General features: G+C 67.2%; 54 protein-coding genes, 1 tRNA gene and 2 pseudogenes (1 of these 57 only partly in view). 38 read left to right on the top strand and 19 right to left on the bottom strand.

The features are described from left to right. Window positions 1-223: 223 nt before the first annotated feature. The 3 genes from C1737_RS11890 to C1737_RS11880 all read left to right on the top strand — a co-directional run bounded on the left by C1737_RS11890 (window position 224) and on the right by C1737_RS11880 (window position 2,980). The gene (locus tag C1737_RS11890; RefSeq protein ID WP_102418404.1) at window positions 224-1,186 is read left to right on the top strand and encodes a hypothetical protein; all 963 of its coding nucleotides are present in this window, start codon (window positions 224-226) and stop codon (window positions 1,184-1,186) included. A 151-nt stretch (window positions 1,187-1,337) separates the two neighbouring features. Further along, complete coding sequence (locus tag C1737_RS11885) at window positions 1,338-2,261, top strand: CoA ester lyase (RefSeq protein WP_067920905.1); 924 nt, start codon at window positions 1,338-1,340, stop codon at window positions 2,259-2,261. A 20-nt stretch (window positions 2,262-2,281) separates the two neighbouring features. After that, window positions 2,282-2,980, top strand: coding sequence for a DsbA family protein (locus C1737_RS11880; protein ID WP_102418402.1), 699 nt, complete (start codon window positions 2,282-2,284; stop codon window positions 2,978-2,980). Here C1737_RS11880 and C1737_RS11875 read toward each other — a convergent pair. Then, window positions 2,977-4,252: pseudogene (locus tag C1737_RS11875) on the bottom strand (DUF222 domain-containing protein). The gene C1737_RS11880 and the pseudogene C1737_RS11875 overlap by 4 nt on opposite strands. 48 nt (window positions 4,253-4,300) lie before the next feature. Between C1737_RS11875 and C1737_RS11870 the strand changes: the two are divergent. From C1737_RS11870 to C1737_RS11860, 3 genes are read left to right on the top strand one after another with little or no spacing between them, the layout of a single operon-like run. Then, window positions 4,301-4,657 (top strand): DUF488 domain-containing protein, encoded by a 357-nt coding sequence (locus C1737_RS11870; RefSeq protein WP_102418397.1) that lies wholly within the window; start codon window positions 4,301-4,303, stop codon window positions 4,655-4,657. 21 nt (window positions 4,658-4,678) lie between these two features. Beyond that, the gene (locus C1737_RS11865; RefSeq protein WP_102418395.1) at window positions 4,679-5,554 is read left to right on the top strand and encodes an LLM class F420-dependent oxidoreductase; all 876 of its coding nucleotides are present in this window, start codon (window positions 4,679-4,681) and stop codon (window positions 5,552-5,554) included. Continuing rightward, the gene (locus C1737_RS11860; RefSeq protein WP_067920896.1) at window positions 5,551-6,168 is read left to right on the top strand and encodes a GNAT family N-acetyltransferase; all 618 of its coding nucleotides are present in this window, start codon (window positions 5,551-5,553) and stop codon (window positions 6,166-6,168) included. The genes C1737_RS11865 and C1737_RS11860 overlap by 4 nt, the downstream gene beginning before the upstream one ends. Here C1737_RS11860 and crcB (C1737_RS11855) read toward each other — a convergent pair whose 3' ends face one another. Together crcB (C1737_RS11855) and crcB (C1737_RS11850) are read right to left on the bottom strand one after the other, a co-directional pair. Further along, complete coding sequence (gene crcB / locus C1737_RS11855) at window positions 6,169-6,552, bottom strand: fluoride efflux transporter CrcB (protein ID WP_067920894.1); 384 nt, start codon at window positions 6,550-6,552, stop codon at window positions 6,169-6,171. It abuts the gene before it with no gap. After that, window positions 6,549-6,944 (bottom strand): fluoride efflux transporter CrcB, encoded by a 396-nt coding sequence (gene crcB, locus C1737_RS11850; RefSeq protein WP_068094442.1) that lies wholly within the window; start codon window positions 6,942-6,944, stop codon window positions 6,549-6,551. Before crcB (C1737_RS11850) ends, crcB (C1737_RS11855) begins: the two co-directional genes overlap by 4 nt. A 105-nt stretch (window positions 6,945-7,049) precedes the next feature. Here crcB (C1737_RS11850) and pgm point away from each other — a divergent pair, with 105 nt between their 5' ends. From pgm to C1737_RS11835, 3 genes are all read left to right on the top strand, one after another. After that, complete coding sequence (gene pgm / locus C1737_RS11845) at window positions 7,050-8,678, top strand: phosphoglucomutase (alpha-D-glucose-1,6-bisphosphate-dependent) (RefSeq protein ID WP_102418393.1); 1,629 nt, start codon at window positions 7,050-7,052, stop codon at window positions 8,676-8,678. A gap of 92 nt (window positions 8,679-8,770) precedes the next feature. Then, window positions 8,771-9,940: an MFS transporter gene (locus C1737_RS11840; protein ID WP_102418390.1), complete on the top strand. Its 1,170-nt coding sequence runs from the start codon at window positions 8,771-8,773 to the stop codon at window positions 9,938-9,940. 53 nt (window positions 9,941-9,993) lie between these two features. Further along, window positions 9,994-10,066 (top strand) — tRNA-Ala (locus C1737_RS11835). 31 nt (window positions 10,067-10,097) lie between these two features. On the opposite strand, the gene C1737_RS11830 is transcribed toward C1737_RS11835, so the two are convergent. Then, a complete protein-coding gene (locus tag C1737_RS11830) occupies window positions 10,098-10,901 on the bottom strand; it encodes a DUF1906 domain-containing protein (RefSeq protein ID WP_102418387.1) in 804 nt (267 codons plus the stop codon). A gap of 236 nt (window positions 10,902-11,137) precedes the next feature. Here C1737_RS11830 and C1737_RS11825 point away from each other — a divergent pair, with 236 nt between their 5' ends. The 6 genes from C1737_RS11825 (at window position 11,138) to C1737_RS11800 (ending at window position 15,011) form a co-directional block, all read left to right on the top strand. Further along, complete coding sequence (locus C1737_RS11825) at window positions 11,138-12,103, top strand: metal-dependent hydrolase (protein WP_102418385.1); 966 nt, start codon at window positions 11,138-11,140, stop codon at window positions 12,101-12,103. Beyond that, window positions 12,100-12,288: a ferredoxin gene (locus C1737_RS11820; RefSeq protein WP_067924799.1), complete on the top strand. Its 189-nt coding sequence runs from the start codon at window positions 12,100-12,102 to the stop codon at window positions 12,286-12,288. Before C1737_RS11825 ends, C1737_RS11820 begins: the two co-directional genes overlap by 4 nt. 2 nt (window positions 12,289-12,290) lie before the next feature. Further along, on the top strand, window positions 12,291-13,505 hold the full coding sequence (locus C1737_RS11815) for an NAD(P)/FAD-dependent oxidoreductase (protein ID WP_102418383.1): 1,215 nt from the start codon (window positions 12,291-12,293) through the stop codon (window positions 13,503-13,505). 258 nt (window positions 13,506-13,763) lie between these two features. Beyond that, window positions 13,764-13,958, top strand: a complete 195-nt coding sequence (locus C1737_RS11810; RefSeq protein WP_067924825.1) for a long chain fatty acid-CoA synthetase Faa4p — start codon at window positions 13,764-13,766, stop codon at window positions 13,956-13,958. 85 nt (window positions 13,959-14,043) lie between these two features. Then, the gene (locus C1737_RS11805; protein ID WP_067924804.1) at window positions 14,044-14,259 is read left to right on the top strand and encodes a hypothetical protein; all 216 of its coding nucleotides are present in this window, start codon (window positions 14,044-14,046) and stop codon (window positions 14,257-14,259) included. Between the two features lie 14 nt (window positions 14,260-14,273). Beyond that, window positions 14,274-15,011 carry an SDR family NAD(P)-dependent oxidoreductase gene (locus C1737_RS11800; protein ID WP_102418381.1) on the top strand — a complete coding sequence of 246 codons (738 nt, stop codon included), beginning with the start codon at window positions 14,274-14,276 and terminating at the stop codon, window positions 15,009-15,011. On the opposite strand, the gene C1737_RS11795 is transcribed toward C1737_RS11800, so the two are convergent. The 6 genes from C1737_RS11795 to C1737_RS11765 all read right to left on the bottom strand — a co-directional run bounded on the left by C1737_RS11795 (window position 15,008) and on the right by C1737_RS11765 (window position 23,777). After that, the gene (locus tag C1737_RS11795; protein WP_067924808.1) at window positions 15,008-17,848 is read right to left on the bottom strand and encodes an RND family transporter; all 2,841 of its coding nucleotides are present in this window, start codon (window positions 17,846-17,848) and stop codon (window positions 15,008-15,010) included. The two genes, C1737_RS11800 and C1737_RS11795, sit on opposite strands and share 4 nt — an antisense overlap. Beyond that, window positions 17,845-18,243 carry an MmpS family transport accessory protein gene (locus C1737_RS11790; RefSeq protein ID WP_067924816.1) on the bottom strand — a complete coding sequence of 133 codons (399 nt, stop codon included), beginning with the start codon at window positions 18,241-18,243 and terminating at the stop codon, window positions 17,845-17,847. Before C1737_RS11790 ends, C1737_RS11795 begins: the two co-directional genes overlap by 4 nt. Before the next feature lie 216 nt (window positions 18,244-18,459). Further along, window positions 18,460-18,894, bottom strand: a complete 435-nt coding sequence (locus C1737_RS11785) for a hypothetical protein (protein ID WP_102419911.1) — start codon at window positions 18,892-18,894, stop codon at window positions 18,460-18,462. A 78-nt stretch (window positions 18,895-18,972) separates the two neighbouring features. Further along, window positions 18,973-20,439, bottom strand: a complete 1,467-nt coding sequence (locus C1737_RS11780; RefSeq protein WP_102418376.1) for a hypothetical protein — start codon at window positions 20,437-20,439, stop codon at window positions 18,973-18,975. A 247-nt stretch (window positions 20,440-20,686) separates the two neighbouring features. Further along, window positions 20,687-21,298 (bottom strand): hypothetical protein, encoded by a 612-nt coding sequence (locus C1737_RS11770; protein ID WP_102418373.1) that lies wholly within the window; start codon window positions 21,296-21,298, stop codon window positions 20,687-20,689. Window positions 21,299-21,341: 43 nt separating this feature from the next. After that, window positions 21,342-23,777, bottom strand: a complete 2,436-nt coding sequence (locus C1737_RS11765; protein ID WP_102418371.1) for a glycogen/starch/alpha-glucan phosphorylase — start codon at window positions 23,775-23,777, stop codon at window positions 21,342-21,344. Window positions 23,778-24,091: 314 nt separating this feature from the next. On the opposite strand from C1737_RS11765, the gene C1737_RS11760 reads away from it, so the two are divergent. After that, window positions 24,092-24,925, top strand: coding sequence for an alpha/beta fold hydrolase (locus tag C1737_RS11760; RefSeq protein WP_102418368.1), 834 nt, complete (start codon window positions 24,092-24,094; stop codon window positions 24,923-24,925). A gap of 2 nt (window positions 24,926-24,927) precedes the next feature. Here C1737_RS11760 and C1737_RS11755 read toward each other — a convergent pair whose 3' ends face one another. Both C1737_RS11755 and C1737_RS11750 read right to left on the bottom strand, forming a co-directional pair. Further along, window positions 24,928-25,251 (bottom strand): multidrug efflux SMR transporter, encoded by a 324-nt coding sequence (locus tag C1737_RS11755; RefSeq protein ID WP_068096367.1) that lies wholly within the window; start codon window positions 25,249-25,251, stop codon window positions 24,928-24,930. A gap of 39 nt (window positions 25,252-25,290) precedes the next feature. Then, window positions 25,291-25,686, bottom strand: coding sequence for a hypothetical protein (locus C1737_RS11750; protein WP_068096369.1), 396 nt, complete (start codon window positions 25,684-25,686; stop codon window positions 25,291-25,293). A 124-nt stretch (window positions 25,687-25,810) separates the two neighbouring features. On the opposite strand from C1737_RS11750, the gene C1737_RS11745 reads away from it, so the two are divergent. From C1737_RS11745 to C1737_RS11730, 3 genes and pseudogenes are all read left to right on the top strand, one after another. Further along, on the top strand, window positions 25,811-26,242 hold the full coding sequence (locus C1737_RS11745) for a DoxX family protein (protein WP_102419910.1): 432 nt from the start codon (window positions 25,811-25,813) through the stop codon (window positions 26,240-26,242). Continuing rightward, window positions 26,224-26,343: pseudogene (locus tag C1737_RS27135) on the top strand (phosphotransferase family protein); the annotation flags it as partial. The gene C1737_RS11745 and the pseudogene C1737_RS27135, both read left to right, overlap by 19 nt. 484 nt (window positions 26,344-26,827) lie before the next feature. Then, entirely contained in the window at window positions 26,828-27,484 is a 657-nt protein-coding gene (locus C1737_RS11730; protein WP_068096418.1) for an MspA family porin, read from the top strand. Window positions 27,485-27,638: 154 nt separating this feature from the next. Here the strand turns inward: C1737_RS11730 and adhE are convergent, their stop codons facing one another. Then, the gene (adhE, locus tag C1737_RS11725; protein WP_102418365.1) at window positions 27,639-30,263 is read right to left on the bottom strand and encodes a bifunctional acetaldehyde-CoA/alcohol dehydrogenase; all 2,625 of its coding nucleotides are present in this window, start codon (window positions 30,261-30,263) and stop codon (window positions 27,639-27,641) included. A gap of 161 nt (window positions 30,264-30,424) precedes the next feature. Between adhE and C1737_RS11720 the strand changes: the two genes are divergently transcribed. Continuing rightward, entirely contained in the window at window positions 30,425-30,619 is a 195-nt protein-coding gene (locus C1737_RS11720) for a ferredoxin (protein WP_102418363.1), read from the top strand. On the opposite strand, the gene C1737_RS11715 is transcribed toward C1737_RS11720, so the two are convergent. Continuing rightward, entirely contained in the window at window positions 30,612-31,286 is a 675-nt protein-coding gene (locus C1737_RS11715; RefSeq protein ID WP_199182826.1) for a response regulator transcription factor, read from the bottom strand. The two genes, C1737_RS11720 and C1737_RS11715, sit on opposite strands and share 8 nt — an antisense overlap. A 36-nt stretch (window positions 31,287-31,322) precedes the next feature. On the opposite strand from C1737_RS11715, the gene C1737_RS11710 reads away from it, so the two are divergent. The 4 genes from C1737_RS11710 (at window position 31,323) to C1737_RS11695 (ending at window position 36,817) form a co-directional block, all read left to right on the top strand. Continuing rightward, window positions 31,323-32,630: a sensor histidine kinase KdpD gene (locus C1737_RS11710; protein WP_102419908.1), complete on the top strand. Its 1,308-nt coding sequence runs from the start codon at window positions 31,323-31,325 to the stop codon at window positions 32,628-32,630. A gap of 137 nt (window positions 32,631-32,767) precedes the next feature. Next, window positions 32,768-34,039, top strand: coding sequence for a cytochrome P450 (locus C1737_RS11705; protein WP_102418361.1), 1,272 nt, complete (start codon window positions 32,768-32,770; stop codon window positions 34,037-34,039). Continuing rightward, a complete protein-coding gene (locus C1737_RS11700; protein WP_102418359.1) occupies window positions 34,036-35,142 on the top strand; it encodes an NDMA-dependent alcohol dehydrogenase in 1,107 nt (368 codons plus the stop codon). Before C1737_RS11705 ends, C1737_RS11700 begins: the two co-directional genes overlap by 4 nt. A gap of 157 nt (window positions 35,143-35,299) precedes the next feature. Beyond that, a complete protein-coding gene (locus C1737_RS11695) occupies window positions 35,300-36,817 on the top strand; it encodes an aldehyde dehydrogenase (protein WP_102418356.1) in 1,518 nt (505 codons plus the stop codon). A gap of 98 nt (window positions 36,818-36,915) precedes the next feature. Here C1737_RS11695 and C1737_RS11690 read toward each other — a convergent pair whose 3' ends face one another. Beyond that, entirely contained in the window at window positions 36,916-37,746 is an 831-nt protein-coding gene (locus tag C1737_RS11690) for an oxidoreductase (protein ID WP_102418353.1), read from the bottom strand. Window positions 37,747-37,930: 184 nt separating this feature from the next. On the opposite strand from C1737_RS11690, the gene C1737_RS11685 reads away from it, so the two are divergent. Then, window positions 37,931-38,347 (top strand): cyclic nucleotide-binding domain-containing protein, encoded by a 417-nt coding sequence (locus C1737_RS11685; RefSeq protein WP_199182825.1) that lies wholly within the window; start codon window positions 37,931-37,933, stop codon window positions 38,345-38,347. 26 nt (window positions 38,348-38,373) lie between these two features. Here C1737_RS11685 and C1737_RS11680 read toward each other — a convergent pair whose 3' ends face one another. Beyond that, window positions 38,374-39,039: a nitroreductase family protein gene (locus C1737_RS11680; protein WP_102418350.1), complete on the bottom strand. Its 666-nt coding sequence runs from the start codon at window positions 39,037-39,039 to the stop codon at window positions 38,374-38,376. A gap of 8 nt (window positions 39,040-39,047) precedes the next feature. Beyond that, on the bottom strand, window positions 39,048-40,577 hold the full coding sequence (locus C1737_RS11675; RefSeq protein ID WP_102418348.1) for an Hsp70 family protein: 1,530 nt from the start codon (window positions 40,575-40,577) through the stop codon (window positions 39,048-39,050). Window positions 40,578-40,774: 197 nt separating this feature from the next. Here C1737_RS11675 and C1737_RS11670 point away from each other — a divergent pair, with 197 nt between their 5' ends. The 13 genes from C1737_RS11670 to C1737_RS11610 all read left to right on the top strand — a co-directional run bounded on the left by C1737_RS11670 (window position 40,775) and on the right by C1737_RS11610 (window position 52,473). After that, window positions 40,775-41,161, top strand: coding sequence for an STAS/SEC14 domain-containing protein (locus C1737_RS11670; protein WP_231980407.1), 387 nt, complete (start codon window positions 40,775-40,777; stop codon window positions 41,159-41,161). After that, window positions 41,158-41,667 carry a CAP domain-containing protein gene (locus C1737_RS11665; RefSeq protein ID WP_068096402.1) on the top strand — a complete coding sequence of 170 codons (510 nt, stop codon included), beginning with the start codon at window positions 41,158-41,160 and terminating at the stop codon, window positions 41,665-41,667. The genes C1737_RS11670 and C1737_RS11665 overlap by 4 nt, the downstream gene beginning before the upstream one ends. Then, on the top strand, window positions 41,664-42,011 hold the full coding sequence (locus C1737_RS11660; protein WP_102418346.1) for a DUF732 domain-containing protein: 348 nt from the start codon (window positions 41,664-41,666) through the stop codon (window positions 42,009-42,011). The genes C1737_RS11665 and C1737_RS11660 overlap by 4 nt, the downstream gene beginning before the upstream one ends. 243 nt (window positions 42,012-42,254) lie before the next feature. Then, window positions 42,255-42,965 carry an MlaE family ABC transporter permease gene (locus C1737_RS11655; RefSeq protein WP_369804457.1) on the top strand — a complete coding sequence of 237 codons (711 nt, stop codon included), beginning with the start codon at window positions 42,255-42,257 and terminating at the stop codon, window positions 42,963-42,965. Next, window positions 42,962-43,819 carry an ABC transporter permease gene (locus tag C1737_RS11650; protein ID WP_068096408.1) on the top strand — a complete coding sequence of 286 codons (858 nt, stop codon included), beginning with the start codon at window positions 42,962-42,964 and terminating at the stop codon, window positions 43,817-43,819. Before C1737_RS11655 ends, C1737_RS11650 begins: the two co-directional genes overlap by 4 nt. Before the next feature lie 4 nt (window positions 43,820-43,823). Next, window positions 43,824-45,257 carry an MCE family protein gene (locus C1737_RS11645; protein ID WP_102418343.1) on the top strand — a complete coding sequence of 478 codons (1,434 nt, stop codon included), beginning with the start codon at window positions 43,824-43,826 and terminating at the stop codon, window positions 45,255-45,257. Continuing rightward, entirely contained in the window at window positions 45,254-46,282 is a 1,029-nt protein-coding gene (locus C1737_RS11640; protein ID WP_102418341.1) for a virulence factor Mce family protein, read from the top strand. The genes C1737_RS11645 and C1737_RS11640 overlap by 4 nt, the downstream gene beginning before the upstream one ends. Then, window positions 46,279-47,595, top strand: coding sequence for an MCE family protein (locus C1737_RS11635; protein ID WP_102419907.1), 1,317 nt, complete (start codon window positions 46,279-46,281; stop codon window positions 47,593-47,595). The genes C1737_RS11640 and C1737_RS11635 overlap by 4 nt, the downstream gene beginning before the upstream one ends. Next, window positions 47,592-48,878 (top strand): virulence factor Mce family protein, encoded by a 1,287-nt coding sequence (locus C1737_RS11630; RefSeq protein ID WP_102418339.1) that lies wholly within the window; start codon window positions 47,592-47,594, stop codon window positions 48,876-48,878. Before C1737_RS11635 ends, C1737_RS11630 begins: the two co-directional genes overlap by 4 nt. A 26-nt stretch (window positions 48,879-48,904) precedes the next feature. After that, window positions 48,905-50,014 carry an MCE family protein gene (locus C1737_RS11625; RefSeq protein ID WP_102419906.1) on the top strand — a complete coding sequence of 370 codons (1,110 nt, stop codon included), beginning with the start codon at window positions 48,905-48,907 and terminating at the stop codon, window positions 50,012-50,014. A 1-nt stretch (window position 50,015) separates the two neighbouring features. Beyond that, entirely contained in the window at window positions 50,016-51,449 is a 1,434-nt protein-coding gene (locus C1737_RS11620) for an MCE family protein (RefSeq protein WP_102418337.1), read from the top strand. Continuing rightward, the gene (locus C1737_RS11615; RefSeq protein ID WP_068098831.1) at window positions 51,419-51,988 is read left to right on the top strand and encodes a mammalian cell entry protein; all 570 of its coding nucleotides are present in this window, start codon (window positions 51,419-51,421) and stop codon (window positions 51,986-51,988) included. The genes C1737_RS11620 and C1737_RS11615 overlap by 31 nt, the downstream gene beginning before the upstream one ends. Further along, window positions 51,985-52,473 carry a hypothetical protein gene (locus tag C1737_RS11610; protein WP_102418334.1) on the top strand — a complete coding sequence of 163 codons (489 nt, stop codon included), beginning with the start codon at window positions 51,985-51,987 and terminating at the stop codon, window positions 52,471-52,473. Before C1737_RS11615 ends, C1737_RS11610 begins: the two co-directional genes overlap by 4 nt. Before the next feature lie 5 nt (window positions 52,474-52,478). Here C1737_RS11610 and C1737_RS11605 read toward each other — a convergent pair whose 3' ends face one another. Continuing rightward, a complete protein-coding gene (locus C1737_RS11605; protein WP_102418331.1) occupies window positions 52,479-54,731 on the bottom strand; it encodes a carbon starvation CstA family protein in 2,253 nt (750 codons plus the stop codon). 40 nt (window positions 54,732-54,771) lie between these two features. Next, window positions 54,772-55,716 carry the 3' portion of an ATP-dependent DNA ligase gene (locus tag C1737_RS11600; RefSeq protein WP_102418329.1) on the bottom strand. Its footprint extends 585 nt past the window's final position, so only the last 945 of its 1,530 coding nucleotides appear in the window; its start codon lies beyond the right edge, outside the window — the gene reads right to left on this strand; its stop codon occupies window positions 54,772-54,774.

Raw genomic sequence — 55,716 nt, 5'->3', positions numbered from 1 at the left:
GGAAATTCGCACCATGGGCTGTGTGCGGCTCGTCGAGACGTACCCGCTGTACAAACCGCTAAACGAGGGCGGTCGCGCCGGCGCGGCCACCTCGGCCCAGGGGCCAAAGCGATCTGGATCACACGCCGGGTGCCGATGTTATCTGTCCGCGCCCGAATGGGTAGCCGACCCAAAGGCGCTTTCGTGCCGATCCAGACAATCAACGCAGGAGGCGAGTTTTTCAATGACTTCAACGGACAAGACGACGGTTTTGGCGCAGCTGCGCGCTTTGCACCAGCTGACCAACACCGAGATCCAGGTTGCCGAAACCCGCATCGCACAGGCGCGTACCGAGGCCGTCGAGCGGGAACTGACACAGAACGCGTCGAACGCACGTGACCGTTCCGAGGCGATCGAGAAGGCGATACGCGGGTTGGGTGGCGTCCCCGACATCGTCGGCCCGTTCCTGGGCCGCGCCGCGGCGGCGGTCAAGGCGCTGACCGAACAGGCGCAACCGTTCGACGAGGCGCTGCTGGGCGACCTGGCGCTGGAGGATCAATTGCTCGACCGCGCCCGCTACCTCAAGGCGCTGGCCGTGGCCGCCGAGCTCCCCGAGGTGGAGAGCCTGGCGACGCGACTGATCACCGCTCATTCGGCGACCGTCGATTGGCTGACGACCGTGCTCGCCGAGGATGCGCTCGGTGGGCCGGCGGCGCTGCGTCGCACACCGTTGCAGGCGGCGGCCGGAACCGCGGTCAAACTGGTGAACCTGCCGGTCGAGTGGTCGGTCCGCAGTGTCGACAGGGCCGCGGACGCGCTGCGCTCGGCCCGCCCGACGTTCAACGAACTGGTCAGCAGGGGCGCGCACGCGGGTGACGTGGCGACCCGGGCGATCGTCGCTTCCCGGAACGCCGCCCTCGAGGCGGCCGAGCGGGTGACCCGCAACGAGGGGGCCCGGCAGACCGCCGACGCCCTGCACGCGGCACGCGCCTCCGTGGGGGTCCTCGACGCCGACGAGCTGCCCATCGCCAACTACGACGAGCTCAACGTGAGCGAGGCCGTCGCCGAGGTGAAGGACCTCACCAATCCGAGCGACGTGCGGGCGATCATCGCGTACGAGGAGGCCAACAAGAACCGCCAGCGGGTGGTGTCGGCCGCCCAAACGCGCGTTGCCGCCATCGCGCAGGAGGTCGTCGGCATCAACTAGCCGAAAATTCCACAGCCAGGCCGCCCGGGCGAGGGCTCGATCCTCGGGCGGTCTGGCCATTTCTGCGTCGAGGGGGCATGCCCAACCGCCCGTTTGGGGATATCGCTACGGTTAAGGCACCAATCCGATACCGATAACCACGAGAGACCGAATGTACGACCAGGTCAACACCAGCGCGACGGAGCCCGACGACGCCATCGGCTACCGCATCGACCCCGTTTTGGCCCGGAGCTGGCTATTGGTCAACGGTGCGCACGCGGACCGGTTCCAGTCCGCGGTGCACTCGCGGGCCGACATCGTCGTACTCGACATCGAGGACGCCGTCGCACCCAAAGACAAGCACGCCGCCCGCGACAACGTGGTGAGCTGGCTGGACACCGGCAACACCGACTGGGTGCGCGTCAACGGGTTCGGCACCCCGTGGTGGGCGGACGACCTCGCGGCACTGGCGGGAACGCCGGTCGGAGGGGTGATGCTGGCGATGGTCGAATCGGTCGACCACGTCACCGAGACCGCCCAACGGCTGCCCAACGTGCCGATCGTGGCGTTGGTGGAGACGGCCCGCGGGCTCGAACGCATCACCGAAATAGCCGCGGCGAAGGGCACCTTCCGGCTCGCCTTCGGCATCGGAGACTTCCGCCGCGACACCGGTTTCGGGGAGGACCCGAGCACGCTGGCCTACGCCCGCTCGCGCTTCACGATCGCCGCGAAGGCGGCCAGCCTGCCCAGCGCCATCGACGGGCCCACGATCGGCTCGAATGCGTTGAAACTGATCGAGGCCACGGCCGTGTCCGTGGAATTCGGGATGACCGGCAAGATCTGCCTGACGCCGGACCAGTGCGCGGTGGTCAACGAGGGCCTGTCGCCATCGCACGACGAAATATCGTGGGCGAAGGAGTTTTTCGCCGAGTTCGAACGTGACGGGGGAGAGATTCGTAACGGTTCCGACCTGCCGCGGATTGCCAGGGCCACGAAGATCCTCGAGCTGGCCCGCGCCTACGGCATCGAACCGTCGGACTTCGACGACGAAGAACGGGATCATTCGCCCGCGCCGTCGGACACCTATCACTACTGAGCGGCGAAGCGGGTCCGAACATGAGCGTTGCGGTGGAGTTCCATTTCGACCCGATGTGTCCGTTCGCCTATCAAACGTCATTGTGGATTCGCGACGTGCGCGATCAACTCGGCATGACCGTCGACTGGCGTTTCTTCAGCCTCGAAGAGATCAACCGGTCCGAGGGCCAGAAGCACCCGTGGGAGCGGGAGTGGTCCTATGGGTGGTCGTTGATGCGGATCGGGGCGCTGCTGCGCCGAACGGACATGGCGCTGCTGGATCGGTGGTACGGCGCCATCGGCCACGAACTGCACACGCTGGGCGGTAAACCGCACGACCCCGCGGTTGCCCGTCGCTTGCTGTGCGACATCGGCGCCGACCCGTCGGTTTTCGACGCGGCGCTGGACGACCCGACCACCCACGACGAGATCCGCTACGACCATCAGCGGGTCATCGACGCCGGCGGCTATGGTGTTCCCACCCTGTTCTTGTTGGGGCAGTGCCTGTTTGGACCGGTCTTGGTGGACCCGCCCACCGGTCCCCAGGCGTTGACGCTGTGGAATGTCGTCACCGGCATGGCCGAGTTGCCCCACGTGTACGAGCTGCAGCGACCCAAATCACCCGCCGACGTCGAGCTCATCGGCCGGAGCCTGCGTCCCTACCTGGCCGGGCGTGACTGGGTCAGCATCAACCGCGGTGAAGTCATCGATGTCGAGCGCCTCACCGGCCAGGGCACCTAGGCCGCGTGTCGCGCGAGGCGGACCCCGACGCGGATCTCCAGCTCGCTGACCGTGATCGTGGGGACGCGCGGCGGCGCCATCGAGCGGTAGCCCTTGCCGGTGGGCGTCGTGAATAGCGCTGTGTGCGTGTGGTTTTCGTCGACGGCGGTGCTCACCCGCCATCCTGCGTTCTCCTTCACGTAGTTGCAGTGCTCGCACAGCCCCAGACCGTTGTCCGCGGTGGTCGGGCCGCCGTCGGCCCACGCCCGCGCGTGGTCGCGGTGTCTGACCGGCGCATCGCAGTAGGGCGTGCGGCAACGCTGATCGCGCAGGCCGATGAATGCGGCCAGCCCGCGGGGAAAGAGGCGTGCCCGTGACTCCATCGCCACCAGCGCCCCGGATCGCGGATGCGCGTACAGCCGGCGCAGCGTCGCGCGCGAACGCCGGTCGGTGACAGCGCTACTGACCATTGCGCGCGCGACCGCCGCGGGGACGGGACCGTAGCCGGCGAGGTCAGCGGGCGCGTTGTCACCGCCGAGCAGCGTCTCGTCGGACAGCACCAGGTTGACCGCGATCGGGCTGGGGACCGTGGCGCTGCGGCCGGTGACCCGTTCGACCAGGGTGTCGGCCATCACCTGACCGCGCGTGCGCCCGTCGCCGCGGGTGTCCGCTTCGCGGCGCAGCGTCGCGTACACCGAAACGCCTTGCGCCACAGGTAATAATGCGGTGAGGTACGTCATCGTGTCGGGCGCGGGCCGAATGGTGACGGTGCGTTCCATCTCGGCTTTGGCCGCCCGCTCGACGACGGCGTGCGGATCCAGCCGGTAGGCGATCGCTTTCGCCGCGGCGGCAACTCGCGCGTCGCCCATGCCGTCCAGTCCCGCCGGGTCGGCGCACAGCTCCGCGTCCAACGCCCGGCGATCCTCGACTTCCAGGCAGGCGCTCTCGCGGACGATCAGCGTCGCCCGCCACTCCGACAACGCCCCGCATTCCAGCGCCGCCAGCGTGTGCGGCATCTCGTAGACGAGGGCCTTGGCGAAGCCCAGATGCCGACCGCCCCGGGCGGGGGAGTCGCGCCGCGCCAGCGCGACTTCGCTGGCCACGCCGCGCCCGCGCCCGCGCGGCGGGCACCCCTTCGGCCGCCTCGGTGGCCCGCCGTGCGGCGTCCAGTGCGGCCGCGGCCCGGGCCTGGCCGGCAGCGGCGGCGCACTTGACCATCTCCAGCTCGGCGATGCGCTCTATCAGGGCCAATTCACCGGCCGCCGGGTCGACGTTCGCCAATTCTTCGAACATAAGTTCGATAATAACGCAGTCTGCCGACGGGCGCCTACCCTGGCGTTTATGAGCGCCAAGGACAGGGTTCGCGTGGCGCGGGTCTACGACGACGTCGCCGCCGACGAGGGCCGGCGCGTGCTGGTCGACCGCGTCTGGCCGCGGGGGATACGCAAGGACGATCCGAGGGTGGGCACCTGGTGCAAGGACGTCGCACCATCGAAGGAACTCCGGGAGTGGTATCAGCACCGCCCCGAACGGTTCGACGAGTTCGCCAAGCGCTACCGGGCCGAGCTGCGCGACAGCCCGGCGCTGGACGAGCTCCGCGATCTGGCCGGGCACGGTCTCCTCACCCTGGTCACCGCGACTCGCGACGTGGAGATCAGCCAGGCGGCCGTCCTCGCGGAGATGCTGAAAAGCCGCTGAACGTCGTGAGACGATTCTGCGATGCGGCTGGGATTGCATGCCCTGGGGATCGGTACCGGCGCCGACCGCGCGGTGATCGATGCCGTCGCGTCGACCGCTGACGATTGCGGTTTCGCCACGCTGTGGGCGGGTGAACACGTCGTGATGGCCGACCGGCCCGCTTCGCGCTATCCCTACTCCGAGGACGGCGTCATTGCCGTTCCGGCGCAGGCGGATTGGCTTGACCCGATGATCGCCCTGAGCTTTGCCGCGGCCGCCTCGTCCCGGATCGGCCTGGCCACGGGCGTGCTCCTGCTGCCCGAACACCATCCGGTGGTGGTGGCCAAGCAGGCCGCCAGCCTGGATCGGCTCAGCGGTGGGCGGCTGACACTGGGCGTGGGCGTCGGGTGGTCCAGGGAGGAATTCGCCGCGCTCTCAGTGCCCTTCGCCCGTCGCGGTGCGCGTACCGCCGAATATGCGGCCGCGATGCGCACAGTGTGGCGTGACGACGTCGCCTCGTTCGACGGCGACTTCGTGAAGTTCGAGTCCATCCGCGTCAACCCCAAACCGGTGCGGAACCGTCATATCCCGATCGTGCTAGGGGGCAACAGCGATTCGGCGCTGCGCCGTGCGGCGAAGTGGGGCGACGGCTGGTACGGGTTCAACATCGATGGGCTGGAGGCCGCGCGCGATCGCGTCGCCGAGCTGCAACGGCTATGCACCGACTCGGGGCGGGATCCCGCCCGGCTGCGGCTGTCGGTCGCGCTACGCGACCCGGAAGTCGTTGACATCGGCGCCCTCGCCGACATGGGCATCGACGAACTGGTTCTCGTCGAATCACCTCCCGACCGGCCCGAGGCGGCGGCCGAATGGGTTGTGGCGCTGGCCGAGCGGTGGATGAAGGCGGCACTCGCGTGAGCGGGGCCGACCCCATCCTGCCGCGGGAATTGACCGACGTTTCCGCCGAAATCCGCGCAGTCCCACCGCCGCCCATTCCCGCGTTGCCCGACCCGTACGGGCTGCGTCTGGCCAACCCCGACGCGGACGCGGAGATGATCGCCGAGTGGATGAGCCGGCCGCACTTGGTCGAAGCGTGGGAGTCCGCCTGGCCGGTGGCGCGCTGGCATCGTTATCTGCGCGCGCAGCTCGAAGGCGCCTTCTCGCGCCCCTTCATCGCCACGCTCTACGGAACAGACCGCGCCTACATCGAATTGTACAGGGCGGCAAAGGATTCCATCGCGACCCGATATGAGCATGATCCCCACGATCTGGGGTTACACGTCGCGGTGGCCGATCTGGACTACATCAAGCGGGGACACGTGAGTTACCTGCTGCCCTACCTGGTGGGCAGCATCCTGGGCCTCGATCCGCAATGCCGGCGCATCATGTTCGATCCCGACCACCGCAACGCCCTGGCGCGCACATTCTGCGAGCGGGGAGGCTGCGTCTTCCTCGGCGAGCACGACATGTCGAACCGGCGGATGGCGCTCTATGCGCTGCCCCGCACGCCCGACGACGTTCCCCGCGGTTGACTAGAGCTGCTCGGCGATCCACTGCGCGGAGAACGCCGCCGCCTCGCCCAGCGCGACGCTGACGACGATGTTGGCGACCGCCGTGCGCAGCTGTCGCTCCTCGCCGAGCCGCTGCGTTTCCAGCATCCAGGTGGAAAACGTGGTGTAGGCCCCGACGAACGCCGTTCCGGCCAATAGGGCCGCCTCCTTGCTGAGCACCAGGCCCCCGAGGAAGCCCAGGAGCGCGGCGCCGCTGACGTTCACGACCAACGTGCCGAACGGAAATGACCGGGCGGCCCGCGTGGCCACCGCACGGTCGACCACGAACCGCAGCACCGACCCGGCGCCGCCGATCAGTGCCACCCCCACCCACACCGCAGCCGTCGTGGCCGCGCCGGCCGTCATCCGCGGATCCGGACGCGGCGCACCAATTTGGTGGCGAGGTGCACCGCCAACAGTCCCACCACGATGCTGGTGAGCGTGTAGGTCGCGGCCAGGACCCAATGGCCGTGCTCGACCATCCTCAGCGTCTCGACCTGCATCGTGGAGAAGGTGGTGAGTCCGCCGCACAATCCGGTGCCCAGCAGCGGGCGCCGGTAACTGGACAACGGCAGCCGCTCCAGCAGCCGGGTGGTGAAGTACCCGAGCAGGAAGGCGCCGACGATGTTGACCGTGAACGTCGGCCACGGCCACCTCGCCGGGTCGCCGGCGGCGAGCGTGCCCAGGCCGGCACGGGCGAGGGAGCCCAGCGCCCCGCCGGCGAAAACCGCGGCCAACTCGCGATAGTCGTGTGCCACGCGCGATCCCTTCGCCTCTGCCTGGACTTACGGGTGGGTGAATCCGGGACGTCAGAAAAGTACCTGACAAGTCAGCAACGTGCGCCGCAGGCAGAATTGACAACCATGGCCCACCCCCGCGCCGGCCAGCCGGCCCAGCCCGAAGACCTCGTCGACCTGCCGCACCTGGTGACGGCCTACTACTCGATTGAGCCCGATCCCGACGACGTCGCCCAGCAGGTGGTGTTCGGCACGTCGGGCCACCGCGGGTCGGCGCTGAACGGCGCCTTCAACGAGGCCCACATCCTGGCCATCACCCAGGCGATCGTCGAATACCGCGCCGCCCAGGGCACCACGGGCCCGCTGTTCATCGGCCGTGACACGCACGGCCTCTCCGAGCCGGCGTGGGTGTCGGCGCTGGAGGTGCTGGCGGCCAACGACGTCGTCACGATGATCGACTCCCGCGATCGCTACACCCCGACACCGGCGGTCAGCCACGCCATCCTCGGCTACAACCGGGGCCGCACCGAGGCGCTGGCCGACGGCATCGTCGTCACGCCGTCGCACAACCCGCCGCCGGACGGCGGCTTCAAGTACAACCCGCCCAACGGCGGCCCGGCGGACACCGACGCAACCAACGCAATCGCCAAGCGCGCCAACGAGATTCTGCGCGACGGCGCCGGCGTGAAGCGGGTGTCGCTGGCCCGGGCGCTGCAAACCGTCCAGCGCCACGACTACCTGGGCAACTACGTCGACGACCTGCCGAACGTGGTCGACATCGACGCGATCCGCGCGGCCGGGGTCCGCATCGGCGCCGACCCGCTGGGCGGGGCGAGCGTCGACTACTGGGGTGAGATCGCCCAGCGCCACCGTCTGGACCTGACCGTGGTCAACCCACTGGTCGATGCGACCTGGCGGTTCATGACGCTCGACCACGACGGCAAGATCCGGATGGATTGCAGCTCACCCGATGCGATGGCTGGCCTGATCGCCAACCGGGACCGCTACCAGATCGCCACCGGCAACGACGCGGACTCGGACCGGCACGGCATCGTCACGCCCGACGGGGGACTGCTCAACCCCAACCACTACCTGGCGGTGGCCATCGACTACCTCTACACGCACCGGCCGTCGTGGCCGGACGGCATCGCCGTGGGCAAAACCGCGGTGAGTTCGTCGATCATCGACCGGGTGGTCGCCGGCCTCGGCCGCAAGCTCGTCGAGGTGCCGGTTGGGTTCAAGTGGTTCGTCGACGGCCTGATCGGCGGCACCATCGGCTTCGGCGGTGAGGAGTCCGCGGGGGCGTCGTTCCTGCGGCGCGACGGTTCGGTGTGGACCACCGACAAGGACGGCATCATCCTCGCCCTGCTGGCTTCGGAAATCCTGGCCGTCACGGGGCTGAGCCCGTCCCGGCGGTACCAGGAACTGACCGCCGAGTACGGCACGCCGTTCTACGCTCGCGTCGATGCGCCCGCCGACCGCGAGCAAAAGGCCCGCCTGGCCAAGCTGTCGGCCGAGCAGGTCACCGCCACGGAGCTGGCGGGCGAGCCGATCACCGCGAAACTCACCGCCGCGCCCGGCAACGGCGCCGCGCTGGGCGGATTGAAGGTGACGACCGCCAACGCCTGGTTTGCCGCACGGCCGTCGGGCACGGAAGACGTGTACAAAATCTACGCGGAGTCCTTCAACGGCCCAGAGCATTTGGCGGAGGTGCAGGAAGCCGCGCGCGAGGTGGTTAATAAAGTCATTGGGTGACCATTTCCCTCCGCCTTGCCCGTTCGGGGGGACGTGGCACTCGTTCTAGTCGGCTGCCCCGCGAAGTCTGGATCCTCAGCTGGGCGAATGTCATGGTTGCCTTGGGCTACGGTGTCATTTCGCCGGCGATGCCCGCCTTCGCGCATACCTTCGGGGTCAGCATCAAAGCGGTGACTTTCTTGGTCACCGTCTTTTCGTTGAGCCGGCTGTGTTTCGCACCGGTCAGCGGTGCGCTGGTGCAGCGGTTGGGCGAGCGACGGATTTACATCGGTGGTTTGCTGATCGTGGCGTTGTCCACGATCGCGTGCGCGTATTCGCAGGCGTACTGGCAATTGCTGGTGTTCCGCGGCATCAGCGGTGTCGGCTCGACGATGTTCTACGTCTCGGCGCTGGGACTGATGATCCATATCAGCCCACCCGATGCGCGGGGGCGAATCGCGGGACTGTTCACGACCTCGTTCATGATCGGCGCGGTGGGCGGGCCGGCGATCGGCGGCCTGACGGCGGGCTGGGGTCTGACCGCCCCGTTCATCGTGTACGGCGTCGCCATGCTGGGTGTGGTGGTGGCGTTGTTCTACGGGTTGCGGCATTCGGAACTGGCCGCGCCCCCGCCGCCGACCCGATCGACGGTGACGATGCGCCAGGCGCTGCGCGTCCGCGCGTACTGGGCGGCGCTACTGGCCAACTTTGCGACCGGCTGGGCGGCGTTTGGTCTGCGGGTCGCGCTGGTGCCGCTGTTCCTCGCCGACGTCATGGGCAAAAGCGTCGGCGTCATCGGAGTGGCGCTCGCGGCGTTCGCCGCCGGCAACGCCGTGGCCGTCGTCCCCAGTGGTTACCTGTCCGACCGGATGGGACGGCGCACGCTGTTGATCGTGGGCCTGGCGGCGTCCGGCGTGGCGACCGCCGCGCTGGGAATCGTGTCGTCGCTTCCCGCGTTCATGATCGCCGCGGCCATATCCGGTGCGACGACCGGCATTTTCATGTCCCCGATGCAGGCCGCGGTGGCCGACATCCTCGGCAACGAGGCGCGCGCGGGCATTCCGGTGGCGGCGGTGCAGATGCTGTCCGATCTGGGTGCCATCGTCGGCTCCATGACAGTCGGGTGGGCCGCTGAGCAGCTCAGCTTCGGCTGGGGATTCGGCATCAGCGGGATCGTCTTGCTGATCGCCGCCGTCGGCTGGGTGCCGGCGGCGGAAACGCGCACGCTGATCCATCCGGAACACGGTCTGGCCGAGCCCCCGGCGGACGGTGAGGCGGCCTGAACAGCAACTTTGAAGGACGGTTACCAGTGGTGTAGCTTCGACTGGCACGACTTGGGGCTATGGCGCAGCTGGTAGCGCACCACACTGGCAGTGTGGGGGTCAGGGGTTCGAGTCCCCTTAGCTCCACCGGATATTCGGCGGCCCGACGACACCCGGCTCACCGATGTAGGTTCCACTGGCCGCAATCGCCGGCAAGGACGTCATTGACGTCGACTTCGAGTCCCCCGACTTTTGGGCCTGGATTCGACGCCGTGCTCACCACGCGTTGGTAGAGCACCGCGGCGGGATCGATCTGGCCGTGGGACCAGGCCTTGGTTTGCCAGGCCCACCGGTGGCCCGGGGTGCTCGAATTCCCGATAACCCCATCAGCGGCGGCCCACCGGCACACATCGATACCGCCGTAGACGCCGGTGCGCTGCACTCCCAGTACCGAATTGATTCCACGAAACCACTTGAGCGCCAAGTTGTTCCAGGTGTCGTGGTTGATGTCCTCGTCAATGCTGAAGAAGATCGGGGCGCTCTGACCGCCACCCGCCTCGGTGTGCAGCTTCCAGGCCGTGCGCGCATCATCGACGCCGCCCTCGAACCCGCGCCGGAAGTCCGATGGTGCCGTCCCGCCCGGCTTCCCGTATTGGTAATTGCTGACGATGATCAGGCCGGCGGCGTTGAGCTGCTCGGCGTAGGACCGCGTGATCGGCTTGGCGCCCATGGACGAGCCGGGACGCGACAGCGAGACGTAGTTGATGACCCCGGAGTGGCCGGCGGCTCTAATCTGCTGCGCCGGAATTTGGCGCGCGGCGAAGTCGATCAATGTGGGGGTGGCGCCGACGGCGGCACGGGCCGTGGCGGTTGTCGATGCCGCATACAGCGCTGGCAGTGCAGAGATAGCGATGGCGTAGCGCAATACGTCGCGCCGGGGGAGAGGGCGCGACCGCTGCGCACTCACCGAGAAGTCCTGCATCGCGTGATGTTAATTTTGTGACTTTTGTCAACATAAGTGGCGCATAGCAGTCGATATCAAATCGGTTTCTGCGGTTCACCGTGTCGAGTCAATCGCTGGAGCGCATGGGGGTTCGAGTCCCTTAGTCCGAAAGCGAACTTTCCGCATCCTGGTACCGCCGGTACGCATAACCGGCCGCTCGCGTGGGTACGCGGGCGAGTGAACGGTTGTTCGCAGTAGTCGGGAGGGAGCTTTCGATGCCCGAGGTCCAACTTCACCACGACGGGCACCCCATGTATCGGCGGATGGTCCGGTTCGATTGGTCGGAGACGCCGCTGCACTGGGTGCCCGACGATCCGTTCTCGACGCACATGATCAACGTCCTGCATCTGCTGCTGCCCGAGGGCGAGCGGCACTTCATCAAGGCCGTGCTCGAAGCGTCGTCGCTGGTCGATGACCCGGAGTTGGAGGCGGCGATCAAGCCGTTCATCCAGCAGGAGTCCTGGCATGCCTGGGCGCACCAGGTGGTGCTCGACCACCTCGCCGAGCAGGGCATCGACACCAAGCCGTACACGGATCGGCTCGGGAGGCTGTTGTCGATGACGCTGGGCGACCCGCCCCAGTGGTTTCCGCCGGCCATGAAGCGGTGGTGGCTGTATCGGCGGCTGGCCGATGTGGCCGCGCTGGAGCACTACACCGCGATGTTGGGCCAATGGGTGCTGACGAACCGGGGTCTGGACTACGCGAAGGCCGACCCCATGATGTTGGATCTGCTGCGTTGGCACGGCGCCGAGGAGGTCGAGCACCGGTCGCTGGTGTACGACGTCTACCAGCACGTCTCGGGGAGCTACTTGATCAGGGCGTTTTCGATGTTGTTCGTCTCGCCGCTGTTCATCGGCTGGTGGGTCGCCGGCGCCAAATACCTGATGGCCCAAGACCCGACCACCGATCGCAAGTGGCGCTGGCGAGACTGGCTCTGGGCCGCTCGCGAGTACCGGTTGCCGGGCCCCTGGAAGCTGATGGTGACGACGCCCGTCCGGTACATGCGGCCCAGCCATCACCCCAACGACGAGGCGAACACACAGATGGCGATCGACTACCTGGCTTATTCGCCGGTGGCCAAGGCCGCCCAGGAGCGGGCGCGATCCCAAGGGAAGTCGCCGGATCAAACTCAAGGAATCGAGACGTCCGGCAACGGAGCACGAAAGGCGAAGGTGCGATGAAGGTTTCGGTGGACCTTGACACCTGCGATGGCAACGGCGTGTGCATGAGCATCTGCCACGAGGTGTTCGACGTGCGCGAGGACGGTCTGCACGTGCTGCAGGACGAACCGCCCGAGGAACTGCGCCAACAGTTGATCGGTGCCGAGGTGTCCTGTCCCACCCAGGCCATCACGGTGAAGGACTGACCATGCCGACTCGCCAGCTCACAAACGTTGTCGTCGTCGGTGCGGGCGTGGCGGGCACCCGAGCGGCCGAGACGCTGCGGCACGAGGGCTACAACGGCGCCCTGACCATCGTGGGCGCCGAGCGGCAGGCCCCTTATCATCGCCCACCGCTGTCGAAGAAGTTGCTGACCGGCAAGGTGCACCGGGCCGGGGTCGACCTGGCGCCGCAATTCGACATGGATGCGCGTGTCCTGCGCGGCGCGTCGGCGTTGAAGTTGGACATGACCTCGCGCACCGTCCACGTGCGCGACGACGGTCAGGACCTGCCCCTGCCGTTTGACGGACTGGTGATCGCCAGCGGCGCGACGCCGCGCGAATGGCCGGGCGGCCCAGGTCCCGACGGCGTGCTGATGCTGCGGACGGTCGATGATTGCCTGGCCATTCGGGACCGCTTGGGTTCCCGGCCGCGGGTCGTGGTCGTCGGCGGTGGGTTCATCGGCGCGGAGGTCGCCGCGAGTTGCCGGTCGATGGGACTGGACGTCGCGCTGATCGAAAAGGCGAACGGCCCGCTGCTGGCCGCGTTGGGCAAGGAGCTGTCCCAGCGCTGGGCCGAGCTGCATCGCCGGCACGGCGTGGATCTGCGGGTCGGAGTCGGTGTCGACAGATTCGAGGGCGACGGCCGGGTGCGGGGTGTTCGGCTCACCGACGGCTCGCGGGTCCCGGCCGACCTCGTCATCGTCGGCCTCGGAGTGACCCCGGCCACCGACTGGCTGGACGGCTCCGGATTGCGTGTCGACGACGGGGTGATCTGCGACGCCGGCGGTGCCGTGGATGGCGACACCGGGAATGCCGCCGTCGTCGCCGCCGGTGACGTAGCGCGCTGGTGGCACCCGCTGTACGAACGGCACCTGCGCACCGAGCACTGGGACGACGCGGGCCGTCAGGGCGCGGCCGCGGCGCGGACATTGTTGGCGGGGCCGGAAAGTGCCGAGGCTCACGCCGAGCTGCCGTACTTCTGGTCCGATCAGTACGACGTCAAGCTCCAGATGCTGGGCGTGCCAAACGATTACGATGTTGTCGAGATCATCGAAGGCGATCCTGACTCGTGGGAGTTCGTCGCCGCGTACGGGCGGGGCGGTCGGACCATGGCCGTCCTCGCGACCATCCCGGGCCGGGTGAATGCCTATCGGGAGGCCATCGAGAAGGGCGTCGCGTTTCCGCCGAGGCGGCCGGATTAGCAAGGTGGGACGTTCGCTCCTGCCCGAGCCGTTCGGCCTCGAACATTAAGCGCAAGCAACGACTCGGTTGCGAGTGCGCCTCAGCCAGGAGCCGGCCCGGTTGCCGATTAGGTTTTCGCCTCGATGCGCATTACTCTTTCCCGCGGTTCGATTGCGACTCTTTTGAAAGCAGCCATGCCCACTCAGCCCAGCCTGCTGCGCCGACAAGCGTTGCGCAGCGCCCGCGCGTCGCGGATGGTTCCCCGCGTGAAGTGCCCGATGGTCGGCCAGTGCTTTGACGTCGAAGTCAGTCGTGACGCCGACGGGTGGATGATCCGGATTCCCGAGATCGGCAGGGTCACCCGCACCAGCCGCCGGGGCGCGGTGGAACTGGCGGCACGCAAGTGCATCGCCACCTGGACCGGCATCCCCATCGGTTATGTCGCCGTCTATGTCGTGAGCGAGATCGGTTAGCGCCGCATTCGTCGGCCGCACGTAGTGGCCAAGGTGTGCCTTTCGCGTGACCCCACCGCGACGATGACGCGAAACGCTCATCATCATGACGGTGCTCGCGGGAATCGCGGCTCTCGCGATGGCGACCTGCCTCGGCTACTACCTCGGCCGGCGCGCGGGATCGGCGCCGCCGACCTGGAAGCGGCGAACCAGTCGGGTCGCCATCGGGAGGACAGCGATCAGTCTGCTGGTGTTGTTGACCGCGCGCCGTGCGATGACCCTGTGGGGGCCGAGACTCCTCGCGCGAATGCGCCCCTACTGACCACGAGGACGGGAATGTCATTGCAGGGCAAGGTCGCGCTGGTGACCGGAGCGTCATCGGGTCTCGGCGCCGAGACTGCTCGGTTGTTTTCCCGCCAGGGCGCAACGGTTTTCGGCGTCGGCCGGGACACGGCCCGCCTGGCCGAGGTATTCGCCGATGTTCAGAACGGTTCCTACGCATCAGTGGACGTGACCTCGGCGCAGGCTTGCCGTGAGGCGGTCGAGCGGTGCGTGCGCGAATTCGGCGGGCTGGACGTGCTGGTCAACGTCGCCGGACAACACCAGATGCGCCGGACGGAGTCGATGACCGACGAGGACTGGGCGCAAGACCTCGCGGTCAACCTGAACGGGCCGTTCTTCCTGTGCCGGGCGGCGCTGCCGCACCTGTTGGAGCGGGGCGGCAACATCGTCAACGTCGGCTCCATCGCCGGCGTCGAGGGCCAGGCGTACTCGGCGGGCTACTGCGCCGCCAAGCACGGGCTGGTCGGACTGACCCGGGCTCTGGCGGTGGAGTACACCGCGGACCGCTTGCGCGTCAACGCGGTATGCCCCGGGGGCATGCTCACCCCGCAGCTCGAACACTTCAGCGCTCCAGAGAACCCCAACTACGACCTGATCATGCGCACGGCCTCGCCGCGCGGCATGATGCAGCCCGTTGACGTCGCGAACGTGATCGCCTTCCTGGCCAGCGACGCCGCGGCGGCGGTGCACGGCGCCGTGTATCGCGTCGACAACGGCAAGGGCGCAGGTTAGCTCGGTGCGGCCGCCTGCCGCAGCGGGCGGGCGCGCACCAGGGTCGGCCACCAGAACCACGGCCCCAAAATCCGCAGGATGCACGGCACCACGAACGAACGCACGATCAGCGTGTCGAGCAGCAGGCCGATGCACACGGTCGAACCCACCTGCCCGATGGTGCGCAGATCGCTGGTGAGCATGGCCAGCATGGTGAAGGCGAACACCAAGCCGGCGGACGTCACCACGCCGCCCGTGCTGCCGAGCGCCCGGATGAGGCCGGTGTGAATCCCGCCGTGCAACTCCTCTTTCACCCTGTTGATGAGCAACAGGTTGTAGTCCGAACCCACCGCCACCAGGATGATGAACGTCAGCGGCAGGACCAGCCAGTGCAGGTGCAGGCCGACCAGGTGCTGCCAGACGAGGATGGACAGCCCGAACGCGCCGGCGTAGGAGAACGCCACGGTGCCGGGAATCACCAAGGCGGCCACCAGACTTCGCGTGATGAACATCATGATCAAGAAGATCAGCACGAAGGCGGCGATCGCCGCGATCATGAGGTCGGACATCGCGTATTCCTTGATGTCCTTGTCGTTGGATCCCGAACCGCCGATGTAGATTCTGGCCCCGGCCAACGAGGTCTCTTTCAGGATCGTCTTGATCGCGTCGGGGAACTGTTGGACGTGCTCCACGCCTTCGGGGCCCATCGCGTCGCCCTCGTGGGTGACGATGAACCGGGCCGCCTTGCCGTCCGGCGACATCATCAGCTTCATCCCGGTCTTGACGTCGTCGTTGTCGAAGCCCTCGTGCGGGATGTAGAAGAAGTCGTCGCTGCGTGACTTGTCGAAGTCGTTGCCCACGTTGATCAGATCATCGAACGTCTGCGCGGTCTGGGTGGTCTGCAGGTCGGCGGATCCGTAACTGTTGACCAACTTCGACTGCAGTGCCTCGGTGTCGTCGGCGGTGGCTTTGAGTTGGGCGATGATCTGCGGGAAAGCCTTGTCCACTTCCTCGAGGGACACCTTCGCGTCCGCGATGTCGTCGGCCAACTTGTCGACCTGATCGATCGTCTCGAACAGCGAGCGGAACGTCCAGCAGATGGGGATGTCGAAACAGTGCCTCTCCCAATAGAAGTAGCTCTTGATCGGCCGGAAGAAATCGTCGACGTTGGAGACCTCGTCCCTGATGTCGTCGGCAACCCGTTGCAGATCTTCGACCGTGAGTACGGTCTGGTGCAGTTCGTCGGACACCTTTTGGAAGAAGCCGATCTCCTTGCGCAGGACCTCGACCGAGTGCGCCTGAATGTCGGCCTGCGCATCGGTGTTGGAGTTCTGCTCCTTGCTGAACGGCAGTTGTTGGCCGTTGCCGCTGCCCTGCGTGGTGAACAAGTAGGGGATGCTGGCGTGCTCGAGCGCGCGACCCAAAGGCCTGGTCATGCCCTGCACCATCGCCACGCCGTGCAGGCGGATCAGGGCCTTGGCGACGCGGTCAAGGGAGATGAAGTCGGCGGAGTTACGCATGTCGTGATCGGTTTCGACCATGAGCATCTCGGAGAAGAGCTTGCTCTTGGGGAAGTGCCGATCCGCCGCCTGGAAACCCAGGTTGGCGGGCGCACTGGCCGGCTGGTATTGCCTGTCGTCGTAGTTCTGCCGGTAGGTGGGAACGAAGATCGCGCCGAGCATGACGATCGCGGAACTGGCCACCAGGATGGGCACCGGCCACCGCACGACGCTCGCCCCGATGCGCCGATACAGATATCCCTTGGCGCTGGTCCTCGGGTCGAACATCCCGAACAGGCTGCCGACGGTCAACGCCGCCGGGCCCAGCGTCATCGCCGCGGCGATGGTGAACAGCATGGTGATCGCCACGGCCGGACCCATGGTGTGGAAATAGTTGAGGCGCGCGAACGTCAAGCAGTAACACGCGCCGGCGATCGTCAGCCCGGAGCCGATGATGATGGGCGCGACACCCTTGTACGCGATGTAGAAGCTGTCCTCCCGGCTTTCGCCGGCCTGCCGGGCCTCGTGGTAGCGGCCCATCAAGAAGATGCCGTAATCCGTTCCCGCGCCCAGAGTTAACGCGATCACGATGTTCACCGCGAACGACGAGAGCTCGATGTACCCGAGGTGCCCCAGCGTCGAGACGATCCCCTTCGCGACGAGCATCTCGATGAGCACGCCGAGCAAGGGCACCAACAGGGTGGATGGGGTGCGGTAGACCAGCAACAGCATCACGACGATGAGGATGATGGTGACGATCGTGACGTTGTTCAGGCTCGCGTTCGCGATAGCCAGCGTGTCCGAGGCCAACGGAGCCGCGCCGCTGACGTAGACCTTGAGCCCGGGCGGTGGCGGGTCTTTCTTGATGATGTCACGGACGGCGTCCACGGACTGGTTGGCCTGAATCTGGCCGATGTCGCCGGCCAGACGAAGGAGCACATAGGTGCACTTGCCATCCACGCTCTGCGCTCCGGCCGCGGTGAACGGCTTGCCCCACAGGTCCATCACGTACTGCACGTGCTGGGTGTCGCGCTGAAGGCGGCGCATCAGGTCGTCGTAGTACCGGTGGTCGGCGTCTCCCAGCGGCCGGTTCGCCTCGAACACCACCATGGTCAAGTTGGTCGAGTTCGATTCGTGGAACTTCTCGCCGATGTGCAGCAGCGCCCGCTGTGAGGGCGCGTAGTGCGGCACCATCGGGCCGGCGAGTTCCTCCGCGACCCGTTCCACCTGCGGCATGAAGGTGTTCGTGGTGACCGCGAGGAGGCCCCAGAAGAAGATGATCGGGATCGCGAAAGCCCGCACCATCCTGGGGATGAACGGGCGTTTGGTCCGGGGCTCGTCGAGGCGATGCTCGGTCATGCCGATTTCACCCGGCACTCGACGTCGGCGTCGGGATGGTCGTCCGACTGCTCGTCGCGGACCACGCCATCCACCAGCATCCGGCAACTCACCTGACCGCTACGAACGTGAACCGAGATGCTTCCGGACGCCACCGAGAGCGTCGTGGTCTCCGTGTGGGACCACGGCAGGGCCGTGATATCGACCTGGTGCGGATGGCCGTCGATGTCGATGTAGACGAGCTTCCCTCCCTTGCCGGCGTTGCCGAACACCTCGTAGGTGATCCGCTTGAGATTGAACTGCTCAGGCGCCTGCGGACCATTGACGGTGATGACCGGCTCCGGTTCGGAGAACTGGTGCACTTTGTACATGCACAGCAGGCCCACACCGACCGCAACGACGGTGACCAACGGCATCCAGCCCCGCTCCAAGGCAGTCCTGCCGACTGAACGACGGCTCACTCCATCACCTTTCGCGACCCAGTCCTAAGACGTGCCCGCCTCGTCTCCGCCCCATGTCAGCCGGCCAGCGGCTCGTCGTATATCAATAAGGTTGACATACATCGGTAAAGAGATTACTGCAGCCGGGTCGCCGGCGCGATCCGGGTGTGTCGAACCTGGGTCGCGAGCCCCTCATGCCGCGACTTGCGCGCCGCGCAGCCGCCTCTTCAGACGTGCGCTACTTCGAAGCCGTAGGGCGAGGTTAGTCGACGTCAACATGGGGATCACCCCGAGGAACGTGCGCTCGGAAGGGGTTGCTCCATGCAGGTGGTAGAGGCTGCCGAACACGTAGAAGCAGCCCAGCATGAACAACGCGCCGGGGATGCAGAGCGCCATAAAGGAGCTACGGTCGGCGACAATCTGCCGCGCGTAGTCCAGCTCTTCGGCGGACATGGGTTCGCGTTTGCGCAGCTTGCGCACGACCTCTTTGGCGCTGCCGATCTCCTCGCTTATCGGGCTGGTCGGCCGCTTCTCCATCCGCCTGACGTACGCGGCGGCAATGGTGGCGAGTGTCAGTGCCAGGCCCAAGGCGATCACGGTCAGTAGGCCGAACAAACCCTCAGTCACGATCACACTCCTTCGGAGTCACCGCTTCCGGTCGTCGCGCCCCGTCGGTGCTCATCCGGAAACCTTACTTCGCGGGAATCAGAACCCGAAGTCGCCGCCGCCGGAATCCGAGCCACCGCCGCCGAAATCGGATCCGCCGAAATCGGATCCGCCGCCGGAGTCCCAACCGCCGCTGAAGTCGACGTCTCCGCCACCCGAGTACGAGCCGCCGTTGCCTGCGAAGCCAGTATCGCCGCTGGAGTCGTAACCACCGCCGAACCCGACATCGCCTTGCGGGCTGTCATACCCGGCGTTTTGGCCGCCGTCGTAGCCGGCATCCGCGTATGCCGAATCGCGGCCGGCGTCGAAGCCGCGCTCGTAGCTGCCGCCCCAATGGTCGTCCAGCAGCGCGTCCATCAGCAGGACGTCGGTCAGCGCCCAACCCCAGCCCGCACCCCAGAACGCGTATGGGTAGTACCCCGGGTAGAAGAACATTCCGTTGTAGTAGCCACCCCCGTAATAGTGGGGATAACCGGGCTGCGGGGTGGTGCTGTAGTTGTTGTTGTTGATCGTCACGTACTCGCCGGTCTCGGGGTTCTTTGCGCGCACCGAGGCCTGCTTGCGGTCGTCTTCGGGCACCGAGTCGACGGCGGCGACGTTCGGCGCAGGGCGACCGGGGTTGAGTTTCTGGTTGGCCTTGGCCACCGTCGACTGCACCACCCTCAGGTGCGCGCGCGCTGCGCCGTAGTCACCTGTCTCATAGGCCTTTCTGGCGTCATACAGGCTGGCGTTGGCCTTCGTGGACTCCGCGCTGACGTCCGTTTCGCTGTTGGTGAGCACCGCGTTATCGAGGTCGCCGACGTCCGCTGTTGCGGTGATCAATTCCTGCTTGATCTGCTCGCGCGCTGCTGCGTCCTTGCGGCGCTTGCCGTTTCGGCTCGCCACGAACCAGATCAAGCTGACCACGCTCAACGCGACGGCGAGAAAGACCAGCAGGGTCCACAACCATGCCCAGCGGTCGGGGTTCTTGTGCACGGCAGGGGAGGTGGTGCTCGCCGGTCCCCCGGAGGGCACGTCCACCCTGGCCAATCTGCTGACGAATTCACTCGTCGCGCCCTGCGGGTCGTTCCGGTGAGCCCTGGCCGACTGGCTCATCAACGGATCGACGCTGTCCGCGATCGCCTTGGGCACGTTGTAGGCGCGCACGTGATAGCCCCGGGAGTCGATGACCAGAATGATCCCGCTGAAGGTGGGATCGCGTCCGAGGATGACGTTGTGAATGGCGTCCGGGGTGCTCACCCCGGTCTGGCTGGGGGCCACCGCCGCCACCCAGACCGGCGGCGTGGAACTCCACGTCCATCGGCTGGACAGGATCTGGTCGTTGAGCCTGTCGGGGTCCCGCAGCGACGGATTCGCCGTCGGGTCGGCCAGCACGTGCGTCTGGGCGTTGAACTTGTTCACCAGCTGATCGGTATAGGTGTCGGCCGACGCGGACGGCGCGAGCAGCAGCATCGCCAGCGCCACGGTGAACGGGGCCAGCGCAAGCCGACGGAATCGTAGGGTCACTTTCCTCCTGCCAGGGTCACTGAGTCGATCCTTGCGGCGGACCGGGAAAACGTCCACTATCGACCCACGGTCCAGCCGTCGTAACCTTGACCGCGTGAACGCCCGGCGCAGCCCGTTCCGGGCCGACCTGCTGCAGTGCTCTTCCTCGCCTACGATGCGGCGTCGTATGTCACCGGGGGGGCGACGCTCGTCGTCGACGGCGGTGGATGGCTGACCGCCAGCGGGGTGCCGGACCTACCGGGTACCGCTAGCCTGACGCGATGTATCCGCGGGGGAGTACCGAGAAGTCCACGCACGCCGCGGCCAAGACGTCGCCCAACTGGGGAGGGACCGGCGCGGCGAGCGTGAGCATGGCACCCGCCGATGGCGCCTTCAGGGTGGCGACGTTGCGGCCGGTCAGCAACATGATGGCGTCGGATTCGATGTCGCTCCAACCGGTGTGAACGGTCATCAGGGTGAGCACACCGATCGCCTGGCCGGTCGGCGACAACAGGCGGTGGTGCCATGCGCTGTCGGCCTTGTGTCCGGTGTGTGGTTGCACCACCGCCAGCACGGTGCCGCCCCCGTCTTCCAATTGCGCCGCGCCGTCGACGGGCACGATCCTTCCCACGGGTGTGCTCCCGTTGGTGATGGTGGTCGTTGCGGCCACCGCGATCTTGAGCTCATCGCCGGCTGCCGAGGACAGCTTGTATTCGCCCTTGCCCCCGTTCTTGAAACCGAATAGCACCGCGGCACCGCCCTTTTGTTGCGCCCGCGCCAATTCGGTGCCGTCGGGGGTGTTGAGCGCGACACGCAGCGCGTTGGACGTCGACCTCGTCAGGCGAGCGAGGACGACCGTTGCATCGCCCAGAATTGACATGCCGAGATCCTAGGCCCGGCGCAGCGATTGTCGGCCGGTTTTCTCACATCTTCACGGTCAGCGGCCACACGTTCCAGATGTCGTCGCAGTACTCGGTGATCGCGCGATCCGAGGAGAATTTGCCGCTGCGAGCGGTATTGAGGATGGACATCTTCGTCCACGACTCCCTGTCCTGCCACGCCGCGCTCACCTGCTCCTGGCAGTTCACGTAGGACGCGTAGTCGGCGCACACCAGGAAGGGGTCCTCATGGCGCAGGTTGTCCACCAGCGGCCGGAACACCTCGGTGTCGCCGTGCGAGAACGTGCCGGCCGCAATGAGATCCAGCACCGCGCGCAGCTCGTCGTTGCGGTCGATGTAGCCGGCCGGGCGATATCCGGCCGCCTTGACGGCCTCGACCTCCTGTTCCGGCAGGCCGAACAGGAAGAAGTTCTCCGGCCCCACCTCGTCGCGCATCTCCACGTTGGCGCCGTCGAGCGTGCCGACGGTGAGGGCGCCGTTGATCATGAACTTCATGTTCCCGGTGCCCGACGCCTCCTTGCCCGCGGTGGAGATCTGCTCGGACAGATCCGCGGCCGGGTAGATCATGTGGGCGTTCTGCACGTTGAAGTTCGGCACGAATGCGACCTTCAGGAACCGGTTGACGTCCGGGTCGGCGTTGACGGTCTCCCCGACGGCGTTGATCAGTTTGATGATCCGCTTGGCCATGAAGTAGCCGGGGGCGGCCTTGCCGCCGAAGATGAAGGCCCGCTGCGGAATCGACAGGCCGGGGTCCTGCTTGAGGCGGTGATAGAGCGCCACGACGTGCAGGACGTTGAGATGCTGGCGCTTGTACTCGTGGATGCGCTTGACCTGGATGTCGAACATCCAGTCCGGGTCGAGGTCCACCCCCGCCACCGAGCGGATGTACTTGGCGAGGCGCGCCTTGTTGTTCCGTTTGATGTCGCGCCATTCCCGGCGGAAGGCGGCGTCGTCGACGAAGGGCTCGAGCCCGCGCAGGCGCTCCAGGTCGGTCAGCCAGCCGTCGCCGACGGTGCGGTCCAGCAGTTCCCGCAGCCCCGGATTGGCCAGCGCCAGGAAGCGGCGCGGCGTCACGCCGTTGGTCTTGTTGCTGAACCGCTCCGGCCACATCTCGTAGAAGTCTTTGAGCACACTGCTTTTCAGCAGCTCCGAGTGCAGCGCGGCCACGCCGTTGATCGCGTGGCTACCGACCGTGGCCAGGTGCGCCATCCGGACGCTCTTGCCACCGTTCTCGCCGATGAGCGACATCCGACCGACCCGGTCGTCGTCCCCGGGGAACCGGGCGCGTACCTCGTCCAGGAACCGGCGATTGATCTCGTAGATGATCTCCAGGTGACGCGGCAGCGCCTCGGCGAACATGTCCAGCGGCCAGGTCTCCAGCGCCTCCGGCAGCAACGTGTGGTTGGTGTAGCCGAACGTCGCGACGGTGATCTCCCACGCCTCGTCCCAGTCGAGCTGGCGTTCGTCGACCAACAACCGCATCAGTTCGGCGACGCCGATCGACGGATGGGTGTCGTTGAGCTGCAACGCAAAACGCTGGGGAAGTTCCTTGACGGACACGTCGGCGAGATCGTCCATGATGTGCAGCACATGCTGCAGCGAGCAGGACACGAAGAAATACTGCTGCAGCAGGCGCAGCTGCTTACCCGCCTCGGGCTCGTCGTTCGGGTAGAGCACCTTGGTGACTGTCTCCGACATCACCTCGTCCTCGACGGCCCCGTAGTAATCGCCGGTGTTGAAGGCTTCCAAGGCGAACGACTTGACCGCCCGCGCGCTCCACAACGTCAGCACGTTGCAGGTGTTGACGCCGTAGCCCTGGATCGGCGTGTCGTAGGCGACGCCCTTCAGTACTCGCCCCGGCACCCATCGGACGCGGTCCTTGCCGGCGTCGTCCGTGTAGTGAGCCGCGTAGCCGCCCCACTTGACCAAGTAGTTGACGTCGGGTTTGGCGATCTCCCAAGGGTTCCCGTGGTCCAGCCAGTTGTCGGTCTGCTCGACCTGCCAGCCATCGTGGATCTCTTGATCGAAAATGCCGAACTCGTAACGGATTCCGTAGCCGATCGCCGGGCGCTCCAGGGTTGCCAGCGAGTCCAGGTAACATGCGGCGAGCCGGCCGAGGCCGCCGTTGCCCAGGCCCGGTTCCTCCTCGCACGAAAGGACGGTGTCCAGGTTCTGGCCCATCGCGGCCAGCGCTTCGCGGGCCGCCCGCTCCATGCCGAGATTGAGCAGGTTGTTGCCCAGTTGCGGACCCATCAGGAACTCCGCCGACAGATAACACGTCACCTTGCGGCCGAGATCGAGCGAGGTTTGGGTCGACACCACGCGGCGGTCCTGCATGCGGTCGCGCACGGCCAGTGCGAGCGCCCGATAGTAGTGCTCGGGCCGGCGGGCCGCCGCGGGGCGGCCGATCGAGTAGCGCAGGTGGTCGTTGATGGCCCGTTGCAGCGCGGCCGCGCTCATCCCGGTGCGAGAGTGCTCAACCAGATCGGACCGGGCGGGGCTGGCGGGAGCGAGTCCGTCGGGGGGCGTCTGTTCGACATCGGTCATGGTGAGTCCTACTCCCTCGAGGTTGCCGCAATCAACCTGTCCGCCCGGGGGCGGCAGAGCGTCAGTCTGGCAGCGATGTTTGCACACCAGGCGCGCAGTTGAAGGCTGTTACGTAAACACCAGCTCACGGTCCGGCGACGAAACGACGTTGTCAGGTGGCGGGAATGGAGCGCTGTCGGTCTCAAAGCGAGGGGTGGCACGACGCCGGATACGGATATGTTCCGACCATGTGGGACATCGACGGAAGCACCGTGTTCGGAAGCACCGCCGGCAGGGGAGAGCCGGTGCTGCTGTTGCACGGCTACCCGCAGAGCGCGTCCTGCTGGCGCCATCAGATCCCGGAACTGTCCGGAAACCATCATGTCGTGGCACCGGACTGGCCGGGCTTCGGCCGGTCCGCTCCTCCGCCCACCGTGCCCACTTACGACAACGAGGTAGAGCGGATCGAAAGGTTCGTCGAGGAGTTGGGGTGGCAACGGTTCAACCTGTGCGCCCACGACTACGGCGGCTTCATCGGCCTCGGTTATGCCATCCGCCATCCCGACCGGGTGCTGCGACTCGCTCTTTTGAACACCCGCGCACACGGCATCTTCCGCCCGTGGTTCTACCGCTTTTCGCGGGCCCAACACTGGATCGCGACGCGGCCGGCGCTATCTGAAGCCGCACAACACCTTCCGCTGGCCGCGCTGCACCATGTAGCGCTGGCGCGCTACCGAAGGCTCGGTTGCTTCGACACCACGCTGGAAGCCGAGTATCTGGGCTGGATGAATGCGCCGGAAGGAAAGCGCACGTTCTGGAACTTCTTCGCGCACTACCCGGTGTCCGCCGTGCCGTGGCTCGCGGAGGGCCTGGGGAAGATACGGTGCCCGGTCGCCGTGATCTGGGGCGACCGCGATCCCTATATCCCGTTCGGCACCGCGCGCGAATTGGTGGCGTCAATCCCGCAGGCCAAGCTGATTCGGCTGCGGGGCGCCGACCACTATGTCATGGAGGAACGACCAGGCGAGGTGACCGCGGCGCTACTCGATCTGCTCAGTACGCCTCTGCCTGTCCGCGCCTAGCGTCAGTGGGCGCCGGACAAGTTCAACGTGACCACGCCGGCGATGATCAACCCGACACCGACCACCTTGGCGACGGAGACCGTCGAGCCGAGGAACAGCACTGCGATGAGCACGATGAGCGCGGTGCCGATCGCCGACCACAACGCGTACGCGACGTCCGTCTGCATACCGCGGGAGATCGACAGTGCCAGCAGCGCGAACGAGATGGCGTAACCCGTGAGGCAGATGACCGTCGGCCACAGTCGGGTGAAGCCCTCCGTGCTTTTGAGCAGGCTGGTCGCGGCTACTTCCGCGACGATGGCGCAGAGAAGAAGAACGTATGTCAAGGAGTCTCCTCGGACGAGCGACGGGCGGACTGTCTGGAGCTAACCCGAGGAGGACTCCTTGGGGTCTTGGGACTCCGCCTCGTCCTCAAGGGCCGCGAGATGGTCGTCGTGTGCGGCCTGCCAATGCTCATCGGCCGCTTGTTGCAGTCGAGCGGTGGGCCCAAGTCCTTGCAGTGCGGCGCGCTGATAGCTGTTCGCCGTTCGCTCGTGCACCCGGGCCAACTCTTCGTGCCGCAGCGCCGCCGCGTGGTGCGCCTCTTTCGCGCGGCGCAAGGATTCCTCGGCACGGCGGTGCGCCAGCGCCACCGACTCCGGAGTCGGGCGCTCGCCCGCGGCCAATTCCGTCCTGCGCTGGTTGAGCTCTTTCACCCGCTGCCGGACCTTGGCGGCCCGCTCCGAAGGGCCCGATTGCCCACCGGAGGCAGTCTCGCCCATCACTTATTCCCATCCATGAGAGTCCACGAGCCGGCGTCTTCTTCACCCGATGTAAGCGAGTATGACGTTACGCCGAAATGGTGTTGCCAAGGAGCGGCTGGGCCGGGACCGTAACCTCGCAATCGTGACAAAGGATTTGGACCGGCGACTGGATCGCTACACCCCGGCGGCGCTCAGTGTGTTTCGGCTCGTCTATGGCTTGCTGTTCGCCGCATACGGGTCGAGGAGCCTGTTCGATTGGCCTGTCCGTTCGCCGGTTCGCGTCGAGTTCGGCTCGTGGCCCGGGTGGTACGCCGGGCTGATCGAAGTCGTCGCGGGTCTGCTCATCGCCACGGGTGTGTTCACCCGGGCCGTCTCGTTCGTGGCCTCGGGGCAGATGGCGGTCGCGTACTTCTGGATCCACCAGCCCCAGGCGCTGTGGCCCGTCGCCGACCCACCGGCGGGCAACGGCGGCGCGCTGGCGATCCTGTTCTGCTTCGCGTTCTTGCTGCTGGTCTTCACAGGCGGCGGGGCTTACTCGATCGACGCGCTGCGCGGGCAGCGACATGGTCGTTGATCGTCAAGCACAACCGGCGAAAGCGCACACCACGGACGGAATTGGAAGACATGACGGCAATACTTCCGGGGCTTGGCAAAGCGCTGTCACTACTGGATTAAGGGGCGCCCGGTCAGCTGCAGTTGGCGTGAAGATTTTGGCACCACATTCCGACGCCACCCCAGTCACCCGACGAGCCGACCGAATCTTCGTATGGGTTCGTCATTGTGGTCGGGTACTGGATCTGCCATTCGTCGATCGTCGGGATGTCGTCGACCTGGCCCGGGTCGGGAGACGCGAGGGCCCTTCCGACCGAAAATCCGGTGCCGCCCGTCAAAGCCGCAAGGGCCGTCAATCCCACGATGAGTAGAGCAGCATACCTACGCTTCATCGTCGCGGCCTTTCCGTTGTCTGCCTGAAATGCCGGCTAACTGCGCCAATTCTACCTTCGGTGTCCATATCGCATAAGAGTTACGAACACACAACAACTTCGATCGGCCGCCCAGCAAATTTCGCGACTCGAATCGGCAAGTGCGTACGTTAGCGTGCGTGAGGCCGATAGCCGTGGTCGTTCGTCGCGCCGTGGTGCTCGCCGTTTGCCTCGTCATGTCTGTGGCCGCGGCGCCGCCGGCGACCGCTGACCCCGATGACGGTCCCGAGATCGAGCCTGCCGCGGCGGCTTCGGCACCGGCCGCGGGGGCGGTGCCCTCGAATCCCCCCGTCATCCTCAACACTCCGGACGGCTGGACCCTGGGGCTGGGCGCGAAGGACGAGGCGCAAGTCCCGGTGGCGCCGCTGACCACCTCCATCGCGTCGCGCGAATACATGGCAAGCGGCATCTACGTCGGCTCCCTGAAAGGACCGGAAGAGCCCCACGGAATCCTGGAAGTGGGCTATCAGATCGGCTGCGGGATCGATATGAGCACCTCCAACGGTGTGATCATGGAGGGCGGTGCCGGCATCATCCCGGGCGTCAGCCCCACCTTCGACACCACCGGTACATTGCCGCCCCTGCTGCCGTTTGTTTCGACTCCGATGAACGGCGTGATGAGCATCGGAATGAAACCGGGCCTCGTCCTGACGGTGCCGGTGATCAAGAAGAACTTCAAGGGTGCCAATCCCTGGGTGATGATCAGCAACTTCCACATCAAGATCGACGGATGCGTGGGCCAGTCGTTCATCCGCTCCTACGCGGTGCTGACCCGGATGACCGACCTGTCCGACGTCGTGGTGTCGTACGTCGGCGTCACCAAATCCGTCTGAGGCCGATGGTGGCGACCCGCTTCGCCCGGTTCCGCCGCGCTAGCGATCGCCACGCCGGGGGATGCCGGCCAGCTTGTCGGCGAACTTCGCTTCCGCGGCCGCGCGCAACCGCAGCACGTGACACGGTCGCCGCATACGAACGCGACGTGCTGCCTCAGCTGCGCGGTTGAGCGTCGGCTTCGGCATCGCCGTAGAAGCCGACCCGAAGCAAAGCGGTGATCTCGCTGACCAAGGGCATCCGCGGATTTGTGCGGTTGCTGAGATCCTCGAATGCCGTCATCGCCAACGCGGGCAGCGCCGCAAGGAATTGCTCCTCCTCGACGCCGTACTCCCGCAGCGATCGCGGCATGCCCAGACGGTTCAGCAGATCATCAACCCCACTGAACAGCCGGCCGCGGCATTCGCCTGGCTCGTGGCCGCCGAAGATCAGCTGGCCGAGCTGCGCGTACTTGTCCGGCGCCACGTAGGCGGAATATCCCGGCGCGGGCATGAATTTGCTTGGCAGACTTGCGTTGTAGCGCAACACATGCGGAAGGAAGATACCGTTCGCCCGGCCGTGCGAGATCCCGAATTTCGCGCCGACGGCATGGGCGAGCGCATGGTTGGTCCCGACGAACGCATTCGAAAAGGCAAGCCCGGCAAGGGTTGCCGCGTTGGACATGTCGGTTCGCGCGGATAGCTCGTCGGGGTCGTCGTAGGCCCTCGGCAACGCGTCGAAGATCAGTCGTGCCGCCTGGGCGCACAACGCATCCGTGTACGGCGACGCGAAGATCGACACGATCGCTTCCAGCGCGTGAGTGAGCGCGTCGACGCCGGTGTCGGCGGTCAGTTTCGGCGGCATAGAGGAGGTCAGGACGGGGTCGACGATCGCGAGGTCGGGCACCAGGCTGTAGTCGACCAGGGTCTCCTTCTTCCCGCGCACCGTCAACACCGCCGCCGGCGAGACTTCGGAACCGGTGCCCGATGTCGTCGGGATAGCGACCAATTGGACGCGATGGCGGTCGGTCGGATAGTCGGCGACGCGCTTGCGGGGGTCGAGGAACGGCATCGTCAACTCGTCGAGGCTCTTCTCCGGGTGCTCGTAGAACAGCCGGATCGCCTTGCCGGCGTCCAGCACCGAGCCGCCGCCGACGGCGATCAGCAGATCGGGTTGGACCCGCTGCAGCAGCGCGACACCACGGCGGATGGTCGCCTCGTCGGGCTCCGGTGTCACCTCGCTGAACACCTGCACGTGCTGGGTGCGCAGCTTGCCGCGCAACTGGTCGACCACGCCGCGCTCATCGGTCAGGGCGTCGGTGATCACCACGACGATTTCGCAGTCGAGCTCGCGCAGGTTGTCCAGCGCGCCTTCATTGAAGTAGGTGTTGGACGGGACGCGGAACCATTGCGGCGGGGTGCGGCGCCGCGAAACCGTCTTGATGTTCAGCAGTTGGCGGTAGTTGACGTTCTCCGTCGTGCTCGACCCGCCCCAGGTGCCGCAACCCAACGAGAACGTGGGTGTCAGGTTGTTGTAGACCCCGCCGAGGGCTCCGACCGCGGTGGGCGCGTTGACCAGGATGCGCCCCGTGCGAACCGCCAGACCGTAGGCCTCGATGACGTCCTCGTCGTTGGCGTACACCGCCGAGGTGTGGCCCAGCCCCCCGTGCTCGGTGACCAGGACGGCCACGTCGATGGCGTGCTGGACGGAGCTTGCGCGCACCACCCCGAGAACCGGCATCAGCTTCTCGGCCAACAGCGGATGCGCCGCAAGTTCGTCCAGGCCGGCGGGAAGCTGCGCCAGCAGCACCTTCACGGTCGGTGACACGGAAAAGCCCGCGCGGGCGGCCAGCTCCGACGCCTTCTGCCCGACCGCGTCGAGCGAGACCTTGTCGCCGCAGCCGAACGCGAACTCCGCCACCGCCTTTGCCTCGTCGGGGCTGAGCAGCTGGGCGCCCATCCGCTCGAACTCGGCCATCACCTCGTCGTACACCTCGTCGTCGATGATGCAGGTTTGCTCGGCCGGGCAAATGACCGACGAGTCAAAGGTTTTCGAGATCAGGATGTCGACGACCGCGCCTTTCAGGTCCGCCGTCTTGTGCACGTAGATCGGCGCGTTGCCGGGGCCGACGGACAGCCCCGGCTTTCCCGCCGAATTGGCCAGCGCGACGATCTTCGGTCCGCCCGTCACCCAGATGAAATCGACTCCGGGATGCTTGAACAGATAGTGCGTCACCTCGTGCGCGGCGTCGGGAATGACCTGCAGCGCCCCGGGCGGCATGCCGGCGGCCTCGGCCGCCGGTCGGAGGATTTCCAGGGTGCGTTCGCAGCAGCGCACCGCATACGGTGACGGCCGGAAAAGAATGGCGTTGCGGGTCTTGGCGGCGACGATCGCCTTGAACAACACGGTCGAGGTCGGGTTGGTCACCGGGGTGATGGCCAGTACGACCCCGATCGGTTCGGCCACGTAGGCGATGTTGTGTTCGACGTCCTCGTCGATGACTCCTACGGATTTCTTGTCGCGCAGGTAATCGTGCAGGAACTCGGTGGCCACGTAGTTCTTGACGACCTTGTCCTCGAAGACGCCGAAACCCGTCTCCTCGATCGCGACACCAGCCAGTTCCCCGGCTGCGCGAACCCCGGCGCGCACCATTGCCTCGACGATCGCATCGACCTTCTCCTGGTCAAGGTTGCGGAAGGCTGCGGCCGCCGTGGCCGCCCTGTCGACGATCGCATCGACTTCGTGTCTGCGCTGCTCGACAACTTCGATGGAGGGGGTGGGCTGAGTTGGCGTAGTGGTCATGATCGGGTTTTCGATGAGGAGGGGACACTAGGGACTCCAGAATGAGCAGAAGCCAGTCCAGCGCCTAGGGCTGAAAGGCCCACGACGAGCTGGCCCGAAGGGGCCACATCTGGCGCGTCCGGACCGTCCGCGGTGCCCAGGCCTCACCGATACTGGCGCTCATGCACATCACCGTCGACCTCGACCTGTGTGAGGGTCATGGGCAGTGCCTGCTGGCCGCTCCCGACGTTTTCGACATTCCCGACGGTGCCGAACAAGTGGTGGTCCTCGAGCCGGCCCCGCCCGAAGCCGACCGGGAACGTGTGATCCGGGCGGCGGCGATGTGCCCCGCGCAAGCGATCCGAATCCTCAACTGAGGCGGTTGGTTTCGGCAACGTCATCGAGCAGCCGGTAACGGCCGGCCAGCGCGGCGGCCGCTATGCGGTTGCTCACCCGAAGCTTGTGCAGCAGCGTGGCCACCATACGTTTGGCGGTGCGCTCCGACACCAGCATCCGCTGGGCGATGTCGCCGGTTTCCACGCCGGTCGCGAGCAGCGTCCATAGTTGAAGGTCCTGGGCCGACAGGCTGTCCAGCAGTTCGGACGGCGGCTTGCGGGTGTTGCTCAGCAGCGCGTCGAGCAGCGCGCCGTCCACAACCCGCAAGCCCTCCGCGATCGTCCACAAGGGTCCCGCCAGCGCCTCGGGCCTCGCGGTCTTGGGCAGAAAGCCGTCCGCGCCGGCCCGCAACGCCTCTTCGGCCAGCGCCAGGTCCTCGGTCCCCGACAGCGCCAGTATCCGCGTCGTCGGGCGGCGCGCCTTGATGTGCCGGATGGCGGCGACCCCGCCCAGCGGCGGCATCGACAGGTCGATGATCGCGACGTCGGCGTCGCAGCGGGCCACCAGGTCGGCGGCCTCTTCCACGTACGTCGTCTGCCCGCCGACGGTGAACAGTTCGCCCCACTCGCGGGTCAGCAACAGGGCGAGGCCCTGCGCGAAAAGCTCATGGTCGTCGACGATCACCACGACATACGGCGAGCGAGTCATTGCCGCGATGCTAACCCCAACTCTATGGTCAGCTGGATGAGACCGCTCGATCAGCCCGGAACCACGGTGGACTTCGACGGCGGGGACTACGGGCTGGCCCGCACCGTCGTCGCGGTACGGGTCGCCGTCGTCATCTCCATCGGTGTGTTGCTGGCGATCGGACCCCAATGGGTCCGTCAGCACACAGCGGCCACGGTCGCGGTGCTGGGCGGCGCGATGGTTTACGCCGCCATCGTGATGGCCTACCCGCAGCTGGAGGTGCGGCGCACCCGGTACGCGTGGCTGGTCACCGCCTTCGACTCGGCGTTCACGCTGGCGCTGATCGCCCTGAGCGGGGGCGTCTACAGCCCCGTGGTCGCCGTGCTCGCGCTGGCGGTGATCGCCTCGGCGGCGCGCCTCTCCTTCAGCGAAACCCTGCTGGTCGCGCTCCTGTTGGGCGCCGCCTATATCCCCGTGGCGCTGATCTCGTCGCCGCAACGCCCCGTTACCCCGGCTCCGGCACTACAGGCCGGCTGGTCGGCGGTGTACCTGCTGTTCGTCGCGATCATCACCGCGGGGCTCTCGGCGCTCGCCGAACGCGAACACCGTTCCCGTGTGCGCGCACTGGTCGAAGCCGAGGCCGAACACGCCGCCGCCGAGGAGGAACGCGACCTGCGGGCGCGCCTGCTGCGGTCCTACCAGTCGCAGCAGGATGGACTTCAGGTGCTGGTGCACGAATTCCGCACTCCCGTCACGTCTTTGGAGGCGCTGACCGAGGCTTTGACTTCCACGACTTCGGCGCAGCCGATGTCGCAGGCCGACCGGGAAACCAGTCTGCGGCTGGTGGCCCGCCACGTGCATCACCTGGCCGACATGCTCGATGCGTTGTCCGACGTCGCGCTCAGTCGCCGCCCGACGTTCTCCGCGGGCCGGATTCGCCGCGTCGACGTGGCCGACCTCGTGGCCGCCGCCGCCGATGCGGTCGGGTTGGCGCCACCGCGGCTGCGGCTGAACGTCACCGGCGACGTCGGGGCCGTGGCCGTCAACGCCCAGGGGCTGCGCCGGCTGCTGACCAACCTCCTGGAGAACGCCTCACGGCACGGCCGTCGTGAACCCGTCGACGTCACCTGCTCGCGCGAAGGCGACGAGCTGGTCTGCACGGTGGCCGACCGGGGCCCGGGTATCCCGGCCGAAAACCTCGGTGAGCTGACCGCCAAATACGTCAGCGTCGGCGGCCAGCGCGGCACCGCGGGCCTCGGCCTGTGGATCGTGCAGCAGATCGCCGAGGCGATGGGCGGCCGGGTCGACTTCGCCGCGCGCGACGGCGGCGGCCTGATCGCTACCTTCCGCGCACCGATCGCCTGATCCAGCGTTTCCACGCGCTGGCCCGCGCAGGCCAGTGATTGGCACTCGCGTCTGTGCCGCGGCGCCGTCGCGCTGGCCAGCATGGGTGCGATGCGGCGGTGACGTGCACCACAGCACACCGCCAGAAAGGCCCCACGATGACCGCTCCAACGACCGCGCCCACCCACAAGGACATCGACCTGAGTGCCCGCGAGTTCTGGGCGAGACCGCCGGAGGAGCGCGACGCTGCCTTCGCCGTCCTGCGCGCGGAGAACCCGGTGCCGTGGAGCCGTCCCGCCGAGTCGGATCTGTTGCCCCCCGAACTCAACACCAGGGGGTTCTGGTCGCTGACCAAGCAAGAAGACATCCGGATGGCCAGCCGCCACCCGGAGATCTTCTCGTCGGCCGAGGGGATCACAATGGAGGACTTCGCCCCCGCAGCGGTGGAGATCGCGCAGTCCTTCATTGCGATGGATGCCCCGCGGCACACCCAGTTGCGCGGCATCACGACGGAGGCTTTCAAGCCCAAGAACGTGCGCCGGCTCGAGGGGTGGATCCGCGGCCACGCCCACGATCTGGTCACCGAGATGGCCCACCTGGGCCAGGGCGACTTCGTGCAACTCGTGTCGGTCAAGCTGCCCGGCCGGATCTTCGGCAGCTTCTTCGGGCTGCCCGAGGGCGACCTGCGGGACAAGGCCGTCACGGCCGCCCAGCGCCTGGTGGGTTGGACCGACCCGAACATCCGCGGCGAGCAGAGCGAGCTTGAGCTCTTCATGGGCGCCGTGATGGATCTGCACGAGGTGGCAACGGTGTTGATCCCCGAGCGGCGGGCCAATCCCGGTGACGACCTGATGACCTGGATGGTGCAGGCCGAGTTCGACGGCAAGAAGATGACCGACGACGAGCTGAAGGCGTTCTTCGTGCTGATGGGCGTCGCGTCCAACGACACCACGCGGCACGCCTCCGCCCACGCCATCGCCGCCCTCTCGAAGTTCCCCGAGCAGCGCGCACTGCTCGTCGAGGACGTCGAGGGCAGGGTCGGCACTGCCGTGGAGGAGGTGCTGCGCTGGGGATCGCCGTTGCTGCACATGCGCCGCACCGCCACCCAGGACGTCACCGTCCGCGGCTCCGAGATCAAGGCCGGCGACAAGGTGGTGCTGTGGTACTACTCCGGAAATCGTGACGAGGACGTCTTCGACAATCCGCATTCGTTCGACATCCTGCGAAACCCGAACCCGCACATCGCCTTCGGTGGCGGGGGTCCGCACTTCTGCCTGGGTGCGGCGCTCGCGCGCACCATGCTCAAGGCCTTGCTGACCGAGGTCTACACGCGCATTCCGGACATCTCGGCACCGGAGCCGCACTACGCGCTGGCCAACTTCATCAACGGCGTCAACAGCCTGCCGGCCACCTGGACGCCGGAACGATGAAGACGAAGGCGGCGGTGCTGTGGGGGCTGCACCAGAAGTGGGAGGTCGAAGAGGTCGACCTGGACGGGCCCAGGGAGAACGAGGTCCTGGTCAAGATGGCGGCCGCCGGCCTGTGCCACTCCGACGACCACCTGATCACCGGCGACATGCCGATGCAGCTACCGGTGGTCGGCGGCCACGAGGGCGCGGGGGTGGTCGTCGACGTCGGCCCCGGCGTCACAGAAGTGGCCCCGGGCAATTCGGTGGCGTTGAGCTTCATCCCGGCCTGCGGTCGCTGCGAACCGTGTTCGCGCGGCATGAGCAACCTGTGCGTGCTCGGCGCCGCCATCATCGCCGGACCGCAGCTCGACGGCACCTTCAGGTTCCACGCGAAAGGCCAAGGGCTGGGCCAGATGTGCGTGCTGGGAACGTTCTCCGAATACACGGTGGTGCCGCTGGCCTCGGTGATCAAGGTCGACCCGTCCACCGCGCTGGACACCGCCGCGCTGGTCGGCTGCGGGGTCACGACCGGCTACGGCAGCATGGTCCGCACCGGCGAGGCGCGTGACGGCGACGCCGTGGTGGTCATGGGGGTCGGCGGGATCGGGATGAACGCGGTCCAGGGCGCTCGGATCGCCGGAGCACGCATCATCGTCGCCCTCGATCCCGTGGAGTACAAGCGGTGCCGTTCGCTCGAGTTCGGCGCCACCCACACGGCGGCGACGGTGGCGGAGGCGCAAGCCCTGATCACCGACCTGACGCGCGGTCAGATGGCCGACGTCTGCGTGGTCAGCACCGATTCGGCCGAGGGGGTCTATGTCGCGCAGGCGCTGAGCCTGGTCGGCAAGCGCGGCAGGGTGGTGATGACCGCGATCCCGCATCCGGCCGACACCTGCGTCGACATGTCGCTGTTCGACCTGACCCTGTACGAAAAGCAGGTCCGCGGATCGCTTTTCGGATCGTCCAATCCGCGCCACGACATACCGCGGATGCTGGAGCTGTACCGCGCCGGTCGGTTGAAGCTCGACGAGCTCGTCACGCGTGAGTACACCCTGGAGGAGATCAACACGGGCTACGCCGACATGCACGCCGGCGTGAACCTGCGCGGGCTGATCCGGTTCTGAACCGGGCCACCGATGATCAGCCTGATCACCCTCGTCGTCATTTTCGCTGCCCCGCTCGGCATTCCGGCCGGGGTCAGCGCCGCGCACCACGCCGCCGATCGATGGCGGAGTTTCGCGCGATGGCGCCGACGGATCCGATGACACGAGCGAGGACGACATGACTGGCATTCCGCACTATCCGATGTACATCGACGGGCGTTGGCGTGACACCGCGAGCAGGGTAGAGGTGCGCGATCCCGCGACGGATGAAGTGGTCGCGACCGTTGCCCGGGGCGACGGCACCGTGGCCGACGAGGCCGTCGCCGCGGCGAAGGCGGCACATGCCTCCGGCGTCTGGCGGCTGACGCCGCCCGCCGAACGCGCCCGCATCCTCGATGCGATCGCCGACAACCTCGCCGCGCGGCTCGACGAACTGACCGTCCTGCAGGTACGCGAAAACGGTGCGACCGCACGGTCCGCGGGTGCGTTCCTGCTGGGCTACTCGATCGCCCACCTGAAATACTTCGCCTCGTTGGCGCGCTCGTACGCGTTCGAGGAAACCGGCCCCCTGATCGAGGCGCCGACGCTGGCCGCCGGGGTGCTGCGTCGCGAACCGGTGGGCGTCTGCGCCGGCATCGTGCCGTGGAACTTCCCGTTGCTGCTGGCGGTGTGGAAGCTGGGTCCGGCGCTGGCGGCGGGCAACACGATAGTGCTCAAGCCCGACGACCAGACGCCGCTGACGCTGCTCGAACTGGCCAGGGCGGCAGACGAAGTCGGGTTGCCGGCTGGGGTGCTGAACGTCGTCACCGGGTCCGGCCCGGTGGTGGGCGCCCGGCTCGCCGAACACCCCGATGTTCGCAAGGTGGCCTTCACCGGCTCCACCGAAGTCGGCAGGACCGTGATGCGCGCCGCCGCCGACAACGTCAAGCGGGTCACCCTCGAGTTGGGCGGCAAGGGCGCGAACATCGTCTGCGCCGACGCCGATCTGGACCTGGCGGTGGACGGCACGCTGTTCGGATTCCTGCTGATGTGTGGTCAGGCCTGCGAGTCCGGGACCAGGTTGTTGCTGCACGAGTCGATTCATGACGAGTTCGTGCGACGGCTGGTAGCCCGCGCGTCGACCCTGGTCGTGGGCAACCCGATGGACCCGGCGACCGACGTCGGCCCGCTGATATCGGCCAGACAGAAGGCGCGGGTGGAGAAATACATCGCGCTCGGCCAGGAGGAGGGATGCAAGATCGCCTACCAGGGCACGGTTCCCGCCGAACCGCGCTTCGCCGATGGCCATTGGGTCGCGCCGACGATCCTGACCGGGGCCACCAACGACATGCGGGTGGCGCGGGAGGAGATCTTCGGGCCGGTGCTCGTGGTGATCAAGTGCGCGGACGACGCCGACGCGGTCGCGATCGCCAACGACAGCGAGTACGGACTGTCCGCGGGGGTGTGGAGCACGGACAACGAACGCGCGTTGGCGATTGCGCGCGAATTGGAGTCCGGCACGGTGTGGATCAACGACTGGCACATGGTCAACGCGATGTTCCCCTTCGGCGGTGTGAAGCAGAGCGGTCTGGGGCGGGAACTGGGACCCGGCGCCCTCGACGAGTACACCGAGCAGAAGTTCGTGCACGTCGACATGACCAACGACCGTGCCAAACGGGTCTACGCCGTCGTCGTGTCCGCCCCCGCGGAGGCCTGATCGATGTACCCGGCCGTTTACGCGTTCGGTCGAGTTCGTCGACGACCTGCCCCGGACCCCGACCGGCAAGCTCGCCAAACACAAGCTGCGGCAGGCGGTTACGGCCCGAAGTTAGTGCCGCTCGTCAGCTCTTCCCACTTCGCGATCTCGGTGGCGCGCGCGTCCGCAACGTGGCGGTAGATGGCCAGGGCGTCCGGGCCGAGCAGTAGGAACCCCGGGGGCTCGGGCGACTCGACCGCCGCAATGATGGCGGTGGCCGCCTTGGCCGGGTCGCCGGCCTGGTTGCCGTGCATGGTGTCGTTTTCCTTGCGCCGTTTCCCGGCGGTGGCCGCGTAGTCGTCGATGACCGTGGCCGACTGGACGAGCGAGCGCCCGGCGAAATCGGTGCGGAACGCACCGGGCTCGACGATGGTCACCGAGATGCCCAGCGGGGCAAGCTCACCGCGCAGCGCGCCGCTCATGCCCTCGATGGCGGCCTTGGCCGCGGCGTAGTAACCGGATCCCACCGGTGTCACCGTTGCGCCGATCGAGGAGATGTTCACGATCGCGCCGCTGCGGCGTGCCCGCATTCCGGGCAGGACCGCCTTGATCATCGCGACGGTGCCGAAGAAGTGCGTCTCGAACAGGGCGCGCACGTCGGCGTCGTCGCCCTCCTCGACCGCGGCGCGGTAACCGTAACCCGCATTGTTCACCAGTACGTCGACGTGGCCGAACCGGTTGTGGGCCTGCCGCACGGCCGAGGCGACCTGTGCGGGGTCGGTGACGTCGAGGGCGGCCGCGAGCACCCGCTCGGGCGCGACCGACACCAGGTCGGTGACCTTCTCGACGTCACGTGCGGTGACGACGACGTTGTGACCGGCCCCGGCGACGGATTCGGCGAGCGCGCGCCCAAGCCCGGTCGAGCATCCGGTGATCAGCCAAGTGGACATGCGGGCTCCTTCTCGCCGAGACGCAGTGCAGGGCTACGCCGCGGCAATTCTTCTCTTCGATCGCCGAACATGGGCCTTCCTCATCAACTATCGTCGGTCTCAAGCAATTGATCGGCACCGGTGAAGGAAACAGGCAGTGCGGACGCTAGAAGGCGTTCTGGCCAGACACCCGTTCTTCCGCGGGATGGACCCGCGCTATTTGCAGTTGGCGGTCGGTTGTGCGGCAAACCTGCGCTTCACCGCGGGTGAGTTGATCTTCCGCGAGGGCCACCCCGCTGACAGCTTCTACCTCATCCGCGAAGGCAGGATCGCGCTCGAAACCCCCGTTCTGGGACGTGGCAGCTTGACGGTGCAGACGCTCGGAGGCGGAGACATCCTTGGATGGTCGTGGTTGGTGCCGCCGTACAACTGGCGGTTCGACGGGCGCGCCGTTGAGACGACGCGCGCCATCGGTTTCGACGGCAAGTGCCTGCGCGACAAATGCGAAGAGGACCACGAACTCGGGTACGAGCTGCAGAAACGTGTGATCGCGGTTCTCGGAGAGTATCTCGATGCGACGAGGTTCCGCCTCCTGGACATCTATGCCGATGTCATCGAATAAGAGCGGACCCGCCCGGGCGGCGGTCCTCAGCCCTCGAACTCAGGGCCGTCGAAGCGGTCGCGGGTGACGAATTCGGCGACCGGCCTGCGGCGCAGCCTGGTCGGCTGGCGCACCGGTTTTCCAAGGGGCACAACCGCGGCGACCGCGTGCAGGTCCGGGATGCCCAGCAGGCGCCGGACCCGGTCCTCGGCCGCGATGGCCATGGTCGTGATGGTGCCGCCGTAACCCTCGCCGCGGGCCGCCAGCAGGATGTTCCAGACCAGCGGGTACACCGATGCGCCGCCGGCCAGGCCGACGCGGTCCAGATCCTGATCGATCGAGGCCACGACGCTCAGGTCGACGGAAACCACAAGGACCACGGGCGCTTTCGCGATGGGCGCCACGAAGGTGTCGGGGATCTCCGTTCGGTCGATGACGTCCTGCGGCACGCCGCTGGGATAAATTGGGTTCCAAGGGTTCTCGCCCGCCTGCAGCTGAGCGAAGTAGCGGCGCGCCGCGGCCGTACCCAGCTCGGCGAGCGCGCGCCGGGTGTCGGGGTCGCGCACCACCGTGATGTGGGCGCCCTGCCGGTTGCCGCCGCTCGGCGCGAACCGGGCGTTGTCGAAGATGCGCCCCAGCACCTCGTCGGGCACCGGGTCGTCGGTGAATTCGCGCGCCGCGAACGTCGTTCGCATCACGTCATAGAGCTCCATAGGCCGCGTCACGCGCTCGCGGAGGCGCGGCGCTCCAGGCGGAAGGTGCGCTTGAATCCGGCCGGCTGCGTCGTCAGGGTCACTTCCACCGCCCCGCTGGGGGCGATGACGTAGCGCTCCTCGACGTCGGGGCCGTCCCGCCACCGGCCGACCGGCTGGCGCCCGAGGTCGTCGCGATCGCGCAGGGCCGGGTCGAAGGGGAAGAGGACCGGGTCATAGGGCGTGACGTCGCCGTCGGGCCGCCCGTTGACCAGGCGGCTGCACTCCACGAAGCGGAAGTGGCCGATGTTGTGCGCCGCGCGGTAGGTCCGCCTGACCACCAGCGGGGTGTGTCCGTCGGCGGGCAGGGCGACGTCCTTGCACACGATCGGGTCGAAGACGACGTCGGCACCCGCCTCGGCCTCGCGGAAGACCCCGAAGTTGCGCGAGAAGCGTTCGGAGAGCGCAAAATCGGATTCCTTGTCGAGGAAGACGGCCAGCCCGATGGCGGTGGCCGCAAACGGGTGCGGCGAGCGCTTCACCCGCTTGTCACCGAAGGTGGTGCGCAGCATCCGGGAGACGAGCGGGAAGCTGCCGGCGCCGCCCACGACGTAGATGCCGGCCACCTCCGACCACGTCACGTCGCGGCCGCCGGCGGCCGGGTTGTGCAGCACGCGGTCGAGCAATTGCATCGTCTTGTCGACGAGCGGCGCGCAGACCGCGTAGACGTCGTCGATCGGACAGGAGAACGGGGGCCGGTCGGTCCCGTCGACCCCGGTGAGGTCCACCAGGAAGCGGCGCGTCTGCGGCCCGACGGCCTCCTTACGCGCGGCGCACTCCTCCCGCAGCAGATCGCGGGCGGCGGCGTCCACGCCGGACAGCTGCGAGCGGGCCAGCACGAGTTCGACGATCGCCTCGTCGAAGTCGTCACCGCCGAGGCGCTGAATGCCTTCACTGACGACGACCTCGTTCGCGTGCCCGGTCATCTTGAGCAGCGAGGCGTCGAAGGTGCCCCCGCCCAGGTCGTAGATGAGGACGTACTCCCGCTTGGCGGTGATGGTGGAGCGGTACCGGTGCGCGTACTCGAGGCTCGCCGCGGACGGCTCGTTGAGCAGCGCGACGACGTGGAAGCCCGCCGCGACGAACGCGTCCAGCGTCAGCAGCCGCTGCGCGCTCGAGGCGTTGGCCGGCACGCTGATCGCGGCCTCGATGGCTTCCCCCTGGGCGAGGCTGGCGTTGGAGTGACGCAACAGGTCGCTCTTCAGCTGCGCCAGGAAGCCGGTGAGCAGGTCGGCCAGTCGATGGCTGCGGCCGGCCAGGCTCACCTCGGTCTGGGGCCCGGCCTCGTTGAGCAGACGTTTGAACGACCGCAACACCGACCAGCCGGGGTCGTGCCGGACGGCGGCGGCCTCCGCGCCGAACCGCAGCTCCCCGTCGGCGTTGGCCGCCACCACGGACGGCCACGCGTCCACCCCATCAAAGGAGACGACGGGGTAGTTGCCCCGGTCGACGGCCGCGACGACGGTGTGTGTGGTGCCAAAGTCGATGCCGACCCTCATCGCGCAATTTTAGGACCGCGGCGGGGCCCTGAAACAAGCTTTCGGCCCGGCGCGCCGCGGCCCGGCGGGTCCTCGAGTTAACGGCCACCGGTCGCATCTTCCGATGACTTTGGCCCCTAGGCCGCCCGCACGCGGCGCGGAGACGATGACCGGACCGACGAAGATCGCGTTTTGTTTCAGGAGGCACCGTGATCGAGATGCTTCACGGCTTTCCCGACGACGTGGCCGCATTCGCGATTCATGGGCACGTGACCAAATCCGATTACGACGAGGTGCTGATACCCGCCTTCGAAGACAAACTGACCCGGCACAAGAAGGTCCGGATCTATTGCGAAATCGCGTCGGATTTAACCTTTCTCGGGCCAAGTGCGGTGTGGGCGGATTCGAGGTTCGGAGTGGACCACTACTTCGACTGGGATCGGTGCGCCGTCGTCAGTGACGCAGCATGGGTGAGGCATGTGGCGAAACTGAGCGAACTTTTCGGATTCTTGTGGCCCGGGCGGTACCGAACCTTTTCGAATGCGGAGGCCGAAAAAGCGCGCCATTGGGTTTCCGAACCCGAGGGTGGTTGCGGGGCGGCATGAAACTGCGCGACGCCATCTGTTGCTGCACGCCGATGCTGGCCGGTCTACTGGCCGGCGCGGTACTCGCCCGCACACCGGTCGCGGATGCGGACAACAAGCGGCTCAACGACGGAGTCGTCGCCAATGTCTACACGGTCCAGCACAATGCCGGCTGCACCAACGACGTGCAGATCAATCCGCAGCTGCAGCTTGCCGCGCAGTGGCACACCGACGATGTGCTCGCCAACCGCGCGCTCGACGGCGACATCGGTTCCGACGGATCGACGCCGCAGGACCGGGCGAATGGCGCGGGTTACAGGGGCGGCGTCGCCGAGACCGTGGCGATCAACCCGGCGCTGGCGATCAGCGGGCTCGAGGTGATCAACCAGTGGTTCTCCAACCCGGCCTACCTGGCGGTCATGCGGAATTGTGCCTTCACGCAGATGGGGGTGTGGTCGGAGAACAGCCTGGACCGCAGCGTCGTCGTCGCGATGTACGGCGCACCCGGCGCTCGGGCGCCGGGATGAATCTTCGTCGGCTGACCGGTCCGGCCGCGGCGGCCGTCCTACTGTGCGCCGGGCCGCCCCCCGCGCGGGCGGATGCGGTGGCCTACCTCGTCAACGTGACCGTGCGCCCGGGCTACCACTTTGCCAATGCCGACGCCGCCCTGGCGTACGGGGACGGCATTTGCGACAAGGTGCGGGCGGGGGAGCGCTATGCGCAGATCATGGCGGAGGTCAAAGGGGACTTCGGCAACTCCGACGAATATCAGGCGTCGTATCTGATCAGCCAGGCCGTCGGTGAATTGTGCCCGGCGCAGATCTGGCAGTTACGACAATCGGCTGCCGGATACGTTCCGCCCGGGCCGTGACGTTATGACGACACCGGAATATGAATCGCATTCACGCCGAGTGCGTTTGGCGCCCGGGCGGCAAACATCGCGAATTCGCCTTCGCGGATTGGGCGCTCGTCGTACGCTTCCGCACAAGCGACCCCACGGTAGGCATACGGACGTCGTGACAACGGCCATATTTCCGGGCCGCAGGAGGGGTTTGCGGTGATTTCCTCAGAGTCCGTCACCAAACCCCTGCGATCGGTCGGCGATTTCTTCGCCATGTCGCTCGACACATTCGTGGCGATGTTCAAGCTGCCCTTTCCGTGGCGCGAGTTTCTATTGCAAACCTGGTTCGTGGCCCGGGTGTCCATCATTCCGACGCTGTTGCTGACGATCCCGTTCACCGTTCTCGTCGTGTTCACCATGAACATCCTGTTGGTCGAATTCGGGGCGGCCGACTTCTCGGGCACGGGCGCCGCGACCGCCTCGGTCACCCAGATCGGGCCGGTGGTGACCGTTCTCGTGGTCGCCGGCACCGGGGCCACGGCGATGTGCGCCGACCTCGGCGCGCGTGCCATCCACGACGAACTCGACGCGCTACGCGTGATGGGCGTCGACCCGGTTCGCCGACTCGCCGCGCCGCGGGTGCTGGCGGCCACCGTCGTCGCGGTGTCCCTGGTGTCGCTGGTCACCCTGGTGGGCATGGCCGGGTCGTTCGTCTTCTCGGTCTTCGTGCAGCACGTCACCCCGGGCGCCTTCGCCGCGGGTCTGACACTGCTCACCCACCTGCCCGACCTCATCCTCGGCCTGGTCAAAGGCGCACTGTTCGGGATGGCGGCCGCTCTGATCGCTTGCTACAAGGGCATTTCCGTCGGCGGCGGCCCGCAGGGCGTCGGCAACGCCGTCAACGAAACCGTCGTCTACTCGTTCGTCGCGCTGTTCGTCATCAACATCGTGGCGACGGCCGTCTACTACACGGGTCCGCAATGACCGGCGACAGCGCGCTACACCAGCGATTCGACTGGCTGCCGCACGCGGCGGGCCGCGTTGCCGCCGATTGGAATCGCGTTGGCGCGCAGGTGAAGTTCTACGCGATGGCGATCGCCGAAATGCGTACGGCCTTCGCTCGTTACGGGAAGGAGATCATCCGACTGGTCGCCCAGATGAGCCTGGGCACCGGCGCGTTGGCGGTGATCGGCGGCACCGTGGTGATCGTAGGCTTCCTGACCCTGTCGACCGGCGCGGTCATCGCCGTACAGGGCTACAACCAGCTGTCCGGCATCGGCGTCGAGGCGATGACGGGATTCATCTCCGCCTACGTCAACGTACGCATCATTTCGCCCGCGGTCGCCGGCGTCGGCCTGGCCGCGACCATCGGCGCGGGCGCGACCGCGCAGTTGGGCGCGATGCGGATCGCCGACGAGATCGACGCGCTCGAGGTGATGGCGGTGCGATCCATCGCCTACCTCGTCTCCACCCGGGTGGTCGCGGGTGTGGTCGTGGTCATCCCGCTGTACTGCGTGGCGGTGGTGTGTGCGTTTCAGGCGGCGCGGTTCGGCACGACGGGCATCTACGGCCAGTCCACCGGCGTGTACGACCACTACTTCCGCACATTTCTCAATTCGACCGACCTGCTGTGGTCGTTCGTCACCGTGATCGCCGCGGCGATCGCCGTCATGCTCGTGCACACCTACTACGGCTACAACGCGTGGGGCGGCCCCGCCGGCGTGGGCCGGGCGGTCGGTCACTCGGTCCGCACTTCCCTGATCGTGCTGACGCTGATCGTGCTGGCGATCTCGCTTTCCGTACACGGCCAGTCCGGCCACTTCAACCTCTCCGGGTAGGACCATGTCGGAATCGCGCTCAGAGGGGATGCATCCCGCGTGGTGGACACTGATCTTGGCCGTCGCCACGCTCGGCACCATCGCGCTGACGTCTGCCTTCTTCTCGGGGGAGTTCAAGTCGTACGTGCCGGTGACGGTGGTATCCGACCGGGCCGGCCTGGTGATGGACCGCGGCGGCAAGGTCAAGATGCGCGGGGTGCAGGTGGGCCGGGTCGCCGAGATCCACACCGGCAAGGACAAGGTAAGCCTCAGGCTGGATCTCGACCCGAACCAGGTCCGATACATCCCCGCGAATGTGCGCGCCCGCATCAGGGCGACCACCTTCTTCAGCGCCAAATACGTCGACCTCGTGTATCCGAGCCGGCCCAGCCCGAAGCGCCTGTCGGCCGGGGCGGTGATCCCCGTCGACAACGTCGGCACCGAGGTCAACACCATGTTCGCCAACCTCGTCAAGGTGCTGGACGAGATCGACCCGGCCAAGCTGCAGGCCGTCCTGTCCGCGCTGGCCGAGGGCTTGCGCGGCCGAGGACCAGTCATCGGCCAGGGCATCACCGACGCCGACGAGGTGCTGCGCGCGATCAATCCGCGCGCCGAAACGGTCAGGGCGGACATTCGCGCGGTCAAGGGCATCAGCGACACCTACGACCCTGCGGCACAGGATATTCTGCGGGTGCTCGACGCCGCCGGCACCACCAGCGGCACGATCGACCATGACTCGGCCGCCCTCGACGCGCTGCTCGCCGGCGCCATCGGGCTTTCCCGCAGCGGGATCAATCTTGTTGGGCCCAACAAGGACAACATCATCAGGGCGGTGAATCTGCTCGAACCGACCACCAGCCTGCTGATGAAATACAACCCCGCACTGACGTGCATGTTGGTCGGCGCGAAAACCGCCCTCGACACCGGGTACCGGGACGCGATGGGCGGCGCCAACGGATACTCGTTGATCATCGACAGCACACCGCTGTTCGGCGCGGACCAATACCGGTACCCGCAAAACCTTCCGATCGTCGGCGCCAAGGGGGGTCCCGGCGGTCAGCCGGGATGCGGATCACTGCCGGACGTCGCAGCCAATTGGCCTCTGCGCCAACTCATTACGAACACGGGATGGGGAACCGGTCTGGATATCCGGCCCAATCCCGGGATCGCGTTCCCGGGATACGCCGACTACCTGCCCGTCACCCGCGGAATCCCCGAACCACCCAGCATCCGCTATCCCGGGGGTCCCGCTCCCGGGCCGATCCCGTACCCGGGAGCGCCGCCGTATGGCGCCCCGCAATACGCCCCGGACGGAACCCCGCTGTACCCGGGTCTGCCGCCGGCGCCACCGCCGGGCGCGCCGCCCGAACCGGGGCCCCCGCCGCACAGCTGCAGCCCACCCCCGCACCGCCACCGCCCTGACGACCAGCGACCGACGTCACCGAGGAGCACGCCATGAAGGAGAACCTGTCGGGCGCCATCTGGCGCCTGGCCATCTTCTTGGTCGTGTGCACCCTGGGCCTGGTCGCGATGCTGGCGATCTTCGCGCAGCTGCGGTTCGGCAACGAGATGCCGTACAAGGCCAGGTTCAGCAACGTGTCCGGACTCGAGGTCGGCAACTTCGTCCGCATCGCGGGCGTCGAGGTCGGCAAGGTCAACAAGATCTCGGTCCAGGACGACGGCACCGTGGTCGTCGACTTCAGCGCCGACAACACGGTGGTGCTTACCGACGGCAGCAAGGCGGTCATCCGCTACCAGAACCTCATCGGCGGCCGGTACCTGGCGCTGCAGGAAGGACCCGGTGGCACAAGGCAACTCCGGCCCGGCGACACCATTCCGCTGGGCCGGACGTCGCCGGCGCTGGATCTGGACGCGCTGATCGGCGGCTTCCGCCCGTTGTTTCGCGCGCTGGATCCCAACCAGGTCAACACCTTGTCCAGCGAACTCATCAAGGCGTTCCAGGGCGAGGGCGCAACGATCAGTTCCGTCTTGGCGCGCACCGCCGCGCTGACCAACGCCCTGGCGGACCGGGACCGGCTCATCGGGCAGGTCATTCTCAACCTGCACACGGTGTTGGGCTCGCTCGGAGACCAGAGCGCCCAGTTCGCAAACACCGTCGACTCGTTGTCCCGGCTGCTGGAAACGCTCGCCGACCGTAAGCGAGACATCAGCAACGGGATCGCCTACGCCAACGCCGCGGCCGGTTCGGTTGCCGACCTGATCGCGAAAGGCCGCGCGCCCCTGGCGAAGATCCTCGGCGAGGGCGACCGGGTGGGCGGCCTGATCATGGCCGACCGAGACTATTTCGACGACTTCCTCAACACCCTGCCGGATGCCTACCAGATGCTGAACCGCCAGGGCCTCTATGGCGACTTCTTCAGTTTTTATCTCTGCGAAATGCTCTTCAAGCTGAACGGCAAAGGCGGGCAGCCGGTTTACGTCAAAGTGATCGGCCAGCCCTCGGGGAGGTGCACGCCACGATGAAGTACTTCTCCGAACGCAATCCGCTGGCCGTCGGCGCGATCGGTGTCGTGGTCGTCGCAGGCGTGGTGGCGGTGTCGCTGACCTACGACAAGCTGCCCTTGTTCAAATCGGGCAGGCAATATTCGGCATACTTCGCCGAGGCGGGCGGGCTGTTAACGGGTGCCGCCGTGCAGGTTTCGGGTCTGAAGGCGGGCACGGTGGACAGCATCGCGCTCGACGGCCCGCGGGTGCTCGTCACGTTCGAGGTGGACAAGCACATCCGGATCGGGGATCGCAGCGAGGCATCGATCAAGACCAAGAGCCTGCTGGGCGCCAAGATCCTGGAGATCACCACCCGCGGCGACGGCAGGCTGTCCGGGCCGATCCCGCTCGAGCACACCCACGCGCCCTACCAGCTGCCCGACGCGCTCGGCGACCTCGGCGCCGCCATCAGCGGGATCGACACCAACCGGCTGTCCGAATCACTGGCGGTGCTGGCGGACACCTTCTCCGACACCCCCGCCGACCTGAAGATCGCGGTAGCCGGCGTCGCGCGGTTCTCACAGACGTTGAGCGACCGCGACACGCAATTGCGAAATCTCCTGGCCAACGCCAACAAAGCCACCACCGTGCTGAGCGAACGCAGCGACCAGATCGCCCGTCTGGTCACCGACACCAACGCCCTGCTCGCAGAGTTGCAGAGCCAGAGCCGCGCGCTGGACCAGATCTCGGGCAACATCGCGGCGGTGAGCCGGCAGATCAAAGGGCTCATCGCCGACAACCGCCAGACCCTCAAGCCGGCACTGGACAAGCTCAACGAGGTCTTGACCATCGTCGACAACCGCAAAGAACGAGTGCGGCAGGCGATCAGGAAGTTCGATGACTATGCGCTGTCGCTCGGCGAATCGATGTCCAGCGGTCCGTGGTTCAACTTCTACATCGCCAACCTGATCCCCGGTCAGTTCATCCAACCATTCGTCGACGCCGCGTTCTCCGACCTGGGCCTGGACCCGAATGTGCTGCTGCCGTCGCAACTCACCGACCCGCAGGTCGGTCAGCCGGGAACACCCGCCCTGCCGGTGCCGTTCCCGCGCACGGGTCAGGGCGGCGATCCGAGGCTGAACCTCCCGGACGCGATCACCGGCAATCCCGGTGATCCGCGCTACCCCTACCGTGAGCCGCCCCCCGCGCCGCCGCCGGGCGGACCGCCGCCGGGGCCACCGCCGATCGCCCCGGGGCAGACGGCCCCGCCCCCGGCGCCTCCTTCACCGTCGCCGGTATACGTGCCGGCGCCGGGTGAACCGCCGTCGCCACCGAAAGCCGGTGAAAGATGAACCGCCACAACGCCAGGATCGCCCTGGCTGCGGCGCTGGTGCTGACCTTGCTCGCCGGTGCCGCGGTGGCCTGGCACTCGTCCGCGGTGAGCCGCACCACCACGGTGGTCGCCTACTTCACCAACAGCAACGGCATCTTCGTGGGCGACGAGGTGCGCATCCTGGGTGTGGCGGTCGGTCACATCAAGAAGATCGAGCCGCAACCCGAGGTCGTCAAGATCACCTTCTGGTATGAGGCCCGATACCAGGTGCCCGCCGACGCCAAGGCCGTGATCCTGTCGCCGTCCCTGGTTACCGCGCGGGCGATCCAACTGACCCCCGCCTACACCGGCGGCCCGCGGATGCAAGACGGCGCCGTGATCCCGCAGACCCGCACCGCGGTCCCGGTGGAGTGGGACGACCTGCGTCAGGACCTCGAAAAGCTCACCCAGATGCTGCAGCCGACACACGGCGGCCTGAGCCCCCTCGGGTCGCTGGTCAGGACCGCCGCGAACAACCTGCGCGGCCAGGGAGTGTCCATCCGCGACACCATCGTCAAACTCTCCCAAGCGGTTTCGGCGCTCGGCGACCACAGCGACGATCTGTTCAGCACGGTGAAGAACCTGTCGATTCTGGTTTCGGCGTTGCAGAGCAGTGGTGACCTGATGCGGCAGCTGAATCAGAACCTGGCGTCGGTCACCGGCCTGCTGACCAACGACCCCGACGAGGTCGCCAAGGCGCTCACGGCACTTTCCGACGTCGTCGGCGACGTGCGGACCTTCGTGGCCGACAACCGGGAAGCGCTCGGCACGACGTCGGACAGGCTGGCGTCGGTGTCGACGGCGCTGAACAACAGCCTCGACGACTTGAGGCAGGCCCTGCACATCGCCCCCACCGAGCTGCAGAACTTCATGAACATCTATCAGCCCGCGCAAGGCACGCTGAGCGGTGCGCCGGCGTTCGCCAACTTCGCCAATCCCGTCGCCTTCCTGTGCGGGGCGATACAGGCGGCGTCGCGCCTGGGCTGGGACCAGTCGGCGAAGCTGTGCGTTCAGTACCTGGCCCCGATCATCAAGAACCGTCAGTACAACTTCCCGCCGCTGGGCGAGAACCTAGTGGTCGGCGCCACGGCGCGCCCGAACGAGGTGACCTACAGCGAGGACTGGATGCGCCCGGATTATGTTCCGCCGCAGCCGAATCCCGGCGGAAGCCCGGGCGTCCCGGCCGCGCCGGCCCGGGTGCACCCGACCAATCCCGCCGACGGCTTGCGCGGGTTGATGCTGCCGACCGAGGGTGGATCGTGACGGCCGGGGTCCTGCGTCGCGCCGCGATGGGCTTGCTGGCGGTGCTGGTGATGGTCGCGCCGGCGGGCTGCGGCTGGCGCGGCCTGAACTCGGTCGCGCTGCCGGGAACCGCCGGACGCGGCCCCGGGGCGTTCACGATCCAGGCGCAACTGCCCGACGTGGGCACCCTCGAACAGAACTCGCGTGTGCAGGTCGGTGACGTCACCGTCGGCAATGTCACCAGGATCGAGCGGCAGGGCTGGCATGCGCTGCTGACGATCCGGCTCGACGGCGATGTCGACCTGCCGGCGAACGCGACGGCAACGATCGGCCAAACCAGCCTGCTGGGTTCCCTGCATGTCGAGCTCGCGCCGCCCACCGACGTCCCGCCCCGGGGCAGGCTGCGGGAGGGGTCGCTGATTGCCCTGTCGTCGGCCGGCAGTTACCCGTCGACGGAGCAGACCCTCGCCGTTATCTCGTTGTTGCTCAACGGCGGTGGGATCGGCCAGATTCAGGACATCACCCAGTCGCTGAGCACCGCGCTGGCCGGACGCGCCGACGACCTCCACAGCCTGATAGCCCAGCTCGACACCTTCACCGGCCACGTGGCCGACCAGACCGGCGACATCATCGCCGCCGCCGAGAGCGTCAACGCCCTGGTCGGCCAGTTCGCGGATCAGAAGCCGGTGATGGACAGGGCGCTGACGGCCATCCCGGCCGCGCTTCGCACCCTGGCCGACGAGCGACAGACCCTGGTGGAGGCGCTGGATCAATTCGGCAAATTCAGTGCGCTGGTTGCCGATTCGACACGGCAGACCAAGGACGCTCTGGTCAAAGAGCTCAACGATCTGGCGCCGGTGCTGGAATCGCTGGCCAACGCGGGTCCCGCCATGACCCGCGCGTTGAGCCTGCTCGCCACCTATCCCTTCCCGAAGGAGACCATCAGCAAGTGGGCCCGCGGGGACTACGCCAATCTGACGGCCATCATCGACCTGACGCTGAGTCGGCTCGACGCGTCATTTCTCACCGGCACCCGCTTCGAGGGCAATTTGACGGAGCTGGAGCTGCAGTGGGGTCGCACGATCGGCCAGATGCCGAGCCCGTACACCGCCGGCAATCCGCTTGTCGCGCCGTATCATTGGGATCAGGGCCGTTGACATGCCGCCCTTGTCCAGACGAGTCCTCGTCCAGTTGGCGATCTTCGTGATCGTCGCGCTGATCGGCGGCGCCGTGATGGTGTTCGGCTATATCCAGGTGCCGGCCATGGTCGGCATCGGACGGTATCGGGTCACCGTCGAGCTGCCGCAGGCCGCGGGTCTATACCCCAGCGGCAACGTCACCTATCGCGGCACCGAAGTCGGCCGGGTCGACGGCGTGCGTCTGACCGATGCCGGCGTCGCGGCGGTGCTCTCGCTGAAGTCGGGTATCGACATCCCGGCGGACCTCGATGCACAGGTGCACAGCCAATCGGCGGTGGGGGAGCAATACATCGCCCTGCTGCCACGCAGGGATTCGCCCCCGCTGCGGGACGGCGACGTGATCCGGGCCGATCGCGTGTCGGTGCCGCCCGACTTGGACACGATGCTCGATGCGGCGAACCGGGGCTTGGAATCGGTCCCGCGTGAGGACCTCAAGACCGTCGTCGACGAGGCGTCCACCGCCGTCGGTGGGCTCGGTCCGGACCTGTCCCGGCTCGTGGCCGGCGCCAGCTCGCTGTCCATCGAGGCGCGAAAGAACCTCGGTGCGCTGCTCACCCTCATCGACGACTCCAAGCCGGTGCTCGACACGCAGACCGATACCTCGGATGCGGTACGGGCGTGGGCCGCACACCTGGCCGAGCTCACCCGCGGCGTTCAGAAAAGCGACGCCGCCCTCCGGCGCGTGTTGGAGCAAGGCGCGCCGGCCGTCGGGGAAGTCCAACAGCTCTTGGAACGGGTAAACCCGACGCTGCCGGTCGTGCTGGCCAACCTGATCGGCGTCGGGCAGGTGGCGCTGACCTATCACGCCGGCCTCGAGCAGCTGCTGGTCCTACTTCCCCAGGCGGTGGCCACGATCCAGGCGATCAACGTCCCGAACAGGAACACCAAGCAGGGCTACAAGGGCGCCTTCCTGAGCTTCAACCTGCGACTGAACCTGCCGCCACCGTGTCTGACCGGCTTCCTGCCCGCCCAGCAGCAGCGGGTTCCGTCGTGGGAGGACTACCCGGACCGCCCCGCGGGCGACCTGTATTGCCGGGTGCCGCAGGACTCCGCGCAGAACGTCCGCGGCGTCCGCAACACCCCGTGCGTGGGCCACCCGGGCAAGCGGTCCCCGACGGTCCAGATGTGCGAGAGCGACGACAGCTACGTTCCGCTCAACGACGGTTACAACTGGAAAGGCGACCCGAACGCGACGCTTTCGGGTCAGCCCGTCCCGCAGCCGCGTCCGCCGGCTCCGCCCGTTCCGGCCCCGGTGCCGATCCCGGCGGCCGAGTACGACCCGGCCACCGGCACCTACGTCGGCCCTGACGGGCATGTCTACACGCAATCGGATCTGGCCACCGCCGGTGGAAAGGAGCGCACATGGCAGACGATGTTGCTACCGCCGAATTGACCGGGCCCCCTGCGGAAGTCGGCGACGGCTCGAAGCAGCAGGAGCGGCAGCGCGACGCCGCTCCGATCCGGTTGACGCTGACCATCGGACTCGTCATCGTCTGCGCGCTGATCGGGCTGATCGGGTGGGTTGGGCTGCGTGCTCACCGGGCGCATGAGGACCAGGAGCAGCGCATGCTTTTTCTGCGGGCCGGTCGCCAAGCTGCGGTCAACCTCACCACGGTCGACTTCCGTCAAGCCGACGCCGACGTGCAACGCATCCTGGCCGGTGCGACCGGGCAGCTCTACGACAACTTCTCCAGACGTTCGCAGCCCTTCATCGACGTGGTGTTGCGAACCCGGTCGAGGTCTGTCGGAACGGTGACGGAAGCGGGCATCGAATCGCAGTCCGGCGACCGCGCCGAGGTCCTGGTCGCTGTGACGGTCCGCACGTCGAACGCCGCGGCGGCCGAACAGCAGCCGCACGCCTGGCGGATGCGGCTCTCCGTCGTCAAGGTCGGCGGCGAGGCGAAGGTGTCGAACGTGGAGTTCGTGCCTTGAGAAACAACTGGTCTCGGGTGCTGGCATACGCTGTGCTGCCGGGGCTGGCGCTGTCGCTTGCGTCAGGCGCCGGATTGCTGAAGTGGCAGGGTTCGTCGATCGCCGACGCCGACGGGGGTCGCATCGAGGCCATCCGGGCGGCGCGTGAGGGCACCGCTGCCCTGCTGACCTATCGGCCGGACACGGTCGAGCGCGACCTGGGCGCCGCGAGTGAGCGGCTGATCGGGCGGTTCAAGGACACCTACACGTCGCTGACCCGGGACGTCGTCATCCCCGGTTCGAAGCAGCGGCATATCTCCGCGCTGGCCACCGTCCAGTCTGCGGCGTCGGTGTCGGAGGGGCCCGACCACGGCGTCGTCCTGCTGTTCGTCAACCAGACCACAATCGTCGGCGCCGACGCGCCCGCATACACGGCGTCCAGCGTCCGGGTCACGCTGGACAAGGTCGGGGGCCGCTGGTTGATCTCCGGGTTCGATCCGGTTTAGGGGTGTCAATCTTTGTTCGCGGCAACGGTGCTGGCCGCATCCCACTGCCTCTGCACCGCGCGTTCGCTGGCCGTGGTAACCAGACCCGACGGCGCGAAGAACTTCGACGGTATCGGCTCATCCTCCGTCAGCGGCCGGCCTCGGCCGCGAATCGCCTGATAAGACACCATGATCCCGACGATCAGCACGACGACCACGACCAGTGCGAACAGAACCGACAGGGTGCCCTGGACGAAGGTGTTCCTGATGACGTCGTCGAGCTGATGAACGTTCTTGGCCGAACCGAATGACGTCTTGCCGGCGTTGCGGGCCGCCAGATACTGGAAGTGCTGCGTCCAGTAACCGACATTGGGATCTGAGGAGAAGATCTTCTGCCACGACGCGGTGAGCGTGACGGCCAAATCCCACAGCAGCGGAATACCGGGAATCCAAGCCCACTTCAGCAGGCCCTTCTTGATCACCACCACCGTGATCACGGTCAGCGCGACGGCGGCGAGTAGCTGGTTGGCAATGCCGAACAGCGGGAACAGGGTGTTGATTCCGCCCAGCGGGTCCGTCACGCCCATCAGCAGGATGCTGCCCCAGGCGGCGGCCACCGCCAGGCTGCAGAGCCAGACGCCCGGGCGCCAGCTCGGGTTGCGCAGCTTGGTCAGCGGACCACCCAGGTTGCCCAGCGTGTCGGACAGCATGAAACGCGCGACGCGGGTGCCCGCGTCGACGGCGGTCAGGATGAACAGCGCCTCGAACATGATCGCGAAGTGATACCAGAACGCCTTGAGGCCCGCCCCGCCGAAGACCCGTTGCAGCACCTCTGCCATGCCGAATGCCAGCGTGGGCGCGCCGCCGGTACGCGACACGATCGACTTTTCGCCGACCCCGGCGGCGGCCTGACCGAGTTGACTTGCGCTGGTGGGGATCCCCTTCAGGCCGAGCCGATTGACGTAGTCCGCGGCGGTGGCCGCGGTGCCGCCGGTTTGGGCGGGCGGGGCGTTGAGGGCGAAGTAGAGGTGCTGGTCGAGGATCGATGCGCTGATCAGCGCCATGACGGCGACGAAGGATTCGGTGAGCATGCCGCCGTAGCCGATGAGCCGCATCTGGCTCTCCTTCTCCAGCAGCTTGGGTGTCGTCCCCGAGGAGATCAGCGCGTGGAATCCGGACAGCGCTCCGCACGCGATGGTGATGAACAGGAACGGGAACAGCGAGCCGGGGAAGACCGGCCCGTCGCCGCGGGCGGCGAACCGCGAGACCGCGGGCGCCTGCATGAGTGGCAGCGAGGCACAGATGCCGACCGCGAGCAGGGCGATGGCCCCGACCTTCATGAACGTGGAGAGGTAGTCGCGCGGTGCCAGCAGCAACCACACGGGCAGCACCGATGCCACGAAACCGTAGCCGACGATGAGCCAGGCCACCGTGGTCGGGGAGATGCTCAACCACGTTGCACCCCAGGATGTTTGGCCGACCCAGTTGCCGGAGGCGACGGCCAGCATCAGCAGCACGAAGCCGATGATCGACACCTCGGCCACCCGTCCCGGCCGCAAGAAACGCAGATAGCAGCCCATGAAGAGGGCGATCGGGATGGTCATGGCGATGGAGAACACGCCCCATGGGCTCTGGGCCAGGCCCCGCACCACCACCAGCGCCAGCACCGCGATGATGATCACCATGATGACGAACGCACCGACGAGGGCGGCGGCGCCGCCGGTGGCGCCGAGTTCGTCGCGGGCCATCTGGCCCAGGGAACGCCCCCGCCGTCGGGTGGAGATCCACAAGACCAGGTAATCCTGCACCGCGCCGGCGAACACCGCCCCGAGGATGATCCAGATGCTGCAGGGCAGGTAACCCATCTGGGTGGCCAGCACCGGACCGACGAGCGGCCCGGCCCCGGCGATGGCGGCGAAATGATGGCCGAACAGCACCCGCCGGTCGGTGGGCACGTAGTCGCCGCCGTCCTCGAACACTTCGGCCGGGGTGGCGTGGTCGTCGCGGGGGCGGACGATCTTCATCTCGATCAGCCGGGCGTAGAACCGGAAGCCCAGCACGTAGGTGCAGATCGCCGCGACCACGAACCAGACGGCGTTCACCGTCTCGCCGCGCGCGAACGCGATGATGGCCCACGCGACGGCGCCCATCACGGCGATGGCGGCGAAGAAGATCTTGTGCCGGCCGGTGATGGGGGAGCGGTCGACGATCGCGACGGGCGGTAGCCCGTCGTCGGTGTGGATGTAGCTGACGTCTTTGTCGTGCTCTTTGACTGCCACGGCCGAAAACCCTACGCGCGCGAAACGAACTCCGCCCGTCTTAATACAGCGCCCGCACGCTGTCGATGGTGTCAGCCTCGGCCGGGCCCTTGTCGTCGCGGTAGCGCAGCACCCGGGCGAACCGCAGCGCCACCCCGCCGGGGTAGCGCGAGGACTTCTGGACACCGTCCAGCGCCACCTCGACCACCTGCTCGGGCCGCAGCCGCACCACGTAACCGTCGGTACCGGCGACCGCGAGTTCGGAGAACCGCGCCGTCTGCCAGTCCAGCATGGCGTCGGTCATGCCCTTGAAAGTCTTTCCCACCATGACGAATTCGCCCGTGGCGGGTTCGCGCGCGCCGAGGTGGATGTTGGAGAGCTTGCCGGTGCGTCGCCCGGATCCCCACTCGACCGCGAGCACCACCAGGTCCAGCGTGTGCACCGGCTTCACCTTCAGCCACCCCGCTCCGCGGCGGCCCGCCTGGTACGGCGCGTCCGGCGCCTTGGCCAGCACTCCTTCGTGGCCGGCGGCCAGCGTCGCGTCCAGGAACCGGGCAGCCTCGGCGGCGTCCGAGGTGTGCAGCCGATCGACCCGCTGCGCGGCCGGCACCAGCGCGTCCAGGGCGGCCAGCCGCTCGGCGGTCGGCGCGTCGAGCAGGTCGGCGCCGTCGCGGTGCAGGATGTCGAAGAAGAACACCGAAAGTGGTTGCGCCGCAAGCGCCGCCGCGACGTCGACCGATCGGCCGAACCGGGACGCGGTGACCTGGAAGCGGTGCGGTGAGTTGTCGGGCCGCAGCGCGATCGCCTCGCCGTCGGCGATGAGGTCGCGCACCGGCAGCGCCAGGGCCGCCTCCACCACCTCCGGCAGCCGCGCGGTGACGTCGTCGAGGCTTCGGGTGTAGACGGTGACCTGGTCACCGGACCGGTGGATCTGCACCCGCGCCCCGTCCAGTTTCGCCTCGAAAATCGTTGTGCCGCCGTGGCGTTCCAGCGCATCGGCCACCCC

The sequence above is a fragment of the Mycobacterium sp. 4858 genome (genome assembly GCF_900240975.1).
Lineage (GTDB): Bacteria > Actinomycetota > Actinomycetes > Mycobacteriales > Mycobacteriaceae > Mycobacterium.
This window is presented reverse-complemented; position numbering and strand designations above follow the sequence as displayed.

Bases quoted from the DNA above. Each gene is read 5' to 3' on its own strand.
- pgm (WP_102418393.1), top strand. From the start codon at position 7,050: ATGGCCCACCCCCGCGCCGGCCAGCCGGCCCAGCCCGAAGACCTCGTC.
- C1737_RS11670 (WP_231980407.1), top strand. From the start codon at position 40,775: ATGCTTCACGGCTTTCCCGACGACGTGGCCGCATTCGCGATTCATGGG.
- C1737_RS11615 (WP_068098831.1), top strand. From the start codon at position 51,419: ATGGCAGACGATGTTGCTACCGCCGAATTGACCGGGCCCCCTGCGGAA.
- C1737_RS11870 (WP_102418397.1), top strand. From the start codon at position 4,301: ATGAGCGCCAAGGACAGGGTTCGCGTGGCGCGGGTCTACGACGACGTC.
- C1737_RS11810 (WP_067924825.1), top strand. From the start codon at position 13,764: ATGGTCGGCCAGTGCTTTGACGTCGAAGTCAGTCGTGACGCCGACGGG.
- C1737_RS11885 (WP_067920905.1), top strand. From the start codon at position 1,338: ATGTACGACCAGGTCAACACCAGCGCGACGGAGCCCGACGACGCCATC.
- C1737_RS11890 (WP_102418404.1), top strand. From the start codon at position 224: ATGACTTCAACGGACAAGACGACGGTTTTGGCGCAGCTGCGCGCTTTG.
- C1737_RS11625 (WP_102419906.1), top strand. From the start codon at position 48,905: ATGGGCTTGCTGGCGGTGCTGGTGATGGTCGCGCCGGCGGGCTGCGGC.
- C1737_RS11630 (WP_102418339.1), top strand. From the start codon at position 47,592: ATGAACCGCCACAACGCCAGGATCGCCCTGGCTGCGGCGCTGGTGCTG.
- C1737_RS11705 (WP_102418361.1), top strand. From the start codon at position 32,768: ATGACCGCTCCAACGACCGCGCCCACCCACAAGGACATCGACCTGAGT.
- C1737_RS11750 (WP_068096369.1), bottom strand. From the start codon at position 25,686: ATGGGCGAGACTGCCTCCGGTGGGCAATCGGGCCCTTCGGAGCGGGCC.
- C1737_RS11825 (WP_102418385.1), top strand. From the start codon at position 11,138: ATGCCCGAGGTCCAACTTCACCACGACGGGCACCCCATGTATCGGCGG.
- C1737_RS11830 (WP_102418387.1), bottom strand. From the start codon at position 10,901: ATGCAGGACTTCTCGGTGAGTGCGCAGCGGTCGCGCCCTCTCCCCCGG.
- C1737_RS11650 (WP_068096408.1), top strand. From the start codon at position 42,962: ATGACCGGCGACAGCGCGCTACACCAGCGATTCGACTGGCTGCCGCAC.
- C1737_RS11695 (WP_102418356.1), top strand. From the start codon at position 35,300: ATGACTGGCATTCCGCACTATCCGATGTACATCGACGGGCGTTGGCGT.
- C1737_RS11880 (WP_102418402.1), top strand. From the start codon at position 2,282: ATGAGCGTTGCGGTGGAGTTCCATTTCGACCCGATGTGTCCGTTCGCC.
- C1737_RS11770 (WP_102418373.1), bottom strand. From the start codon at position 21,298: ATGTCAATTCTGGGCGATGCAACGGTCGTCCTCGCTCGCCTGACGAGG.
- C1737_RS11795 (WP_067924808.1), bottom strand. From the start codon at position 17,848: ATGACCGAGCATCGCCTCGACGAGCCCCGGACCAAACGCCCGTTCATC.
- C1737_RS11840 (WP_102418390.1), top strand. From the start codon at position 8,771: ATGGTTGCCTTGGGCTACGGTGTCATTTCGCCGGCGATGCCCGCCTTC.
- C1737_RS11715 (WP_199182826.1), bottom strand. From the start codon at position 31,286: ATGACTCGCTCGCCGTATGTCGTGGTGATCGTCGACGACCATGAGCTT.
- C1737_RS11800 (WP_102418381.1), top strand. From the start codon at position 14,274: ATGTCATTGCAGGGCAAGGTCGCGCTGGTGACCGGAGCGTCATCGGGT.
- C1737_RS11820 (WP_067924799.1), top strand. From the start codon at position 12,100: ATGAAGGTTTCGGTGGACCTTGACACCTGCGATGGCAACGGCGTGTGC.
- C1737_RS11865 (WP_102418395.1), top strand. From the start codon at position 4,679: ATGCGGCTGGGATTGCATGCCCTGGGGATCGGTACCGGCGCCGACCGC.
- C1737_RS11675 (WP_102418348.1), bottom strand. From the start codon at position 40,577: ATGAGGGTCGGCATCGACTTTGGCACCACACACACCGTCGTCGCGGCC.
- C1737_RS11680 (WP_102418350.1), bottom strand. From the start codon at position 39,039: ATGGAGCTCTATGACGTGATGCGAACGACGTTCGCGGCGCGCGAATTC.
- C1737_RS11690 (WP_102418353.1), bottom strand. From the start codon at position 37,746: ATGTCCACTTGGCTGATCACCGGATGCTCGACCGGGCTTGGGCGCGCG.
- C1737_RS11815 (WP_102418383.1), top strand. From the start codon at position 12,291: ATGCCGACTCGCCAGCTCACAAACGTTGTCGTCGTCGGTGCGGGCGTG.
- C1737_RS11685 (WP_199182825.1), top strand. From the start codon at position 37,931: ATGGACCCGCGCTATTTGCAGTTGGCGGTCGGTTGTGCGGCAAACCTG.
- crcB (WP_067920894.1), bottom strand. From the start codon at position 6,552: ATGACGGCCGGCGCGGCCACGACGGCTGCGGTGTGGGTGGGGGTGGCA.
- C1737_RS11790 (WP_067924816.1), bottom strand. From the start codon at position 18,243: ATGCCGTTGGTCACCGTCGTTGCGGTCGGTGTGGGCCTGCTGTGCATG.
- C1737_RS11635 (WP_102419907.1), top strand. From the start codon at position 46,279: ATGAAGTACTTCTCCGAACGCAATCCGCTGGCCGTCGGCGCGATCGGT.
- C1737_RS11660 (WP_102418346.1), top strand. From the start codon at position 41,664: ATGAATCTTCGTCGGCTGACCGGTCCGGCCGCGGCGGCCGTCCTACTG.
- C1737_RS11655 (WP_369804457.1), top strand. From the start codon at position 42,255: ATGTCGCTCGACACATTCGTGGCGATGTTCAAGCTGCCCTTTCCGTGG.
- C1737_RS11665 (WP_068096402.1), top strand. From the start codon at position 41,158: ATGAAACTGCGCGACGCCATCTGTTGCTGCACGCCGATGCTGGCCGGT.
- C1737_RS11765 (WP_102418371.1), bottom strand. From the start codon at position 23,777: ATGAGCGCGGCCGCGCTGCAACGGGCCATCAACGACCACCTGCGCTAC.
- C1737_RS11805 (WP_067924804.1), top strand. From the start codon at position 14,044: ATGACGGTGCTCGCGGGAATCGCGGCTCTCGCGATGGCGACCTGCCTC.
- C1737_RS11620 (WP_102418337.1), top strand. From the start codon at position 50,016: ATGCCGCCCTTGTCCAGACGAGTCCTCGTCCAGTTGGCGATCTTCGTG.
- C1737_RS11720 (WP_102418363.1), top strand. From the start codon at position 30,425: ATGCACATCACCGTCGACCTCGACCTGTGTGAGGGTCATGGGCAGTGC.
- adhE (WP_102418365.1), bottom strand. From the start codon at position 30,263: ATGACCACTACGCCAACTCAGCCCACCCCCTCCATCGAAGTTGTCGAG.
- C1737_RS11645 (WP_102418343.1), top strand. From the start codon at position 43,824: ATGTCGGAATCGCGCTCAGAGGGGATGCATCCCGCGTGGTGGACACTG.
- C1737_RS11730 (WP_068096418.1), top strand. From the start codon at position 26,828: ATGTCTGTGGCCGCGGCGCCGCCGGCGACCGCTGACCCCGATGACGGT.
- C1737_RS11700 (WP_102418359.1), top strand. From the start codon at position 34,036: ATGAAGACGAAGGCGGCGGTGCTGTGGGGGCTGCACCAGAAGTGGGAG.
- C1737_RS11760 (WP_102418368.1), top strand. From the start codon at position 24,092: ATGTGGGACATCGACGGAAGCACCGTGTTCGGAAGCACCGCCGGCAGG.
- C1737_RS11710 (WP_102419908.1), top strand. From the start codon at position 31,323: ATGAGACCGCTCGATCAGCCCGGAACCACGGTGGACTTCGACGGCGGG.
- C1737_RS11640 (WP_102418341.1), top strand. From the start codon at position 45,254: ATGAAGGAGAACCTGTCGGGCGCCATCTGGCGCCTGGCCATCTTCTTG.